This is a genomic window from Acinetobacter sp. ANC 4216 (assembly GCF_004331195.1).
GTDB classification, from domain to species: domain Bacteria; phylum Pseudomonadota; class Gammaproteobacteria; order Pseudomonadales; family Moraxellaceae; genus Acinetobacter; species Acinetobacter kookii.
In genome coordinates this window covers 57,672-115,342 of record NZ_SJOC01000005.1, presented here as the reverse complement: position 1 = coordinate 115,342, position 57,671 = coordinate 57,672, and the positions used below count along the sequence as shown (strand labels likewise).

At 43.6% G+C, this 57,671-nt stretch carries 55 protein-coding genes (2 of these 55 cut by a window edge); 30 read left to right on the top strand and 25 right to left on the bottom strand.

Features of this window, described 5'->3' with window-relative positions; genetic code table 11:
• The 4 genes from E0H88_RS05525 to dapD all read right to left on the bottom strand — a co-directional run.
• Window positions 1-304, bottom strand: the 5' portion of a protein-coding gene (locus E0H88_RS05525) for a hypothetical protein (protein WP_092818615.1). 107 nt of this gene lie to the left of the window's left edge; 304 of the gene's 411 nt are visible here — the first part of the coding sequence; the start codon lies at window positions 302-304; the stop codon falls past the left edge of the window.
• Window positions 305-317: 13 nt separating this feature from the next.
• Complete coding sequence (gene queC, locus E0H88_RS05520) at window positions 318-989, bottom strand: 7-cyano-7-deazaguanine synthase QueC (protein ID WP_092818614.1); 672 nt, start codon at window positions 987-989, stop codon at window positions 318-320.
• Window positions 990-1,027: 38 nt separating this feature from the next.
• Window positions 1,028-1,738, bottom strand: coding sequence for a 7-carboxy-7-deazaguanine synthase QueE (queE, locus tag E0H88_RS05515; protein WP_092818613.1), 711 nt, complete (start codon window positions 1,736-1,738; stop codon window positions 1,028-1,030).
• Window positions 1,739-1,868: 130 nt separating this feature from the next.
• Complete coding sequence (dapD, locus tag E0H88_RS05510; protein ID WP_092818612.1) at window positions 1,869-2,690, bottom strand: 2,3,4,5-tetrahydropyridine-2,6-dicarboxylate N-succinyltransferase; 822 nt, start codon at window positions 2,688-2,690, stop codon at window positions 1,869-1,871.
• A 302-nt stretch (window positions 2,691-2,992) separates the two neighbouring features.
• Between dapD and carO the strand changes: the two genes are divergently transcribed.
• Window positions 2,993-3,748 (top strand): ornithine uptake porin CarO, encoded by a 756-nt coding sequence (carO, locus tag E0H88_RS05505; RefSeq protein WP_131273398.1) that lies wholly within the window; start codon window positions 2,993-2,995, stop codon window positions 3,746-3,748.
• A 67-nt stretch (window positions 3,749-3,815) separates the two neighbouring features.
• On the opposite strand, the gene E0H88_RS05500 is transcribed toward carO, so the two are convergent.
• The 8 genes from E0H88_RS05500 to E0H88_RS05465 form a co-directional block, all read right to left on the bottom strand.
• Window positions 3,816-5,012 (bottom strand): OmpP1/FadL family transporter, encoded by a 1,197-nt coding sequence (locus tag E0H88_RS05500; protein ID WP_165493279.1) that lies wholly within the window; start codon window positions 5,010-5,012, stop codon window positions 3,816-3,818.
• A gap of 252 nt (window positions 5,013-5,264) precedes the next feature.
• Window positions 5,265-6,188 carry a CysB family HTH-type transcriptional regulator gene (locus tag E0H88_RS05495; RefSeq protein WP_092818609.1) on the bottom strand — a complete coding sequence of 308 codons (924 nt, stop codon included), beginning with the start codon at window positions 6,186-6,188 and terminating at the stop codon, window positions 5,265-5,267.
• A gap of 53 nt (window positions 6,189-6,241) precedes the next feature.
• Window positions 6,242-7,303 carry a sulfate/molybdate ABC transporter ATP-binding protein gene (locus E0H88_RS05490; RefSeq protein WP_131273396.1) on the bottom strand — a complete coding sequence of 354 codons (1,062 nt, stop codon included), beginning with the start codon at window positions 7,301-7,303 and terminating at the stop codon, window positions 6,242-6,244.
• An 11-nt stretch (window positions 7,304-7,314) separates the two neighbouring features.
• Window positions 7,315-8,208: a sulfate ABC transporter permease subunit CysW gene (cysW, locus tag E0H88_RS05485; protein WP_131273395.1), complete on the bottom strand. Its 894-nt coding sequence runs from the start codon at window positions 8,206-8,208 to the stop codon at window positions 7,315-7,317.
• A complete protein-coding gene (gene cysT / locus E0H88_RS05480; protein ID WP_131273394.1) occupies window positions 8,205-9,038 on the bottom strand; it encodes a sulfate ABC transporter permease subunit CysT in 834 nt (277 codons plus the stop codon). Before cysT ends, cysW begins: the two co-directional genes overlap by 4 nt.
• An 85-nt stretch (window positions 9,039-9,123) precedes the next feature.
• Window positions 9,124-9,729, bottom strand: a complete 606-nt coding sequence (locus E0H88_RS05475; RefSeq protein ID WP_092818605.1) for an alpha/beta hydrolase — start codon at window positions 9,727-9,729, stop codon at window positions 9,124-9,126.
• Window positions 9,730-9,756: 27 nt separating this feature from the next.
• Window positions 9,757-10,770 carry a sulfate ABC transporter substrate-binding protein gene (locus tag E0H88_RS05470; protein WP_131273393.1) on the bottom strand — a complete coding sequence of 338 codons (1,014 nt, stop codon included), beginning with the start codon at window positions 10,768-10,770 and terminating at the stop codon, window positions 9,757-9,759.
• Window positions 10,771-10,947: 177 nt separating this feature from the next.
• Window positions 10,948-11,952, bottom strand: coding sequence for a sulfate ABC transporter substrate-binding protein (locus E0H88_RS05465; protein WP_131273392.1), 1,005 nt, complete (start codon window positions 11,950-11,952; stop codon window positions 10,948-10,950).
• 166 nt (window positions 11,953-12,118) lie between these two features.
• On the opposite strand from E0H88_RS05465, the gene pabC reads away from it, so the two are divergent.
• The 4 genes from pabC to E0H88_RS05445 all read left to right on the top strand — a co-directional run bounded on the left by pabC (window position 12,119) and on the right by E0H88_RS05445 (window position 15,084).
• Window positions 12,119-12,931 (top strand): aminodeoxychorismate lyase, encoded by an 813-nt coding sequence (pabC, locus tag E0H88_RS05460; RefSeq protein ID WP_131273391.1) that lies wholly within the window; start codon window positions 12,119-12,121, stop codon window positions 12,929-12,931.
• 1 nt (window position 12,932) lies between these two features.
• Window positions 12,933-13,979 (top strand): endolytic transglycosylase MltG, encoded by a 1,047-nt coding sequence (mltG, locus tag E0H88_RS05455; protein ID WP_131273390.1) that lies wholly within the window; start codon window positions 12,933-12,935, stop codon window positions 13,977-13,979.
• 9 nt (window positions 13,980-13,988) lie between these two features.
• Complete coding sequence (gene tmk / locus E0H88_RS05450) at window positions 13,989-14,594, top strand: dTMP kinase (protein WP_131273389.1); 606 nt, start codon at window positions 13,989-13,991, stop codon at window positions 14,592-14,594.
• Window positions 14,595-14,667: 73 nt separating this feature from the next.
• Window positions 14,668-15,084, top strand: coding sequence for a PaaI family thioesterase (locus E0H88_RS05445; RefSeq protein WP_131273388.1), 417 nt, complete (start codon window positions 14,668-14,670; stop codon window positions 15,082-15,084).
• A gap of 67 nt (window positions 15,085-15,151) precedes the next feature.
• Here E0H88_RS05445 and nadB read toward each other — a convergent pair whose 3' ends face one another.
• Window positions 15,152-16,795: an L-aspartate oxidase gene (gene nadB / locus E0H88_RS05440; protein ID WP_165493278.1), complete on the bottom strand. Its 1,644-nt coding sequence runs from the start codon at window positions 16,793-16,795 to the stop codon at window positions 15,152-15,154.
• Between the two features lie 226 nt (window positions 16,796-17,021).
• Here nadB and E0H88_RS05435 point away from each other — a divergent pair, with 226 nt between their 5' ends.
• From E0H88_RS05435 to E0H88_RS05385, 11 genes are all read left to right on the top strand, one after another.
• Window positions 17,022-18,404 (top strand): Do family serine endopeptidase, encoded by a 1,383-nt coding sequence (locus tag E0H88_RS05435; protein WP_131273386.1) that lies wholly within the window; start codon window positions 17,022-17,024, stop codon window positions 18,402-18,404.
• Between the two features lie 140 nt (window positions 18,405-18,544).
• On the top strand, window positions 18,545-19,006 hold the full coding sequence (locus E0H88_RS05430) for an acyl-CoA thioesterase (protein WP_131273385.1): 462 nt from the start codon (window positions 18,545-18,547) through the stop codon (window positions 19,004-19,006).
• Window positions 19,007-19,179: 173 nt separating this feature from the next.
• Window positions 19,180-20,997 (top strand): translation elongation factor 4, encoded by a 1,818-nt coding sequence (lepA, locus tag E0H88_RS05425; protein ID WP_092818596.1) that lies wholly within the window; start codon window positions 19,180-19,182, stop codon window positions 20,995-20,997.
• A gap of 24 nt (window positions 20,998-21,021) precedes the next feature.
• Window positions 21,022-21,849, top strand: a complete 828-nt coding sequence (gene lepB, locus E0H88_RS05420; protein WP_131273384.1) for a signal peptidase I — start codon at window positions 21,022-21,024, stop codon at window positions 21,847-21,849.
• A 20-nt stretch (window positions 21,850-21,869) separates the two neighbouring features.
• Window positions 21,870-22,244, top strand: a complete 375-nt coding sequence (locus E0H88_RS05415; protein WP_131273383.1) for a DUF4845 domain-containing protein — start codon at window positions 21,870-21,872, stop codon at window positions 22,242-22,244.
• Window positions 22,216-22,914: a ribonuclease III gene (gene rnc / locus E0H88_RS05410; RefSeq protein ID WP_092818593.1), complete on the top strand. Its 699-nt coding sequence runs from the start codon at window positions 22,216-22,218 to the stop codon at window positions 22,912-22,914. Before E0H88_RS05415 ends, rnc begins: the two co-directional genes overlap by 29 nt.
• Complete coding sequence (gene era / locus E0H88_RS05405) at window positions 22,914-23,942, top strand: GTPase Era (protein WP_092818592.1); 1,029 nt, start codon at window positions 22,914-22,916, stop codon at window positions 23,940-23,942. Before rnc ends, era begins: the two co-directional genes overlap by 1 nt.
• A 30-nt stretch (window positions 23,943-23,972) precedes the next feature.
• Window positions 23,973-24,164: an NF038104 family lipoprotein gene (locus tag E0H88_RS05400; protein ID WP_131273382.1), complete on the top strand. Its 192-nt coding sequence runs from the start codon at window positions 23,973-23,975 to the stop codon at window positions 24,162-24,164.
• 12 nt (window positions 24,165-24,176) lie between these two features.
• Window positions 24,177-24,887, top strand: coding sequence for a DNA repair protein RecO (recO, locus tag E0H88_RS05395; RefSeq protein ID WP_131273381.1), 711 nt, complete (start codon window positions 24,177-24,179; stop codon window positions 24,885-24,887).
• Window positions 24,888-24,912: 25 nt separating this feature from the next.
• Complete coding sequence (pdxJ, locus tag E0H88_RS05390) at window positions 24,913-25,638, top strand: pyridoxine 5'-phosphate synthase (RefSeq protein ID WP_131273380.1); 726 nt, start codon at window positions 24,913-24,915, stop codon at window positions 25,636-25,638.
• Window positions 25,639-25,656: 18 nt separating this feature from the next.
• Complete coding sequence (locus E0H88_RS05385; protein WP_131273379.1) at window positions 25,657-26,310, top strand: MiaE family protein; 654 nt, start codon at window positions 25,657-25,659, stop codon at window positions 26,308-26,310.
• A gap of 144 nt (window positions 26,311-26,454) precedes the next feature.
• Here the strand turns inward: E0H88_RS05385 and lipA are convergent, their stop codons facing one another.
• A complete protein-coding gene (gene lipA, locus E0H88_RS05380; RefSeq protein WP_131273378.1) occupies window positions 26,455-27,468 on the bottom strand; it encodes a lipoyl synthase in 1,014 nt (337 codons plus the stop codon).
• Between the two features lie 209 nt (window positions 27,469-27,677).
• Here lipA and sthA point away from each other — a divergent pair, with 209 nt between their 5' ends.
• Window positions 27,678-29,093 (top strand): Si-specific NAD(P)(+) transhydrogenase, encoded by a 1,416-nt coding sequence (gene sthA, locus E0H88_RS05375; RefSeq protein WP_092818586.1) that lies wholly within the window; start codon window positions 27,678-27,680, stop codon window positions 29,091-29,093.
• A gap of 182 nt (window positions 29,094-29,275) precedes the next feature.
• On the opposite strand, the gene E0H88_RS05370 is transcribed toward sthA, so the two are convergent.
• The 6 genes from E0H88_RS05370 to E0H88_RS05350 form a co-directional block, all read right to left on the bottom strand.
• Entirely contained in the window at window positions 29,276-29,608 is a 333-nt protein-coding gene (locus tag E0H88_RS05370; protein WP_131273377.1) for a four-helix bundle copper-binding protein, read from the bottom strand.
• Between the two features lie 166 nt (window positions 29,609-29,774).
• On the bottom strand, window positions 29,775-31,013 hold the full coding sequence (gene chrA, locus E0H88_RS05365) for a chromate efflux transporter (RefSeq protein WP_131273376.1): 1,239 nt from the start codon (window positions 31,011-31,013) through the stop codon (window positions 29,775-29,777).
• Between the two features lie 481 nt (window positions 31,014-31,494).
• Window positions 31,495-32,457 (bottom strand): TauD/TfdA dioxygenase family protein, encoded by a 963-nt coding sequence (locus E0H88_RS05360; protein ID WP_131273375.1) that lies wholly within the window; start codon window positions 32,455-32,457, stop codon window positions 31,495-31,497.
• Between the two features lie 190 nt (window positions 32,458-32,647).
• Window positions 32,648-32,782: a hypothetical protein gene (locus E0H88_RS16205; RefSeq protein ID WP_286364007.1), complete on the bottom strand. Its 135-nt coding sequence runs from the start codon at window positions 32,780-32,782 to the stop codon at window positions 32,648-32,650.
• Window positions 32,775-33,986 (bottom strand): MFS transporter, encoded by a 1,212-nt coding sequence (locus E0H88_RS05355; RefSeq protein WP_131273374.1) that lies wholly within the window; start codon window positions 33,984-33,986, stop codon window positions 32,775-32,777. Before E0H88_RS05355 ends, E0H88_RS16205 begins: the two co-directional genes overlap by 8 nt.
• Window positions 33,987-34,139: 153 nt before the next feature.
• Window positions 34,140-35,222, bottom strand: coding sequence for an OmpW/AlkL family protein (locus E0H88_RS05350; RefSeq protein WP_131273373.1), 1,083 nt, complete (start codon window positions 35,220-35,222; stop codon window positions 34,140-34,142).
• Between the two features lie 421 nt (window positions 35,223-35,643).
• On the opposite strand from E0H88_RS05350, the gene E0H88_RS05345 reads away from it, so the two are divergent.
• Entirely contained in the window at window positions 35,644-35,823 is a 180-nt protein-coding gene (locus E0H88_RS05345; protein ID WP_092818580.1) for a hypothetical protein, read from the top strand.
• A gap of 77 nt (window positions 35,824-35,900) precedes the next feature.
• Here the strand turns inward: E0H88_RS05345 and E0H88_RS05340 are convergent, their stop codons facing one another.
• Complete coding sequence (locus E0H88_RS05340) at window positions 35,901-37,358, bottom strand: sensor domain-containing diguanylate cyclase (RefSeq protein WP_131273372.1); 1,458 nt, start codon at window positions 37,356-37,358, stop codon at window positions 35,901-35,903.
• Window positions 37,359-37,542: 184 nt separating this feature from the next.
• A complete protein-coding gene (locus tag E0H88_RS05335) occupies window positions 37,543-38,331 on the bottom strand; it encodes an A1S_2505 family phage non-structural protein (RefSeq protein ID WP_092818578.1) in 789 nt (262 codons plus the stop codon).
• A 182-nt stretch (window positions 38,332-38,513) separates the two neighbouring features.
• Here E0H88_RS05335 and uvrB point away from each other — a divergent pair, with 182 nt between their 5' ends.
• The 5 genes from uvrB (at window position 38,514) to E0H88_RS05310 (ending at window position 44,617) form a co-directional block, all read left to right on the top strand.
• Window positions 38,514-40,538, top strand: a complete 2,025-nt coding sequence (gene uvrB / locus E0H88_RS05330; RefSeq protein WP_092818577.1) for an excinuclease ABC subunit UvrB — start codon at window positions 38,514-38,516, stop codon at window positions 40,536-40,538.
• Window positions 40,539-40,655: 117 nt separating this feature from the next.
• Window positions 40,656-41,243, top strand: a complete 588-nt coding sequence (locus E0H88_RS05325) for a lipocalin family protein (protein WP_131273371.1) — start codon at window positions 40,656-40,658, stop codon at window positions 41,241-41,243.
• Between the two features lie 147 nt (window positions 41,244-41,390).
• On the top strand, window positions 41,391-42,320 hold the full coding sequence (gene rarD / locus E0H88_RS05320) for an EamA family transporter RarD (protein ID WP_131273370.1): 930 nt from the start codon (window positions 41,391-41,393) through the stop codon (window positions 42,318-42,320).
• 269 nt (window positions 42,321-42,589) lie between these two features.
• Window positions 42,590-44,047: a glyceraldehyde-3-phosphate dehydrogenase gene (locus E0H88_RS05315; RefSeq protein WP_131273369.1), complete on the top strand. Its 1,458-nt coding sequence runs from the start codon at window positions 42,590-42,592 to the stop codon at window positions 44,045-44,047.
• 189 nt (window positions 44,048-44,236) lie between these two features.
• Window positions 44,237-44,617, top strand: coding sequence for a winged helix-turn-helix transcriptional regulator (locus E0H88_RS05310; RefSeq protein WP_092818573.1), 381 nt, complete (start codon window positions 44,237-44,239; stop codon window positions 44,615-44,617).
• 211 nt (window positions 44,618-44,828) lie between these two features.
• Here E0H88_RS05310 and E0H88_RS05305 read toward each other — a convergent pair whose 3' ends face one another.
• A complete protein-coding gene (locus tag E0H88_RS05305) occupies window positions 44,829-46,022 on the bottom strand; it encodes an MFS transporter (protein WP_131273368.1) in 1,194 nt (397 codons plus the stop codon).
• Between the two features lie 269 nt (window positions 46,023-46,291).
• Here E0H88_RS05305 and cgtA point away from each other — a divergent pair, with 269 nt between their 5' ends.
• Complete coding sequence (gene cgtA, locus E0H88_RS05300) at window positions 46,292-47,503, top strand: Obg family GTPase CgtA (protein ID WP_092818571.1); 1,212 nt, start codon at window positions 46,292-46,294, stop codon at window positions 47,501-47,503.
• Window positions 47,504-47,532: 29 nt separating this feature from the next.
• Window positions 47,533-48,666: a glutamate 5-kinase gene (gene proB, locus E0H88_RS05295; protein ID WP_131273367.1), complete on the top strand. Its 1,134-nt coding sequence runs from the start codon at window positions 47,533-47,535 to the stop codon at window positions 48,664-48,666.
• Between the two features lie 60 nt (window positions 48,667-48,726).
• Here proB and E0H88_RS05290 read toward each other — a convergent pair whose 3' ends face one another.
• Together E0H88_RS05290 and E0H88_RS05285 are read right to left on the bottom strand one after the other, a co-directional pair.
• Window positions 48,727-49,323, bottom strand: coding sequence for a phosphatase PAP2 family protein (locus E0H88_RS05290; protein ID WP_131273366.1), 597 nt, complete (start codon window positions 49,321-49,323; stop codon window positions 48,727-48,729).
• Between the two features lie 158 nt (window positions 49,324-49,481).
• Entirely contained in the window at window positions 49,482-50,186 is a 705-nt protein-coding gene (locus tag E0H88_RS05285) for an SIMPL domain-containing protein (RefSeq protein WP_131273365.1), read from the bottom strand.
• A 488-nt stretch (window positions 50,187-50,674) separates the two neighbouring features.
• On the opposite strand from E0H88_RS05285, the gene E0H88_RS05280 reads away from it, so the two are divergent.
• The 5 genes from E0H88_RS05280 to pstA form a co-directional block, all read left to right on the top strand.
• Window positions 50,675-52,048: a diaminobutyrate--2-oxoglutarate transaminase gene (locus E0H88_RS05280; RefSeq protein WP_131273364.1), complete on the top strand. Its 1,374-nt coding sequence runs from the start codon at window positions 50,675-50,677 to the stop codon at window positions 52,046-52,048.
• A 3-nt stretch (window positions 52,049-52,051) separates the two neighbouring features.
• Window positions 52,052-53,584 carry a pyridoxal phosphate-dependent decarboxylase family protein gene (locus tag E0H88_RS05275; RefSeq protein WP_131273363.1) on the top strand — a complete coding sequence of 511 codons (1,533 nt, stop codon included), beginning with the start codon at window positions 52,052-52,054 and terminating at the stop codon, window positions 53,582-53,584.
• Window positions 53,585-54,442: 858 nt separating this feature from the next.
• The gene (locus tag E0H88_RS05270; RefSeq protein ID WP_092818565.1) at window positions 54,443-55,468 is read left to right on the top strand and encodes a substrate-binding domain-containing protein; all 1,026 of its coding nucleotides are present in this window, start codon (window positions 54,443-54,445) and stop codon (window positions 55,466-55,468) included.
• Between the two features lie 99 nt (window positions 55,469-55,567).
• On the top strand, window positions 55,568-56,947 hold the full coding sequence (pstC, locus tag E0H88_RS05265) for a phosphate ABC transporter permease subunit PstC (RefSeq protein WP_131273362.1): 1,380 nt from the start codon (window positions 55,568-55,570) through the stop codon (window positions 56,945-56,947).
• Window positions 56,944-57,671, top strand: the 5' portion of a protein-coding gene (pstA, locus tag E0H88_RS05260) for a phosphate ABC transporter permease PstA (RefSeq protein WP_131273361.1). 664 nt of this gene lie beyond the right edge of the window; the window shows 728 of its 1,392 coding nt (coding positions 1-728); the start codon lies at window positions 56,944-56,946; its stop codon lies off the right edge, out of view. The genes pstC and pstA overlap by 4 nt, the downstream gene beginning before the upstream one ends.

Genomic DNA, 57,671 nt, shown 5'->3' with positions numbered 1-57,671 from the left:
CAAAAGCTAAAGTCGCAGGACTTTTCTTCTGGTTAATGGTACTTTGGATTTCCCATTTTTGTGCATTTGTTAAACGGCCATCCGCTTCCACTGCACACGTACAGTATTTGCTTACTTCAGCAGAAGTAAGTTTTTTGCCTTTCGCAGTTTCTTCCTTACAAACATTAATTAAAGCAGATTTTACATTGGTGCTTTTATAAGCTTCCTGAAGCTTGTTTGTTTCGGCTGCATTTGCAGCAGTCGCCATCAATGCGACTGCAGAAACCAATGTAGAAAGAATAATGTTTGACTTCAAATTTTTCATGTACTGTACCCTGTTATGACGGTATATAACGTGTCGGATCGGCGATACCCGCATCAGCAAAACCCTGTTTACGTAAGCGGCAACTATCGCATTTACCACAAGCACGTCCTTGGTCGTCTGCTTGGTAGCAAGACACCGTTTGACTATAGTCTACGCCATGTTCTATACCTAAGCGAATGATATTTGCTTTGGATAAATGTAACAAAGGTGTTTCAAATTTAAGAGGTTTTCCTTCTACACCAACCTTGGTTGCCAGGCGCGCCATGTTGGCAAAAGCTTCAATAAATTCAGGGCGACAGTCCGGATAACCTGAATAATCAACGGCATTGATGCCAATTACAATGGCTTCTGCACCAAAAACTTCCGCCGCTGCGAGCGCATACGACAGAAATATTGTGTTACGTGCTGGAACATAAGTTACAGGAATACCTTCTTGTTCATGTTCTGGTACGTCAATGTTATGGTCTGTTAATGCGGAACCGCCCAGGTTACCTAAATCGATATTAATCACCCGGTGTTCTACACCAGCACGCTGGGTTAATGCTCGAGCGGCATCCAGTTCAGTGGTTGAACGCTGACCATACATGAAACTTAAAGCAATACATTCATAACGTGCTTGCGCCCAAGCCAAACAAGTCGTTGAGTCTAAGCCGCCAGATAATAAAACTATGGCACGAGGGCGCATATTCAAATCTCCAAAAAATAAGTCAAAATAACAATGGATTAACGACCAGTTTCATCATTCCAGAGCAATTTATGTAATTGCAGCTGGAAACGGACCGGGAGATGATCATCTAAAATCCATTGAGCCAAATCACGTGCCAGTTGGGGTAATTTCACCGCACCTTTTTCTACCGCAAAAGCAGGCGAGAACCACACGGTACTGACTTTATCGGCAAGTTTGAATTGTTCAACCTGCTGTTTTGACCATTCATAGTCTTCACGGTTACAAATCACAAACTTGATTTGATCATGCGGGGTTAAATGATCGAGATTGCTAAGCAAATTTCGTGCAACTTCTCCAGAAGTTGGCGTTTTAAAATCCAGTACTTTGGAAACTCGCGGATCGACTTTAGATACATCGAGTGCACCACTGGTCTCTAAAGACACTTCACAGCCCAGGTCAGCTAAACGCTGCATTAAAGGCAGGGCATTCGGCTGTGCCAATGGTTCACCACCGGTCACACAAATATAGGGTGTTTTAAAATCCAGTGCGGTCTGAATAATGTCATCCAGGGATTGGCGTTCGCCACCTTCAAAAGAATAAGTGGTATCGCAATAAGTACAACGTAAAGGGCAACCGGTTAAACGGATAAATACGGTCGGCAATCCTGCAGCATTGGCTTCACCTTGTAATGAATAGAAAATCTCCGTAATACGTAACCCCGCAGACGGATCGGTAACAGGAATAGCGGAAGATCGAAGAGTACTCATAACAACATAATCCAGCTCAGGATAAATAACACAGTATAAAAATAAAAATCCCTACGGCTATTGCTAACCGTAGAGACGAGGAGCGGTTGAAGCTCCGGGGAACAATCAATGTTCCGCAGCAGACTACATCTTAGTCTTCGCGCAATAAATCGTTCAAGCTAGTTTTTGCACGGGTTTTCGCATCTACTTTTTTCACGATCACAGCTGCGTACAGGCTGTATTTACCGCATTTAGATGGAAGGCTACCAGAAACAACCACCGAACCTGCAGGAACGCGGCCGTAATGGATCTCGCCAGTTTCACGGTCATAAATCTTGGTAGATTGACCAATGAATACGCCCATTGAAATGACAGAACCTTCTTCAACAATCACGCCTTCAACAATTTCAGAACGAGCACCGATGAAGCAGTTGTCTTCAATAATGGTTGGGTTCGCTTGAAGCGGTTCAAGCACGCCACCAATGCCTACACCACCAGACAAGTGAACGTTTTTACCAATTTGCGCACATGAACCCACAGTTGCCCATGTATCAACCATGGTACCTTCATCCACATAAGCACCGATGTTCACATAAGAAGGCATCAATACCACGTTTTTCGCCTGGAATGAACCTTTACGTGCAACAGCAGGAGGTACTACACGTACACCTGCAGCTTTAAACTGTTCTTCAGTCCAATCGCCAAATTTAGTATCAACTTTGTCATAGAAACGAAGATCACAAGCTTCCATTGGTTTGTTGTCGTTTAATTTAAATGATAACAATACCGCTTTCTTAATCCATTGATGAACAACCCATTCACCCTCGATTTTTTCAGCAACACGTAAAGTACCATTGTCCAGGCCAGCAATGACTTCCTCAACTGCTTGACGGATTTCAGCAGGACAATCTGCTGCTGTGAAATTCGCACGGTCTTCAAAAGCCTGTTCAATGATTGTTGAAAGCTGAGACATGATCTTCCTTCCAGAAAAAATTTTTCAAGATTTTACACTATATTGAGACAGAAATAGATGAAAAAGTGGCTTTGGATCGGAATTTCTTATGAAAGATGAACAAAATCGGACAGAAAACGACAAGTGAGCTTAAGTAAACAAAAAAATTATTTAATAATCAAAAACAAATAGAAAATGTATCAAAAAATAACAAAAACTAAGCAAATTTCGAATAAAAGTTAAGCAATTAATATTTTATAGTTTTAACTATTAGATAGAAAAGCACTAATGATGAAATAGAAACTTTTTTGAGGAGATCTACAATGAAAACTTTAGCTAAGCTTTTAGCAGTATCTGTTTTGACCTCTATTGCTGGAACAGCCATGGCAGCTGATGAAGCAGTAGTACAAGACGGCTATGCCTTTGAACGTAACCAGCTGATTCCAACTGGCGTTCGTGCTGAAGTAGGTACAACCGGTTATGGTGGTGCATTACTGTGGACTGCAAACCCCTATGTAGGTTTGGCGCTAGGTTATAATGGTGGTGACATTTCTTGGACAGACGATGTATCAGTAAATGGTACGAAATATGATGTTGATATGGATAATAAACTAGCATATCTAAATGCGGAAATTCGCCCGTGGGGAGCTAGTGACAATCGTTGGGCACAAGGCGTGTATATGGCTGCAGGTGTAGGTTATCTTGATAGTCAATATGATTTACAAAAACGTATTGGAGATGGTGAAACCTTAAGCATTGATGGTAATAACTATCAATTAGCTGTCCCAGGTCAAGAAGGAAATGTACGCGGTCAACTATCTTATGAAAATGATATTGCACCTTACCTTGGATTAGGTTTTGCACCAAAAATTAATAAGAACTGGGGCGTGTTTGGTGAAGTCGGTGCTTATTATACTGGCAATCCAGATGTTCAATTAACACAAAATAATTTAGCTCCAGTAGTAGGTAATCCTGTATCAGCTCAAGATGCAGTAAATCAAGAAGCGAATGAAATCGCGAATGATGATAAATTCCAGTGGTTACCAGTTGCTAAGCTTGGTGTAAGCTATCATTGGTAATAAAATATTAGCATCTAAAAAACGGGCTTCGGCCCGTTTTTTATTTTTTAAAATGAAACCATTTTAGTTAAAAGCGGTAACCGAGCTTCAGACCATAAGCAATAATCTTGTTATGATTTACCGAAGATAACACACCAAACAGACTGCCTGAACCTGCCTGATTTTGCTCAACTTTAGCTTTGTTGAGTCTAAAATATTTGATGCCCCCGGCAATAAATAAATTAGAGCGCATATGATAAAAACCGCCAACCCCAAAACTGTAGTAATCATCCGAAGGGCTTAAGGTGGAAGCTGAATTGCCAATACCTGAATCGAATCCTATATCCAGAGCCGTAGTCCATTGCTCATTGAAGACATGGGCAACTCCCAGGGTGGTGGAAAGCTGATTTTTCTGATAATCCACCAAATTGACTGGTACAGGCTCAGTTGAACTCATCAGGGGGGATATCATTTTGAATTTTTTCCAATTTACCCAACGCAACGTGCTATACACGATATTTCTTGGCGTAATCCCGGATCGAAACTCCAGGTTTATGGACTGCGGTGTGTCGATGCTGATGTGCTGTGTAGAAGTTAAATTCAAGATGGGAATTTCAGGTGTAGATGATGTCTGCTCATGAAATTGCGGTTTATGCTGAATCCTGGAACGATAGGTGAGAGAAGTCTTCAGCGCATATTCGGGTATTTCATAACTGATGCCTGTTAACCAGCCTACAGCCGGGTCTTGATCCGTAGTTGCTATATAATCAGCCAGTATTCCCATCGATTGTCCTGAAATTTTCAGCTCTGTATCCAGGGTTTGATAACTTAAACCCGTATAAAAATTCCAGGATGGATTGGGCTGATAACCGATAAGGGCGGTTAAATTATGGGTGTCCAGTTGGAAATGTATGGCATTGACTAAATCGGCAGGACTGCTGACGACAGGTTCTAGCGCGTAGCCGATATCTGTACCAAAAGGCTGATCGTAAATTAGCCCCAAAGACCAGTGAGGGTGTAATTGTAATTTAAATGCGGCATTTGAAATATAAAAGGAATCCGTAAAATTGGGGGTAGAAATTTCAGTAAATGTGGAGGGATTATTTGCATCTGGTCGAAGCGTTTTGCCTGAAATATTGGCATCTACAATAGCAGTTGAGAGCTCGGCATAATGATGCGGTTGTAAAAAAGAGGCGATGGATTGGCTAGAGCTTTCCAGTGCCGAAGCATAGAGATCGCCAGGCATGAAAATGCAAATACTGATGCCAAATGCCGCTGCTTTCATGGATATCCCCATTCAATTTTTTTTGTTATGTCAATGTCTGTATAAAGTGTGAATACACACATGAAATAAAATTCTTTTTATGAACAGGGTTACTGTATGTGATTTTGTATGGAATGAGCAAGTATTGTGTGGATTTTTTTTATTTAAATGATTGAATAATTGAAAGTATTTTTATAAATCAGTCTTTGCAGTGAAAAATGAATGAAAAAAGGGATATTTTTATATCCCTCATTTTAAAAAATCATGAAATGCTTATTCTTCTGGATAAGCCACTTTTTTCAGTGCCTTAATGTCGGCTTCTGGCGAGCAGAGTGAAATAAACTCATAGCCATAACCGCGCAGCAAATGGCCTTTGCGCACCGCAATCCAGGTGGTATTTACCCCAAAGATATCGGTTTGAATCTGTTTGAGGCGATAGTCACGTTCAGCATCATAAGCGACATTGTTGACAATACCGACCCCCATATTCAATTCGACATAGGTTTTGATGACATCGGCATCCAGTGCTGACATCACAATATCAACGTCAATGCCTGCCTCTTCAAAGGCTTTGTCAATTTTAGAACGGCCTGTGAAACCGCCATGGTAGGTAATAATCGGATATTGCGCCAAGTCTTCCAGGGTGATGTCTGCTTTATTGGCAAGCGCATGGTTTTGCGGAGTAATAATACTGTGCTGCCAATTATAATAAGGTACGCTGGCCAGATTTTCTTCCGTGGTCAGAGACTCGGTGGCAATACCAATATCCGCTTCACCTTGCAGCAACATTTCGGTAATTTCAACCGGGCTGGCCTGTTGCAGAATCAAATGAACTTTGGGGAATTCTTTTTTGAACTGGTTCACAATCGGCGGTAATACATAACGCGCTTGGGTATGCGTGGTTGCAATGGTCAGCGTACCTTCATCGACGCGGTTAAAGTCATCTGCCAGACGTTTAATATTGTCGGCATCTACCAGCATGCGTTCCACGATTCCGAGTAAAGACTGGCCCGGTTCGGTCAGTCCCAATAAACGTTTCCCTTTACGGATAAACAGCTGTACGCCCAGTTCATCTTCTAAATCTTTAATGTGCTTACTTACGCCAGATTGCGAAGTATAAAGTGCTGCCGAAGCTTCGGTTAAATTAAAGTTTTGTCTAACAGTTTCTCGAATAATTCTTAATTGTTGGAAATTCATAATGCTGTATACCCTAAAGAGGATGGGGCTGTTTTTGCCCCATCTATTTGTTATTAAGCGACGTCATTGGCAAACAGGTGCAATGCCGTTGGACTTAACCACACTGTTTGATTTGGCTTGAATTGATGTAACTTCGCTTCTTCAGAATTAAGTGAAATTTCAATTAAATTCCCTTGACGATCTTGAAGTTCAGCAATGACTTTGCCGGCAATCCAGATTTCACGCAGAAAAGTGGCCTGAATGGCATTTTCTTGCGGTGTGGCATGAATACGCAATTCATTTGGACGGGCAAAGGCAATCACATTGCCTTGCGGAGCATCTTTCACCTGCGGCAGTTGCAGATGGTCGTCACCAATCTGGATAATGCCTTGCTGGTTTTGACCTTCGAAACGGTTGGCCTGACCCAGGAAGTCAAATACAAACGGCGTTGCCGGTTTTTCATAAACTTCACGTGGTGAACCGATCTGTTCGACATTGCCTTTGTTCATCACCACGATTTGATCGGCGACTTCCAAAGCCTCTTCCTGATCGTGCGTGACGAAAATCGAGGTGATATGCAATTCATCATGCAAAGTACGTAACCAGCGACGCAATTCTTTACGCACCTTGGCATCGAGTGCGCCAAAAGGTTCATCCAGCAATAATACACGAGGTTCAACTGCTAAAGCGCGTGCCAGGGCAATACGTTGACGTTGGCCCCCTGATAGCTGTGCAGGATAACGGTCGGCCAGAAAGCCCAGCTGAACCAGATCAAGCAGGCGGGTCACACGTTTTTTAATTTCAGCTTCCGATGGTCGGGTAGAGCGCGGACGCACACGTAAACCAAAGGCAATGTTGTCAAATACGGTCATATGACGGAACAGCGCATAATGCTGGAATACAAAACCGACTTCACGTTCACGTACATGCACATTGGTTGCATCTTCGCCTTCCAGAATCACCTGACCGCCATCTGCCGATTCCAGCCCTGCGATAATACGCAGCAATGTGGTTTTACCGCAGCCAGATGGGCCGAGTAATGCCACCAGCTGACCATCTGGAAAGTCCAGCGAGATATTTTTAAGTGCATGGAAAGCACCAAAGTGTTTTTCAATATTTTTAACTTGAATACTCATGATGTCATTCCTTAAGAAACTGTTGAATCGTCATTACGTTTGTTTTGTTTTTCCTGGCGTACTTCTACCCATGTTTTCAGGATCAGGGTCACAATTGCCAGTAACGCCAGAAGCGATGACACTGCAAATGCCGCACTAAAGGTATATTCGTTGTAAAGGATTTCTACATGTAGCGGCAGGGTATTGGTTTCGCCGCGAATGTGGCCTGACACTACCGATACGGCACCGAATTCACCCATGGCACGGGCATTACACAGAATCACCCCGTAAATCAGACCCCATTTGATGTTGGGTAAGGTCACTTTCCAGAAAGTTTGCCAGCCTGAAGCACCCAGTACAATCGCAGCTTCTTCTTCCTCGGTACCTTGGGCTTCCATTAAAGGAATCAGTTCACGCGCCACAAAAGGAACGGTAATAAACACGGTAGCAAGTACAATGGCAGGAATGGCATACAGGATTTTAATGTCATTGTCCATTAACCAGCCGCCAAGCCAGCCTTGAGTACCGAAAATCAGAACCAGCATCATGCCGGCGATAACCGGGGAAACCGAGAAAGGTATATCAATAATGGTGGTTAAAATGGATTTGCCACGGAAATTGAATTTTGCTACAGACCATGCGGCTGCTACGCCAAACACCACATTTAATGGCACGGCAATTGCGGCAGTCAATAAGGTCAGTTTCACGGCAGACAAGGTATCTGGATGCACCAGTGCCTGAAAATAAACCCCAACCCCCTGTTTAAATGCTTCCACAAAGACCAGAATTAAGGGCAGAATTAGACAGCTTAAAAAGAAAATCAGGGCAATGGTCAGCAGTAAATAGCGAACCCAGGCTGGTTCACGCGTTGCATCGCGGGACTGTAATTTCTCGGCTAAGGCATTGCTATTGGTGATTAAACTCATCGTGCAGTTCTCCCGGTACGTTTGCTTGCCCAAGCTTGTAACAAGTTAATCAGGAACAAGATGGCAAAAGACAGTACTAACATGACCACGGCAATGGTGGTTGCACCGGCATAGTCATATTCTTCCAGACGGGAAATAATCATCAGGGGCGCAATTTCAGTTTCAAACGGCTGGTTACCGGCAATGAAAATCACGGAACCATATTCACCTACACCGCGTGCAAAGGCCAGGGCAAAACCGGTCAGTAGCGCTGGAAACAGAATTGGCAGGATAATTTTTGTGACAATCTGAAAACGGTTGGCACCCAGAGCAGAAGCCGCTTCTTCAAGTTCGGTTTCAAGGTCACTCAGTACAGGCTGTACGGTACGTACCACGAAAGGCAAGCCAATAAAAATCAGCGCCAGCGTAATCCCGATCGGGGTGTAGGCTACTTTAATTCCCATCGGTTCCAGATACTGGCCAATCCAGCCAGTCGGTGCATATAACGAGGTTAAGGCAATACCCGCCACAGCTGTCGGCAGGGCAAAGGGCAAATCGACCAAAGCATCAACAATGCGTTTACCGGGAAAACTGTAACGCACCAGGCACCATGCCAGTAACAAGCCAAACACCACGTTGACTAAGGCTGCAATTAGGGCAGCGCTAAAACTTAACTGCAAAGATTTTAAGATACGTTCTGAACTTAAAATTTCCCATAAACCGTCCCAGCCTATACCTAGCGATTTGATAAACACCGCAGATAATGGAATAAGCACGATTAATGATAGATACGCTAGGGTAAAGCCTAGAGAAAGACCAAATCCTGGCAGCACTCGGGATCGCTGCGACATGATGATTCCTTAAAAAGAGCGACTACTGACCAATAAAGTCAGCGAAAATAAAAGTTTAATTCGGCACAAGCATAATTTGCAGGGTTTAAATTGCAAATTTAAAAAAGCACTTGCTGTCATCAGTAAAATTGATATTTTGCAGCACATTTTCTGAAATCAGATAATCAAAAATTTCAGGAAAAGGCCCAAAACCGGAAGCAACATTAATATGTCCAACCTGACCCAGATTAACCGGATTAAGTTTCCACGCCTTTGCAAGTTGCTGGGCATCTTCAAAATTTAACCAGGGATCATTTTCACTGATCAGTAAAGTGGTTGGCACCGCAATTTTCAGCTGATGAAAATAGCGTTGATAATCTTGCTGGCTATCACGTGAAAAACCGGCTTCACCAAAACGGGCAGGGTTGGCTGGTGCAACCAGAATCAAATTTTTAATTTTTTGATTGAGTTCCGGATGCTGGGCTAAAGCTGCCACTGTGGTTAAACAGCCAAAACTATGCGCCACAATCTGGATGCTGCCTTGAATAGGTGCCACGGTCTTTACAAACTCGGCAACCCAGTTTTGTAACACAGGCGTGTTCCAGTCCTGTTGCTGCACACGGGAGCATGACATGAGCTGTCGTTGTAGCCATGACTGCCAGTGGGCAGGCTCACTGCCACCTACGCCCGGAACAATTACGGTATGAATCATGTCGATGCTCCTGTCTATCGAATACTGTTATTTTGCATTATTGGCTTTAACAATCTGGTCAAATACGCCGCCATTTTCAAAGTGCGCTTTTTGAACTTTATTCCAGCCGCCAAATTCCTGATCGATGCTGACCAGTTTTAATGGCTTGAATACCTTGCTGTATTGCGCCAGTGTTTTTGCGTTGCGTGGACGATAAAAGTTCTCAGCCGCATGTTGCTGGCCGCGTGGCGAGTAAAGGAAGTTCAAGTAGCCTTGAGCGAGATATTTGTTGCCTTTTTTCTCTGCATTTTTTTCGACAATCGCCACGGGTGGCTCAGCCAAAATAGACAAAGATGGTGTGATAATTTCAAACTTACCTGGTTGTTCACGAAGGGCTAAGTAAGCTTCGTTTTCCCAAGCCAGCAGCACATCACCAATGCCACGTTCTGCAAATGTTGTGGTTGAACCGCGTGCGCCAGAATCGAGAACCTTGGTGTTTTTATAAATTTTACGCACAAATTCCTGTGCAGTTTTGTCGTTGCCACCCGCCTGGTGTTTTGCCCAAGCCCATGCCGCCAGATAGTTCCAGCGTGCGCCGCCAGAAGTTTTAGGGTTTGGGGTAATGATGCCTACTCCCGGTTTAACCAGATCACCCCAGTCCTTAATGTGTTTCGGGTTGCCTTTACGCACTAAAAATACGATGGTAGAGGTATAGGGTGTCGAGTTATGCGGCAGCTTCTTTTGCCAGTCTGCAGGTAACTGTCTGGTTTTTTCCGCAATCACATCAATGTCGGCAGAAAGGGCTAAAGTCACCACATCGGCATCCAGGCCATCAATCACTGCTCGAGCCTGTTTGCCTGAACCGCCATGAGACTGCTTGAAATTGATTTTCTGACCGGTACGGCTTTCCCAGTATTTGCTGAAATCTTTGTTTACGCTTTCATACAGTTCGCGTGTTGGGTCATAAGAGACATTGAGAAAATCTTTCGCTGCAGCACCTAAAGAAATGGTAGATATAACTGCTGCTAAAACCCCAAGTTTCAATTTTGCCGAAATGCTCATGCGAACCTCAATATTCTTAATATGTTTCATTACAGAGGTACAGAATAGCCTTCTTCTTTATGCATAAAAAATAATAAAAAATGAATTTTATATGAATAAAAAAGATAAATGGACTTGTTTTATAAAATAAGCACCAGCCTTATTCATAAAACTGATGCTTAGATTAAGTGACTGAGATTATTTACTGCTATTGGCTTTCACAATCTGGTCAAATACGCCGCCATTTTCAAAATGTGCTTTTTGGACTTTGCTCCATCCGCCAAATTCTTTATCAATAGTGACCAGTTTCAGTGGTTTGAATACGGATTTGTATTTTGCCAATACTACTGCATTACGTGGACGGTAGAAGTTACTGGCAGCAATCTTTTGACCTGCAGGTGAATACAGGTAATTTAAGTAGGCTTTAGCTAAATTCAGGTTGCCGTCTTTTTGGGCATTCTTTTCTACAATGGCAACGGGGGGTTCAGCCAAAATAGACAATGACGGCGTGATAATTTCAAACTTGCCCGGTTGTTCGCGGATCGCTAGGTGAGCTTCGTTTTCCCATGCCAGCAAGACATCACCAATGCCACGTTCTGCAAATGTTGTGGTTGATCCACGTGCACCTGAGTCCAGGACTTTGGTGTTTTTATAGATTTTACGTACAAATTCCTGTGCTTTGGCATCGTTACCGCCTGGCTGATGTTTCGCCCAAGCCCAGGCTGCAAGATAGTTCCAGCGGGCACCGCCAGACGTTTTCGGGTTTGGGGTAATAATGCCCACATCATTTTTGACCAGATCTCCCCAGTCCTTAATGCCTTTCGGGTTGCCCTTACGTACCAGGAATACAATGGTGGAGGTATATGGGGTAGAGTTATTCGGGAACTGTTTTTGCCAGTTTTTTGGTAAAAGATTTGAATTTTCGGCAATGGCATCAATATCTGCTGCAAGTGCCAGTGTCACCACATCGGCATTCAGGCCATCAATCACCGCACGCGCCTGTTTGCCAGATCCGCCGTGTGACTGTTTAAAGTTAATATCTTGGCCGGTGGTTTTCTTCCAGTATGCGCCAAACTCTTTGTTGTAGTTTTCATACAATTCACGGGTTGGATCATAGGAAACGTTTAAAAAGTCTTTTGCCAGTGCAGTAAAAGAGGTTGCTGAAATAAGTGCTGCCAAAACCCCGATTTTTAATGTACGCATTTTACTGTCCTTTGAATTTGAATTATGAATGTTTCGTAACGGGGCCAAGCATAGCTTTATCTTTTATATGAAAAAAATAATAAGAAATGAATTTGATATGAATAAAAAAGCTATCAATTCAGCGCCACTATTTTTAAACTAGGTCATCATTTGCAGGATATTTGTTATGCCATGTTTTAAGAATGCACGGGAAATAAATGAAGTGTCATTACAGGACCGTGCCTTTCATTACGGAGATGGCTGTTTCACTACAGCACGTGTTCGGCATGGCAAAATGGAACTCGAAAATTTGCATAAGTCGCGGTTACAGTTAAGTTGTGAGCGGCTGATGCTGCAGGCAGATTTAAGCTGCATTGAAAAAACTTTGGCTGTGTTGCAGCAGCAATTTTTGCAAGTCAATGGCACATTGAAAATCATCATCAGTCGCGGAGAGGGGCAGCGCGGTTATAGCCTGCCAGATCATCCGGCCGATGTCTGGGTGTTTTTTTATCCCAAAGCAGTGGATGATTTTCAGATAGAGAAAATTAAATCCGGGGTACTACAACAGGCATTGGGCTTGAGCATGCCCAATCTGGTCGGCTTAAAAAGCCTGAACCGACTGGAACAGGTCCTGTTAAAACATGAAGCCGATCAGCGCGGATGGGCAGAGGCTTTGGTGACCGATGTACAAGGGACGGTTGTTGAAGGAGTAAGCAGTAATTGTTTCATTCGTTTAAACAATACATGGGTTACACCGGAACTTCGCTATAATGGCGTGCATGGGGTGATGCGGGCGGAAATTTTGTCCCGGATGCAGCAGCATGGCATTCAATGCGAACAGCGTTTTATCGATCTGGATGACATTGCAAAATTTGAAAGCCTGTTTTTCTGTAATGCCCTAAGTCCCATGAAAGTTGTGACTGAACTTAATCAACACGCGTTGAATGTTCAACCGTGTATTGAACTTTTTAATATCCTTCAATTAGATCAGATTCATTAATATGTCCAGCCCAAAGAAAAAATCGAAAAAGAAAGTAACCCGCGTATTTCCATTCAAAGGCATTGTCGTTCTAATTGCAGGTTTTGTGGTCCTGATTGGCGTAATCCTGGGGTCAAGCTTGTTCAGGTCCTATCCGGTGCAAGGTGAAAAGCAAATGCTGGCGATTGGAGACGGTGATAGTTATTCCAGCTTTATTGACCGTTTAGCCAAGGAAAATAAAGTCAGTTTTCCTGTCGTGTTGAAGCTTTATCAAAAAATCATGATTCATGACAGCATGAAAGCAGGTGTTTATGAAATTCATCAAGGCATGTCGGTACGTGAAGTCATGGAACTGGTCTCGAATGCTGAAAATGCACAGATGAACCGTATTCTGGTGATTGAAGGCACCACGTTTAAACAGCTGATTGCGCAGCTGAAAAAGGATGATCTGGTTACCAAGGATGTGATTAATCTGCCTCAGGATCAAATGCTAAAAGCATTAGGTATTCCGTTTAATCATCCCGAAGGCCTGTTCGCGCCAGATACCTATTTCTTTGCCAAAGGGGAAAGCGATAAGAAGATTTTGACCGATTTATATAAACGTCAAATGAAGGCTTTGGATACGGCATGGGAAAACCGTGCAGGCGGCTTACCTTATAAGGATAAATATGAAGCGCTGATTATGGCTTCCATTGTGGAAAAAGAAACCAGCCTGGATTATGAGTTAAATCAGGTGTCGGGGGTGTTTGTGCGTCGTCTGCAACAAGGCATGCGTCTGCAAACCGATCCAACCGTAATTTATGGCATGGGCGACCGTTATAATGGCAACATCACCCGTACCGATTTGCGCACGCCTACGCCATATAATACCTATACTAACAATGGTTTACCGCCGACGCCGATTGCTTTGCCAAGTCAAAAAGCCATAGAAGCGGCTATGCACCCGGACAATTCCAACAATATCTATTTTGTGGCTACGGGCAATGGTGGCCATAAATTTAGCGCAAGTTTGGATGAGCATAATCGCGCTGTGCAAGAATATTTAACTGTCATTCGTTCAAAAAATTAAGGAGTGGGGATGTTTATTAGTTTTGAAGGCACTGAAGGTGTCGGGAAAACCACACTCATTCGTAAAATCCACGAGCACTTGGTTCAGCAAGGTCAAGATGTCGTTCTTACACGTGAACCGGGTGGCACGCCGATGGCAGAACAAATCCGTTCCCTGTTGCTGTCAGTCAATCATGAAGAAAGCATGTCGAACGACACCGAACTACTGTTAATGTATGCGGCACGTGCACAGCATTTACAGCAAGTCATTGTTCCTGCATTGGCGGCAGGTAAAACAGTACTGTGTGACCGTTTTACCGATGCCAGTTTTGCCTATCAGTGTGCAGGGCGTGGCTTAAGCAAAGAAAAATTACAGTTATTGAATGCCAACTTTGTTTCACATATGCCTGATATCACTTTTTGGCTGGATGCGCCGACTGAACTGGGAATGTCGCGCGCGCGTGCACGGGGTGCATTGGACCGTTTTGAACAGGAAAAAGCGGCTTTTTTTGAGAAAGTACGTTCAGGCTATCAGGAGCTTTGGGAACGGCAAGGTGAACGGATTAAGCGTCTGGATGCCACCCAAACCCCAGAACAGGTATTTCACCAGGCACTTGCATGTTTGCAATCGGTGTAGCCATTCTCTTTAATTGGGTTTAAATGAAAAATCTTCTATAGTGGCTAACATTATGGAAGATTTTTTATCAACAATGAAAAGTAATAAAGCCGAAATTATTGATTTTTTGCAACGCGAGTTTCCGCAAAGCCTGCAAAAATGCGAAATAGAAACCGTCACTGAAAAAGGCGCATCCATTATTTATCATGTGGGAAGTGCAGATTTAAGACCGGGTGGAACGGTGTCTGGCCCCACCATGATGACTGCTGCCGATTATGCGCTTTATATTGCGATACTCGGGGAAATCGGGATTGTGGCATTGGCTGTCACGACCAATTTATCGGTTAATTTTTTAAGAAAACCGACCGCAGCACAGGATATTCGTGCAGTTTGCCAATTAATGAAAGTGGGTAAAGCCCTCATTGTCGGGGATGTATGGTTATATTCCATTGATCTGGATGAACCGATTGCCCACGCGGTAGGTACTTATTCCATCCCACCCCGGCAATAAATAGACATCATGCAGATTGAAAAAGACCGAACAAAATGTTCGGTCTTTTTATTTATGCTACACGGATTTAAGCATCCACATTGACCAACGGGGTTTCCACCTTAAAGTTTGGTGGAGTCAGTACCGTTTTACGCAGTTCAGGTCCAAGCTCCGGATAATCCAGAGTGTAGTGCAAACCGCGTGATTCCTTGCGTTCCATGGCACAGCGCACAATCATCTCTGAAACCAGTACCAGGTTACGCAGTTCAATCAGGTTTTTGCTGACCTGGTAATCCTGGTAATACTCGGTGATTTCACGCTTCAACATTTCAATACGATGTAAGGCACGTTGCAGGCGTTTGGTGGTCCGTACAATGCCCACATAGTTCCACATGGTCTGACGTAGTTCATCCCAGTTTTGCAGAATAACGACATCTTCATCCGGATTCATCACTTGGGAATCATCCCAGGCAGGGATAGCGGGTGAAACATAATCCGGATTGAACAGGCTTTCTATATGTTTTGCTGCGCTCATGCCATATACGAAACATTCTAAAAGTGAGTTACTGGCCATTCGGTTAGCACCATGCAAGCCGGTATAAGAAGTTTCACCAATGGCATATAAACCTTCAATGTCGGTCTGGCTATTTTCATCAACCACCACGCCGCCACAGGTATAGTGGGCCGCAGGAACCACGGGAATCATGTCCTTGGTAATGTCGATTCCTAATTCAAGCAAACGTGCATACAGGGTCGGGAAGTGCTCTTTAATAAACGCTTCATCTTTATGGGTAATGTCCAGCCAGACATGACGGATACCCAAACGCTTAATTTCATAGTCAATGGCACGGGCCACGATATCACGCGGTGCCAGTTCCGCACGTTCGTCAAAACGCAGCATGAAACGTTCACCGTCCGGCAAGCGTAAATAAGCCCCTTCACCGCGCATGGCTTCGGTAATTAAAAAGGAACGTGCTTGCGGATGATACAGGCAGGTCGGATGGAACTGGTTGAATTCCATGTTGGCAACCCGGCATCCGGCACGATAGGCCATGGCAATGCCATCACCGGTCGCAATATCCGGATTAGAGGTATACAGATAGGCTTTCATCGCCCCGCCACACGCCAAGGCTGTAGAAGGTGCCAAGAAAGTATGGACTTTTTCAGTCTTTTCATCGAGCGCGTATAAGCCTAGGGCACGATTACTTTGATCTTTCAGGCCGAGTTTTTTTGAAGTGATTAAATCAATGGCAATATAGTTTTCAAAAATCGTGATGTTTTGCTTTTCACGGGCACGTTGCACCAAAGTGGTTGAAATGGCACGACCGGTCGCATCTGCGGCATGGATAATACGGCGCTGTGAATGACCACCTTCACGGGTTAAATGCAGCTGTTCCTGTTCATCTAAGGTAAATTGCACGCCATGTTTTAACAGGAAATCGACCGAAGGTTTGCCGCCTTCTACAGTCTGCTTGACGGCTTCACGTTCGCATAACTGCGCACCTGCAATCATGGTGTCATCAATATGTTGTGCAATGGAGTCGGTTTCATCTAAAACCGCAGCAACGCCGCCTTGCGCATAAAAAGTACTGGCTTCGGTGAGTGTCGATTTGGCCAAAACAGCAATATTGAAATGATCGGGTAATGATAAGGCCAGACTCAAACCTGCGCCACCACTGCCCACAATGATCACGTCAAAATGATGTGTTGTATTTAAATTAGACATGTCCATCAGCTAATTTGAAAAAAGTTTGCTAATAACACCCCTTTTTTACTCAAAAAACAAGACCTAATATGCTAATGTATGATGAGAAAAAGTAATAAGGCAACAAACTTTTAAGAAATATTTAAGCTGTTGTTTATACAAATATAATCAAACATATTATTACCCAAGACAGGCATGTTTTATGCTAAATACTGTTTACGCATACTTATAATGAATGGAGTGAATGCTTTACATGAACAATCGCTATATACAAAAAGGAATGTATGCTGCTGTATTCACCATGGCAGCGATGCAAACACAAGCAGCTTCCTCGGTAGACTTTTCTAATCTGGTTGAACAGGTCAGCCCTGCTGTAGTGAGTGTCAATGTCGTTAAAAAAATGACTCAGGAAGAGCTGATCCAGCAGCAAATCCCTGAAATTTTAAAACGCTTTTTTGGCAATCAGGTGATTGTTCCGCAGCAACAGGCTCAGCAAGAGAAAACCGCTTACGGCAGTGCATTCTTTATCAGTAAGGATGGTTATCTGTTAACCAACCACCATGTGATTGAAGATGCATCTAAAGTGACCATTATGTTTAATGACCGCCGTGAAATTGATGCCACTGTGGTCGGAAGTGATGCCCGTACCGATGTGGCATTGCTCAAAGTCAATGGTTCCAATTTCCCTGAATTGCGTACAGGTAATGTAGACCGACTCAAAGTCGGTGAGCCGGTACTGGCGATTGGTTCACCGTTCGGTTTTGACTATTCTGCATCTGCCGGAATTGTCAGTGCGAAAATGCGCAACATGATGGGGGAAACCTCGGTGCCTTTTATCCAAACCGATGTAGCCTTGAATCCGGGTAACTCAGGCGGTCCCCTGTTTAACCAGAACGGTGAAGTGGTTGGGGTAAACTCGCGTATCTTCAGCGGTACCGGCGGATATATGGGCCTGTCATTTTCCATCCCGATTGATGTGGCGATGGATGTGGCAGAGCAGCTGAAAAAGAATGGCAAGGTCACCCGTTCATATCTGGGGGTGATGTTGCAGGATATCGATCGCAACCTTGCAGAATCTTATAACCTGTCCAAACCTGAAGGTTCATTGGTGACCCAGGTTGCACCGAACTCTCCGGCAGCCAGAGCTGGCTTTAAGGCGGGTGATGTGATCCTGAAATATAATGGCTTGCCTATTTCCAGAACCTCTGATTTGCTTAATTACTTAAACCGGACTTCACCGAATCAAAACATTCAATTGCAAGTTTTGCGGGATGATAAGACCCGTAATATCTCGGCAACGTTGACCACTGCACCGGACGACACGCCGGCACCGGTGGAACAGGCAGCCCAAAATAAAGGTCCTGTTTTGGGGGTGACGATTCGTAACTTGACGGCCAGTGAGCAATCCCAACTGAATCTTAAAGGCGGTATTCTGATTCAAGAAGTCAAACGGGGAGGGATCGCTTCACAATCCCGTATCGCTGCAGGAGATATCATTACGCAAATCAATAATAAAACCATTTTGAATAGTAATGACTTCATTAAGGCAGTATCCGAACTGAAAAAAGGTTCAATTGCACGGGTTTCCATTATCCGTCAGGATCAACGCGCAATTCTAGGCATGCGTATTGAATAGCATAAATCAATCTATTCAACAGAAAACCACTCTATAGCCGAGTGGTTTTTTTTATTTTGCAATTTTACTGCAAGGCAAAATTACGTAGACTGTCTGGCCTTGAAGGTCATTTTTGCATAGCGTAAGGATCAGTAAAATAGATGAGCACAGTTTTTGATTTGGAAATCACCGTTCAAGCAAAAGATATTGACAGTCTGGGGCACGTGAATAACGTGGTGTATATGCACTGGATGCAGGATGTCGCTACTGCACATATTGATGCGCTGGGCTTGGGCTTGAGTGAGTACCTGGAACTGAAGCATGCCATGGTTGCAGTAGAGCACCATGTGCAATACCGTAAAGCGGCATTTGAAGGCGAAAAGATTATTTTGCGTACCTGGCTGGATGATATCAATGCCTTGTATTCTTTCCGGCAATATGTGTTTTATCGTCCCCAGGACCAAAGCGTTTTATTTATGGGGAATACCAAATGGGCCTGTGTGGAAATTGCCACAGGTCGGCCAAAACGCATGTCTCCCACTTTTAGTCAAGCCTACCAGCCGATATCGGAACACGCGAATCCACTGGATTTTAGCCAGTATGAAGTGATGGCTTCAAACTGAGGACATGAGTGCAATCCGGTTTTATTTTGAAAATAACAGTCAAAGCGAAAAACGAACTCATTATTTAGGATACATTGAAAAATCCATCTGCTATAATCCTACGCAATTTCTATTCAGCTTTTGCCATGCATTAACTATTGTTTGCATGGCGTGTTTTTTTCTCAAGGTAGCCCATGGCGCAAGCTAAAAAATCTGTTGATATTAAAAACATTCGTAACTTCTCGATTATTGCGCATATCGATCATGGTAAATCGACACTGGCGGATCGCTTTATTCAAACCTGTGGCGGTTTGCAAGATCGCGAAATGCAGGCTCAGGTTCTGGATTCTATGGAACTGGAACGTGAGCGCGGTATTACCATTAAAGCGGCATCCGTGACCCTGTACTATACCCATCCGAACGGTCAGGAATACCAATTAAACTTTATTGACACGCCAGGACACGTAGACTTTTCATACGAAGTATCACGTTCGCTTGCGGCATGTGAAGGTGCACTTCTGGTTGTCGATGCTGCGCAGGGCGTTGAAGCCCAGTCTGTTGCGAACTGCTATACCGCGATTGAACAGGGACTTGAAGTACTCCCTGTACTCAACAAGATTGACTTGCCGCAGGCTGAACCTGAACGTGTGATTCAGGAAATTGAAGACATCATCGGGATTGAAGCGACCGAGGCACCGACCTGTTCAGCGAAAACAGGTCTCGGTATTGAAGGTGTACTTGAAACACTGGTCAATGTTATTCCCGCACCTACAGGTGATCGTGAAGCACCGCTACAAGCCTTGATTATTGATTCATGGTTCGATAATTACCTCGGCGTGGTGTCTTTGGTGCGTATCAAACAGGGGCGCGTGCGTAAGGGCGATAAAATGTTGATTAAATCAACAGGCCAATCGCACATCATTACCTCGGTCGGTATCTTCAATCCTAAACATACCGAAACCGGCATTTTAGAAGCCGGAGAAGTGGGTTTTATCATTGCCGGGATTAAAGATATTTTTGGTGCGCCAGTCGGCGATACCATCACGCTTGCGGCAACGCCGGAAGTACCGACTTTACCGGGTTTCAAAAAGGTTAAACCGCAGGTGTATGCAGGTCTTTTCCCGATCGACTCAAGTGATTTTGAACCGTTCCGCGAAGCGCTGCATAAACTGCAAATCAATGACTCGGCATTGTTCTTTGAACCTGAAAGTTCAGATGCCTTAGGTTTTGGTTTCCGCTGTGGCTTCCTCGGCATGTTGCATATGGAAATCGTACAGGAACGTCTAGAGCGTGAGTACGATCTTGACCTCATTTCTTCTGCGCCAACCGTAATTTACGAAGCCGTGATGAAGAATGGTGAAACGATCTATATCGACAGTCCATCAAAAATGCCGGATGGTTCGACGGTAGAAGATTTGCGTGAACCGATTGCAGAATGTCATATTCTGGTACCACAAGAATACCTGGGTAACGTGATGACCTTGTGCGTGGAACGCCGTGGTGTACAAAAAGACATGAAGTTCATGGCTAATCAGGTTTCGATTACCTTTGAAATTCCGATGGCCGAAGTGGTCATGGATTTCTTTGATAAATTGAAATCATGTTCACGTGGTTTTGCATCTTTAGACTACAACTTTATCCGTTTTGAAAGTTCATCGCTGGTCAAAGTGGATGTGCTCATTAATGGTGAGAAAGTTGATGCTTTAGCGATGATCTGTCACCGTCAGGATGCACGTCACCGTGGTATTGCACTGGTTGAAAAAATGAAAGACCTAATTCCGCGTCAAATGTTTGATGTCGCCATTCAGGCCGCGATTGGTGCGCAAATCATTGCCCGTTCAACCGTAAAAGCCATGCGTAAAAACGTACTGGCCAAATGTTATGGTGGTGACGTATCGCGTAAGAAAAAACTTCTTGCCAAGCAGAAAGAAGGTAAGAAACGTATGAAGCAGGTGGGTAGTGTTGAAATCCCGCAGGAAGCGTTCCTTGCTGTGTTGAAAGTAGAAAGATAATAAATAATAGAGGTTATATCGCTCATGGATTTTGATTTTAATTTAATCCTTGTACCCGTCACACTGATTTTCTTTTTGGTGTGGCTACTCGATAAATTTGTCTTTAAACAAAGACAAACACGGGGCAAGGGGAATGAAAATTTCATCATCACATGGGCATATGATTTCTGGCCAGTACTGGCCGTCGTGCTGGTGCTGCGTTCATTCCTGTATGAGCCATTTAACATTCCGTCCGATTCTATGGTTCCGACCTTGGAAACGGGTGATTTTATTCTGGTCAACAAGTTTAACTACGGTGTACGTCTACCGATTGTCAATACCAAGGTAATTGATGTCGGTGAACCGGAACGTGGCGATGTGATTGTATTCCGTTATCCGCCACAACCGACCATCAGTTATATCAAACGTGTGGTGGGTTTGCCGGGAGATCATATCGTCTATGACCATGGCCAGCTCATTATCAATGGACAAAAAGTGGCGAAAGTTCCTGTAGAATTTAGCCGTGAAAAAGATATTCTCGATACACCAGAACCCATTTACCATCAGGAAACGCTCGGTAAACATACCTTCAAGATGCGTGAGCTTGAAGGGGTAAATGTTGCCCGTCAGGCACCCTTTATCAACTATGTTGAAAATGGTAAATATTCATCTGAAAATGGTTTATATTGGGAAGTGAAAGTACCTGAAGGTCACTACTTCGCGATGGGGGATAACCGCGATCAAAGTGCTGACAGTCGTTTTTGGGGCTTTGTACCAGAAGAAAACCTCACAGGTCGTGCATTCTATAAATGGATGCATAAAGAACCTGGATTTAAATTACCGTCGTTTAACCGCAACGGTATTATTGATTAAGCATGATTGGAAAATAACAAATGCGTAAAAATCAACAAGGGGCATCCTATATTGCAATTTTAATTGCAGTGATTGGTTTCGCTTTTTTAGTGAAAATTGCAATTGCTGTTTGGGCACCGTACTGGGATGATCGGGTTGTAGATAGCCAGATTACAGAGTTGTTGCAAAGTAGCCCGGCCGATACCGATCCTTCAAAGTTTGCAAGTCAGATGAGTCAACGTTTAGAGATGAACAATGTTCGCGATCTTAAATTTGATGAAATTGCTCAGGTGACCAATATTGATGGGCTACAAGTGAAAAAAGATTATGAGATAAGAAAGCCTTTCTTGCTCAATATAGATTTAGTGTTAAAGTTCGAGAAAAGTTTTGATCAAAGGTCAGTCCAAACTAAGTGATATGCGCTTAGTCCACCGTATCGGTTATCAGTTCAAACAGCCTGAATTATTGCAGCTTGCACTGACCCACCGATCGGTTAGTCATAAAACTAACTATGAGCGCCTGGAATTTCTCGGCGATTCATTGTTAGGGATGATCATTGCCCATTATTTGTATCAAGCCTACCCGCATGAAAATGAAGGGCGTTTAACGCGTATGCGTGCCACACTGGTTCGTCAGGAAGCATTAGGCAAAATTGCAAACGATTTGAAACTCGGCCCATGTTTAATTCTGAGCACGGGTGAGTTGAAATCGGGTGGACATCATCGAGAATCTATTCTTGCTGATACTGTAGAAGCGATTATTGGTGCAATTTATGTCGATTGTCATGATCTGAAGGTTTTACAAGACATCGTATTGAAATGGTACGCGCCATATTTGGACCATATTGAACCTACAGACCAACTCAAAGATCCTAAATCACGCTTACAGGAATATTTACAGGCACGTAAAAAGCCTCTCCCGGTTTATGATGTTGTAGATATTCAAGGTGATGCTCCCAATCAGCATTTCAAGGTGGAATGTACCATTGAGGGCTTGCCTGTATTGTATGGTGAGGGTTCAAGTCGTCGCTTTGCCGAACAGGCAGTTGCGGCAGATATCTTAAAACAATTGGAGCAAAAGTCTTAATGACTACTCATTCCGATCACATCGATGCTGATCACGAGCCGCAAGACAGCGGCAATGATTTAATTAATCAATTCTTCAGTTCGCAAGGAACTACGATTCCTTCGGACTTTAAAAGTGGCTTTGTTGCAATTGTAGGACGCCCGAATGTGGGTAAATCTACATTGATGAACCATTTGCTAGGTCAAAAGCTCTCTATCACTTCACGTAAACCGCAAACCACACGTCATAAAATTGTCGGGATTGATAGCCGTGAAAAATCTCAGGCAGTCTTTGTGGATACGCCGGGGATGCACAAGAAAGAAGTACGTGCCATCAATAAAATGATGAACCGTGCGGCTCATTCGGCACTACGAGATGTGAATCTGGTGCTGTTTGTGGTGGATGCGCAAAAGTGGACCCAAAATGATGAACTGGTGCTGGAAAAGCTGAAAAATGCAGAAATGCCGGTGATTCTGGTGATCAATAAGCTGGATACTTTTGAAAACAAGAATCAGGCATTACCCTTGATTCAGGAACGTGCAAAATTGATGAACTTTGCCGAGATCGTACCTGTATCAGCCTTACGTGGTGCCAACCTTGAGCATTTGCGGAATACCATTGAAAAGTATTTGCCATTCCAGCCACCGCTTTATTCACTGGATCAGATTACGGACCGTTCAGAACGTTTCCTTGCTTCGGAAGTGATTCGTGAAAAAATCATGCGTCAACTGGGTGAAGAACTGCCGTATGATTTGACCGTGCAAATTGAATCCTTCAAGACTGAGGAAGCCACCATCAATCCGAAAACCGGTCGTCCAAAAGCGGCTTGTACCTATATTGATGCGACCATTTTTGTCGATCGCCCTGGTCAAAAGGCTATCGTGATTGGTGAAAAAGGTTCAAAATTGAAGAAAATTGGTATGGATGCCCGTACCGACATGGAAAAAATGTTTGAACAGAAAATCATGCTGACCCTTTGGGTGAAAGTCAAAGGTGGCTGGTCTGATGATGAACGTGCACTGAAAAGCTTGGGTTATAGTGATATCTAAAATCTAGGTTTTACTTTGGAAGGAACTGTAATGATTAAAGTACTGACTGTTGTAGCATGTGTAGTGTTCCTGCAAGGCTGTATTCACAAGATTGTTACAGTTCCGGTAAAAGTGGCGTATAAAACTACCAAAGGCGTGGTGAAAGGTACAGCAGCTGTGGTGGGTGCTGTCATTCCGGATGGAGAGGATGAAGATTCTGATCCAGAAAAGAAAAAGGATTAGACTTCATTCTTTATGCGCAATGAAACCTTGCATGGCTATTTAATCCATCATCGTAAATACCGTGAGCGCAGCCATATTGTGCATCTGTTTACCCAGGAGCATGGTCGCGTGGATGGAATCTTAAGGCAAACGCCGCCACCGCAATACCAGCCGATCTGTTTACAGGCTTCCGGTAAATCTGAGCTTAAAAATTTTACCAAACTGGAAATTGTCAATCAGCCCATTTTCTTTTTTGGCGATGCCTTCTTTTCCGGTTTTTATCTGAATGAAATTATCCTGCGCTTGTGCCCGGTTGAAGTGGAAATGCCGCAAAGCTTTGTGCAGTATCATCAGACCTTGCAGCAATTGCAAAAGTTGGCACAGCAGGAGCATCCGGATCTTTTCTTAAGACAAATTTTACGTCAGTTCGAACATGCACTTTTGGAAGAACTGGGCTATGCACTTGATTTTACGGTGGATGCCCAGCAACATAAAATTCAGGAATCACAATCTTATCTGTTTCAGCTCAATGATGGCTTTATTCCTACAGTGCAACGGTCACGTTCGACTTTATCTGGACAGCAGATTCTTTCGATGCGTGATTATGAAAAAGGTAGGGATTTCAATCATGAGCAGTTACAATTATTGACTAAGCTTTATCGGCAGATTATCACCGCTCTTTTGGGCGACCGACCGCTGAAAAGCCGTCAATTGTGGATTCAAAATACTCAATCTCAATCTTAATTTTAAACATGGTTAGGAAATTGTTATGGCTGCATTGCTTGGTGTAAATATTGACCATGTGGCGACTTTGCGACAGGCGCGCGGAACCACTTATCCAGATCCAGTGAATGCTGCTTTAATTTGCGAACAGGCAGGAGCGGAGGGGATTACCCTGCATTTGCGTGAAGACCGTCGTCACATTCAGGATGATGATGTACGCCGTATGCGTCCGGTGCTAAAAACCCATATGAACCTGGAAATGGCAGTCACGCCTGAGATGGTGGAGTTTGCCAAGGAAATTCAGCCGCATCATGTGTGCTTTGTGCCTGAAAAGCGCCAGGAAGTCACCACTGAAGGTGGCCTGGATGTGGTGGGGCATTTTGAAGAGGTTAAAGCCGCGACTCAGGCCTTGTCTGCTATTGGCTGTGAAGTGTCTTTATTTATTGATGCCGACTTTGAGCAGATTGATGCAGCCGTGGCTTGCGGTGCGCCCACCATCGAGTTGCATACAGGTGCCTATGCCGATGCTGAAACCGCAGAAGCACAGCAGCATGAACTTGAGCGTATTGTCAAAGGTGCGGAATATGCTGCATCTAAAGGTCTGATCGTGAATGCAGGACATGGTCTGAACCTGGACAATGTCACGCCAATTGCTGCAATTCCACACATTCATGAGCTCAATATCGGTCATTCCATTATCGCCGATGCAGTCTTTGTCGGTTTGGCGAAAGCTGTTCAACAAATGAAAGCTGTGATTAAAGCAGCACGTTAAGATTTAAGTTTAAACGTTATGTCGACAACCCATTATGATGATCTCATGAAACCTGTGATTGGCTTCCTGGGATGTGAAACGCCGAAAACCTGGCTAGATGAAGCTGTGAATAACCTGGAGTTGCTCATGCAGGATCATGCCAATTGTGAGAAAAAAGCCGCTGGAACAGCCATGAACCTGATGTTTCGTTACAGCTTTTTTACCGATTTGCAGGTCAAGCTGGCACAACTGGTACGCGAAGAGATGCTGCATTATGAGCAGGTGCTGGAATTCATGTCGAAACGCGGACAGGAATGGAAAGCGGTGAGTGCCGGTCGTTATGCAGGGATCTTGCGCAAGGAAATTCGCACCTATGAACCTGAAGCACTGATTGACGTGCTGATTATTGGTGCCTTTGTGGAAGCACGTTCCTGCGAGCGTTTTTATGCGCTTGCCCCACTGGTTGATGAAGAGTTAGGACGTTATTACCGTTACCTGCTCAAGTCTGAATCACGCCATTATGAAGATTATCTGGCACTGGCTTTAGATGTTGCCAAAACGTCTAAAATGAAAGATCCGGAAGAAGACATTCAGGGGCGCATTCAGCATATCCGTGAAGTGGAAAAGAATTTAATCCTCTCTGAAGATGATACTTTCCGTTTCCATAGTGGTGTACCACATCAAGCTGCTTAAATGCTTTTGATTTCACAAATCCTCTATTTAAATAGGGGATTTTTTATGTCTCATTTTTATCTTTTTTAGCTGGAAATAAAAATGCCAATCTAAACTTATTAGATTGACATTTGTTGAACCGCCTGGTTTCAGGCTGATTTTCAATTAAGCTTCAATGGTCTGAACCGCAATTTTTTTCGCAGGGTCAACTTTACGGCGTACGGCTGGAACCGGTTCACCATAATATTGACGGTCGGCAAAGTAACTTGAGCGAACCATTGGGGCTGCCCAGATATTCTTGAATCCAAGTTTTTGACCATGGGCTGTGTAGCGTTCAAATTCTTCTGGAGTCACGAAACGGTCAATCGGTGCGTGTTCTTTAGAAGGCTGTAAATACTGACCAATAGTCACGTAATCGACATCATGGGCTTTTAAGTCATCCAGCAGGGCAATCACTTCTTCTTCAGTTTCACCAATACCGACCATCAGGCCACATTTGGTTGGAACATCCGGGCAGTATTCCTTGAACATTTTCAGCAGGTTTAAAGAATGCTGATAGTCTGAACCCGGACGCATCGCTTTATACAGGCGTGGTACGGTTTCAATATTGTGGTTAAATACGTCCGGTGGACACTCGGTCATGATGCGAAGCGCTACGTCCATACGACCACGGAAATCCGGAACCAGAATTTCCAATAAGGTATTTGGGCTCAAGCTGCGGGCTTCTTTAATGCAGTCCACGAAATGCTGTGCACCGCCATCTCTGAGATCATCACGGTCAACCGAAGTAATCACGGCATATTTTAAGCCTAGGTTGGCAATGGTTTCGGCCATATGACGCGGTTCGTCCGGGTCCAGTGCATTTGGACGACCATGTGCCACGTCGCAGAACGGACAGCGACGGGTACAGATATCACCCATGATCATAAAGGTTGCGGTACCGCCACCAAAACATTCTGGCAGGTTCGGGCAAGCGGCTTCTTCACACACTGTATGCAGTTTTTGTGCACGCAAGGTGGTTTTAATGCGTTGAACTTCATCTGGTGCCGCCATTTTCACGCGAATCCAGTCCGGTTTGCGTGGCGTTTCAACCGTAGGTACAACTTTTACAGGAATACGAGCGACTTTCTCTGCGCCACGAAGTTTGACACCCTGTTCAGGTTTACGGTTTTCAGACATATTCAACTTTTCCACTGTTTTTTGACGGGGGAGATACTAGATATATTAGGTCTCTCATTATAACGGACTTGAATCTAAATGGGGTAAAAAGGATATTCATTTAATAAATGTAGTCATCACTTAATATATGTGAGGTAAATACAGAAAATTGCGAGTATTTACGTCATAATATAGCCAAGATAGACCAATATTGAAGATAGGAGCGTTGAATGCCACGTAAAAAAGAGGTCATTAGTGGAACTTTCGTTAAATACGATGCGGTAGTTCTCGGTTCAGGCCCTGCGGGTGAAGGCGCGGCAATGAAACTTGCTAAATCAGGCAAGCGTGTTGCAATAGTTGATATGCGTGAACAGTTAGGTGGTAACTGTACACACGTAGGTACCATTCCAAGTAAAGCATTACGTCAAACTGTATCGAGTATTTTGCGTTACCAACGTGACCCAATGTTCCAAAAAGTGGGTGAATGGAAACAGTTCACCATGAAACAAGTGCTGCGCAATGCACACAAAGTCATTCAGTTGCAAGTCGATACCCACTCGCGCTTCTATGATCGTAACAAAATTGATATCTATCATGGTCGTGCTTATATACAAGACAAAAATACCATCCTGATTTTCAGTCCGGAAGGTATTACTGAAACTTTAAGTTTTCAGCAGCTGGTGATTGCGACAGGTTCACGTCCATACCGTCCTTCAGTGCTTGATTTTAATCATCCACGTGTATTTGATTCAGACAAAATTCTGGATCTGGATTTCTCCATCAAGAAAATCATCATTTATGGTGCAGGTGTGATTGGTTGTGAATATGCATCCATCTTTATTGGTTTGGACCATAAAGTTGATTTGATCAATACCCAGCCTAAATTGCTCAGTTATCTGGATGATGAAATTTCAGATGCGCTGTCTTATCACTTGCGTGAACAGGGTGTCTTGATTCGTCACAATGAACAGATTGATCATTTGGAAACTTTTGATGATCACGTAGTAATGCATTTACAAAGTGGTAAGAAAATTAAAGCCGATGCCATTTTATGGTGTAATGGCCGTTCAGGGAATACGGATGGTTTAGGTCTTGAAAATGTAGGTATTACACCAAACAGCCGTGGTCAATTGAATGTCAATGATAAGTACCAGACTGAAGTGGACAATATCTATGCTGCGGGTGACGTGATTGGTTGGCCATCCCTGGCTTCTGCTGCTTATGACCAAGGTCGTTGTGCGGGCGCAAATATGAGCGGCGAGAAAGACGTTGCACCAGTAACTGATATCCCGACAGGAATTTATACCATTCCGGAGATTTCTTCGATTGGTAAAACTGAACAGCAACTGACTGAAGAAAAAATCCCGTATGAAGTGGGGCAGGCCTCTTTCCGTCATTTGGCGCGTGCGCAAATTACCGGTGATACGGTAGGTGAATTGAAGATTCTATTCCACCGTGACACTCTGGAAATTCTGGGTGTACATTGCTTTGGTAATAACGCTGCCGAGATTATTCACATTGGTCAAGCCGTGATGAACAGCCCGAACAATACCATCAAGTATTTTGTGGAAACTACGTTTAACTATCCGACCATGGCAGAAGCGTATCGTGTGGCAACCTTGAATGGTATGAACCGTTTATTCTAAGATTTTCTGAATTTTAAATGCGAAACCCGTAAGTGCATGCTTACGGGTTTTTGTTTATTTTGTAGTATTAAATATCATCTCAGCCTAGGGGATTAGGGGATAGCGATTGTGCAAACCCGCAGATCAAATGAAAAAATAGTGATCAGATGGATTTACTATTTTTTTCTATCAAGCATCTGCATTTAGGTTGCCATTTTACGGCATTCTGCCGCACATTGCTGGCAAGTTTCTGCACATTGCTGGCAATGTTCAGCGTTATGCTTGCTGCATTCTTTGGCGCAGTAATCACACATTTGGGCACAAAGCTGACAGATTTCCTGCATAAAGGCAGAAGACCTTTGTTCGGATCGGGCACATAAGTTGCAGATATCTGCACAGTCCAGACAACGTTTGATGCATTCACGCATCATCTCCAGGTCATTTTCATCCAGACAAGCGGCTGCACAACCGGTACAGGTCAAAGAGCAGGTCATACACATTTGGGCACAATCTGAAAAGCTGGCTATATTATTCATCCTGTTTTCCTGATCGATAGGTTTAAAATTGATATCTAAATAAGCTAATCAGAAATAGAGCAAGAAAATAGAGAGATTGAGTGATTAAAAGTAAACAGTGTCCACTTTAAGTAATCGAATGCGCTAGGTAAAAACTCCCCTTATGTAAATATGAGATCATTGCATATTAGAGGCCGAATGAGAAAAGGTCATAATGATCCAATAGCCACAACAGTCCATAATAACTGAAGAAACTGCTGATTAAGGTCAGCCAGACTGGAACTTTGCTCTTAAGCAATGCAATGACTGCGATAATAAAAACAATATCTAGGCCAGACCGTATATATTTTTCACCCATCTGTACCACCAGGCATAATAACAGGCCCACCACAGCGGCATTAATTCCTGCCAAAGCCTGAAATAAACGCGGAAATTGCATTAAACGCGACCAGTAAGGTAAAGCGCCAAAAATGAGGAAAAAAGAAGGCAAGAAAATCACTGCCGTTGCAAAAGCTGCATTCAGTGCCGCCGATGAACTTAAAGGCAATAAAGCACCCAGATAACTGGCAAAACTGAATAAGGGGCCTGGCATCAACTGGGCAATGGCATAGCCCAGGTCAAAATGTTGCTGGGAGACCAGGCCGGATTCAACAAAGTCCTGCTGTAAAAATGGCAAAATAATATGACCGCCACCAAAGACTAGAGAAGCCGTGCGGTATAAACCGGTAAAACTGTCTAGCCAAATATTGGGAAAGAAATATTGTAGCGGTGGAACCAGCACAAAAGGCAAGGCAAATAAAATCAGCCAGAGATAAGCAAAAGATTTTTTAGCGGTGATGGAGATGCGCGTAACAGGTTTAAGGGTACTTTTTTGCGGAAAATAATGCAGATAAACCAGTCCTGCCAAAGCACCGAACAGAATCACCAACACCTGATTGATACTGATGGGAACCAGATAGACAAATAAGCCCGACACCAGCATGAATACATATTGCCATTGGTCTTTGCAAAAGCTGCGTAACATTTGCCAGAATGCCCACGCCACCACGCTAAATACAATCAGTTGAATCACATGGAAAAAATCGGCAGAAAAATAAGCAGAAAATTGCAGGCCCAGCATTGCCGCAAGGGTCATAAGCAGTGCCGAAGGTAAAGTAAAGCCGAGCCATGCCAGTAGTGCACCCCGATAACCTTTTAGCTGATAACCAATTGCAATGCCCATCTGGCTACTGGTCGGGCCAGGTAAAATTTGTGCCAAGGCCAGGAGATGGCTATATTGCTGCTCATCCAGATAGCCAAGCTGTTGCACAAAACACCGATAAAAAAACACCAGATGCGCTGCCGGACCGCCAAATGCCGTACAGCCTAATTTAAGAAATATTTTAAATAAGCTGAAATTTGACAGCGTAGGAACAGAAGGCAACATAATGATCCAAAATATTTGAGTTTTAGCTTAAGCAAGATTAACAGGCCAGATTTGCCTTGTTATGCGGTTTTTCCGCAATGCATATTTCTAACATGAAAAAGCCCATCCCAAGTAGTTACTTTTGATGGGCTTTTATTTTTTAATTTAACTCGTAAATATTTAAACAAGATGACCATCATTAAAAATAGACTTCTTTCATGATTGTTCACACCCTCTTTATTTTTCTCCCCTAGAGAGAAATAAGGGGAATTTATGAAAGAAGTCTAATCATCCCCGATTTGATGTATCACCCGGGTCGTTACTGATAAGAGAATGGAGCATATCCTAAGAAAAAAGGGGAAATAAAAAAATTGCAGCATCATGACGCATTTTTTATTTTATTTACGATTTTGCGTATTCGTAAATGTAGATGGGGTCATGATGCTGTGGAGTAACTTTATGACACTTTTTTATTGTTATTATTTCAGATTCAGGAATACCCTTAATAAGGTCGACCGCCTGCCAGACTGATGCGTTTCAATAAGCGGCGTTGCTCGCTTGGGAATGATTTGCGTGAATGTAGGGTAACCTGATTATCCCAAAATACAATATCGCCCTGTTGCCATTGATGTTCATAGCGGAATTCAGGTTTTAACAGATGTTCGCGCAATGAAGCAATCAATTCACTGCCAGCCTGATCATCATAATTGACCAGCTCTACTTCGGAATGGGTATTTAACCAAAGCGCTTTACGACCACTCTCAGGATGGGTGCGCACCAGTGGATGGGGATAGGCATGGCCAATAATCGGCTGATCTTTAAAACGGTATAAGGGACTGCTGCCATAACCATTGGTATCATTATCTTTTAGGTATTGGCGGCGGACAAAGGGGTTATAGGTAATCAGTTGTAATTGATCGATCTGCTGTTTGGTTGCTTCATCTAAAGCGTCATAAGCCCGGATGGTATTAAACCAGGAGGTTTGTCCGCCATCCTCAGGTAATTCAATGGCATAAAGCAATGAACCAAAAGATGGTTGTGGCGTCCATTGGTGATCGGCATGCGGATTCAATTCGCCATGCCCGGTGTAATCACCCTGTCCCACAGCATTGGAAACAGGCACGACATCGGGTGGTGTACCGGTATCGGCTTGGGTGGCAAGTACGGGATTATCTGCGCTTGGGCGGAAAATGGAGCCAAAATAGCTGGCAAAGGCCAAATACTGTAAATCGTCCAGATGCTGGTTTTTAAAGATTAAAATCAGATGCTCGGCCAGTGCCTGCTTCAGATGGTAAATGGTTTCACCCGCTTGGGCTTTACGCGCATCCAGCCCAAAAACCACAGCCCCTAAAGCTTCGCCCTCTAAGGGCAAAATCGTAATCTCCTGGGGGTTTTGAAATTGTTCTGGCTGGTGCCAGCGCGGTGCATCATGAATAGCTTGAGAAAGTTGGGTTAATGCGGTCATGTTTGTTGCTCAGATTGTTTTTTCGTTAATGCTCAATCTAAGAAAAAAGGCAGGGGATGAAAAATCAAAAATTATTCTAAGTTTATGAAAAAATGCATAAATTTAACTAATATATTGAAAATACAGCTTTTAATAAAAACTGTATTTTTTAGTATAAAAATAGCTGTTGCTGTGTTTGAAAATCAGCAGTTTAATGTGCACAAAAGGCCTGATTGAAATACTCAAACAGTTGTGGGGTTCGAACCCAAAGCATAATGGCGATGGCCAATAACAGGGCAATCGCTGCAGCAATCAGGATTTTAAGTCCAAGCATAGAATCAGTCATGAACCACATGCTCCTCATTGACAAAGAAATGAACCAGAACACCAAATACACTTAACAGGATAGAAAACATCCAGATCATATTATAGTTGCCGGTCATGTCATGATTGACACCACCCAGCCATCCACCAAAAAATGAACCGACCTGATGGGTAAAAAACACGATGCCACTGAGCATACTTAAGTATTTTATGCCAAACATGTTCGCCACAATGCCATTGGTCAGGGGAACCGTGGATAACCACAATAAGCCCATAATGACGCCAAAGCTGTAAATTGTCCAGGTACTCAAAGGCAGCAATAAAAAGCCAATAATGGCAATACCACGCAGGCCATATAGACCCATCAGCAAATGAGGCTTGGAGTATTTTCCACCCAGCCAGCCTGCAGTATAGGTACCGACAATATTAAATAAACCGACCAGAGCCAAAAATACTGTGCCTGTAGTGGCATAAAAACCGTGATCAATCAGATAGCCAGGTAAATGAATACCAATAAAGACCACCTGAAAACCGCAGACAAAAAAGCCTAAAGACAGGAACCAGAACGGTTTATGGTTTTTGGCAATCACCAGAATTTCTTTGACGCCCAATGCGGGTTTAATGGCAGCCGATATATTCGGATGTACATAAGCCGGAGCTTTTAATGTCCATGCCAATGGAATAATTAAAGCAATTAAAATGGCACTGACCATCAATGCGGCCGACCAGCCGATACTTTGTAACAGCAGCAGAGTAGACGGCAGCATAATAAACTGTCCGAAAGAACCTGCGGCACTGGCAATACCCATCGCCAGACTGCGCTTTTCAGGATGTGCGGCACGTCCCACAGCAGACAGCAGCACGGGAAAAGAGGTCGCAGAAAGTGCCAGACCCAGAATTAAGCCGACACTTAAATTCAGCAGCAAACCACTTGAGCTGACCGCCATCAGCAACAGGCCAAGGCTATAGAGGGCACCACCCACTGCAACCACAACTTTACTGCCGTATTTGTCGGCAAAAGCGCCGGTAACAGGTTGCACTGCGCCCCAAATCAGGTTTTGCATGGCAATGGCCAGACTAAACACATTATGGCCCCAGCCAAATTCATGGCTCATGGGCACCAGATACAGACCAAATGCATGACGGACACCCAAGGACAAAGCCAGAATAATGGCACTTCCAATTAACATGTAAATCAGAGGTTTGGAAAAACGGGTGTCTGACATAATTCATCCATGCTGGGCTGTGTTGCGGCTATGTTATTCGATTATAAAGGACGAGGCGATTAAATTAAATTTCAACAAAAGATAAAATTAAGTTATAGAAAGGTTTATAAAAATGAAAAGACGACATAACGCCGTCTTTTAATGATTGAAAACTTAGAAACGCATACCGATCCCTGCATAAGCAAGTATCGGGTTGACTTCAATATCCGCTTTGGAGGTAATTAATGTTCCTAATTTTTCATCAGATACCGTAATCGTGGTTTCATTTTTAAGATGAGCATAAGATACAGATCCCACAGCAAACCAGCGCTCATTAAAATCATAGGTGAAACCGACAGTCGCAATCGGGGCAATAGCATCGGTTGCTTCGAGATCGACTTTAGGATTGGCTAGACTCGGTTTGCCTTCCAGTGAGGCTCCGGCATTGCCCTGTTTGATATTGGCAATCATATGACCGGCTGCAATCAAGTCCTGTTCTGTATGCGGGTTAATTTCCAATTCATTAAAATAAGCATACATCAGACCTACACCCACATAAGGGCGGAATTTATTGACTCCGGTTTTACCAAAGTGATACTGGAACTCAAAGGCAGGCGTCCAGGCACGTGCTGAAGCCGCGGGTCCATGAGCTTCCAGATCGGTAATAAAAATATCATTTTTCAGGTCAATATTGAGGAACTCTAAAGGCAAGTTGCCAATTTGCGGTGTTGCCACAGCAGAGAAAGGTGCATAAATTTTTCCTTTACCCTGTAAGTCAACTTTGGGCGGAATACCTGCTTTCATCTCAAAGGACACATTATCGGTAAAGAAATAATTGGTCATGATCCCTAGGGTAGTAACATCATCGGCCTCAAGACCCGTACCCGGATTATCCCATTGCTCTAACCCATAAATCTGTGAGCTGCCACTGAGTTCGCTTCCCAGCTGACCTCCGGTAAAAAAGCCTAAACCTCTTAAAACGGTGGCCAGTGCAGCCTGATCGACCTCGGGATTCAGATTGTTGAGTACGGTATCAACCTGAATATCGCCATTCTTGGCCACTTCACCGTTTTTAACAGCCGTATTCACCTGAAAGGGCTGGGCTTTACCTTGAGGCATGACATGTAGTGCTCCCACAGAAACAGAAAAGCGTTTAAAGCCATCGCCATCTTTTAAACTGAAATAGGGGGAATCGGCATAGCTCACAGCAGGTAGGGCAGCAAGAGACGACATCATATAAAGGAATGTTTTTTTCATTCAGGGACTCCATGTCCATTTTGCGATTATTCATTTTTTTTTCGTTCACTTTTCTTATTCTATATTTAGAGAAAAATCACTTTGTTACTAAAAAATATTAATCGGGTAGTATTCATGTAAAAAAATAGCTATTTTGTTTCAATAACATGTGGAAAAATAATTTTATGTAACACGTTATTTTGATTAATAGAAAAAAATTCTTGAGCTTAAAAAGAGCCAAAAATTAATATGATATTTATATTTTTTTAATGCATTTCTGGGGTGAATATAAGGTTCTGACCTGATCAATGAACAGGCCGGTGTGGTTAAAAACCGATCATCTTCAGCAAACTCCAGAGTTTGCAAGCTGAGTAAAAATCCTGTCTCGCACTGAGAGGCATTTTTCCGTACAATATGTCGTAGAAATCCTTGAGTGAATCACATGAGCACCCAAAATACGCCCAAGAAAAAACCCTTGGTTAATTTACCTTTCCCGATTAAAAAGGTCGATGAAAATTCTTCCGATGAAGTCTTTGAAGATTTACGCCCTAAACCGCAGCGCTATGCTGATCGTACCTGGATGCCACCACGTGGTACACGCCGTTCCATGGGCAAGCGTTAAATTCTTCATATAGAAATAAAAAAGCCATGGTCAGACCATGGCTTTTTTATTGCCGTATAACCCGGGGGGTGGAACCTTTAACTCGAGCTGGAAAGCTGGCTTCGTCTATCATTGTTCTGATAGTAATTCTTTTTCTGGTGATACATCTCCAGGTCAGCACGCTTCAGCATATCTTCAATCCGTTCGTGCTCCAAATTTGTCGCATGACCTATAGACAGGCTGATCGGCTGATTGGCGTAAAATTGATTGTCCACCAGCAAAAGTTCATGCAGGCTTTGCAGGCAGTTTTGCAAGGCTGCTTCATCTGCACCCGGTAAAAGGACTACAAACTCGTCTCCGCCAATGCGTGAAGCCGAATAGGGCGTATGCTGGATCAACTGGTTCAGGATGTTGCCTATACGCCGCAAGACGCCGTCACCAGCATCGTGTCCCTGACTGTCATTCAGGGTTTTCAGCCCGTTTAAATCTATAAAAATACATGAGATTGGACGTAATAGATTGCGTTCAAGCCGGTTCAGTTCTGCCACATAAAAAGAACGGTTGCACAGTTTGGTGAGTACATCGTGTTTGCCTAAATATTCAAGATAATGTTCAGCCTTTTTACGCGCGGTAATATCAGTCAGGGCAACCTGTACAATGCTCCAGTCATCCAGATAATCTGGAAATACGGTAAATTGCAGCAGCACATGGCGAATGCTGCCATCAATTGCGTAATTGACCGCTTCACGTTGATGATGCAGATGACCATTCCACAGTTCAATCAATTGTTCCCGAAAAGTCCGAACCATTTCCTCGGCAAAAACGATATGAATATTTTTTAATAAAATATCTTTGCTTGGAGCACCAAACAAATCGAGTGTGGCTTGATTGACATCAATAACTTTAATTTCCTTGATGCATTCAATGACAAATTCATTATGTACATCCAGAAAAGTTGGAAAATCCTCAATGCCTAATTTACGTAATTGATCCAGTTTAATTTTAATACGGCTGAAATCTTCGATCCAAAGCGAGGTCGGAGAATAGGTAAAGCGCGCCTCTGCCATATGGCGGCTTCGTTCTTCCATACGGCAGGCTTCGGTGTAAGGCGTGATGTCTTCAGTGGTAATTAAGACTAAGGATAAATCCTGTTCATGTTGAGGCAATACAAGGCCTTTGAGCTGGATATCCAGGCGCTTTCCAGTCAAGGTATAGTTTACTGCGGGATTGGAAAAACGGGTTTCACCATTCCACAATGCAACAAGTTCGTGAATATGGGTTTTTGTCATGTCTTCCTTAAAGACTGACGCCAGGTTTTGAGATAAATGTTCAAAGTTATTGGCCTGATAAAGCTCAAGGGTCTTAGAATTCACTTTTAATAATTTAATTTTTTTTGCGCATTCAAGAATGCGCGATTCATCTTCTTGCAGGAAACTGAACAGGTCTTGCACGCCCTGATTACGCCAGAGGTCAAATTGTTTTTTGATTTTACTATAGTCCTCCAGCCACATGGCCACGGGAGACAGTTCAAAAAAAGGGGAGTCCAGCATATCCATTCAAGATGCTCGTCATTTTTATGGTCATTTAAGTATGAAGTATATGCTTAAAAAAATTATTTTAAAATCATGTGATAAGCAAAATAATATTTATCTTTAATGAGAGCTGTGTCGCAAAATAAAAAAGTAAGACGAATAAAAAAAGCCAATTCAGGAATTGGCTTTGATTCGCTGAAACTAACAATTAACGCGGTTTTCTGCGGGCTTTATTTTCTGGCTTGGGTGGAGAGATTTCACGTTCACCTTGCCAGACATCCATAAAGTCTTTTTCATTGATATTGTAGAGTTCAAGCAAGGCTAGAATGACTCCGCCAAACATCATGGAACCTTCAGAATGGTTTTGCCAGTCAAAAATCTTGCCGTTTAATACATGCAAAATGTCTGAAATTTCAAAATTTCGGTCCCGGCCATTACTGTCGGTTGGGTACATTTGAGTATTTAAAATAATTCGGGCAGCACTTTTTTCATTTTCTGACAAATCTAAAGTGGTAGTAATATCTTCATCTGGAGAGGAGAAAATAACCTCATCGGTAAATACCGTTCTAAGAAAATGACGGGTCAGTTTGGGTAAGGCTCTTTCTACAAAAGGGCGGAAAGAAATGGGGAAAATCACATTATGGGAAATGCCCTTGAACATTGGCGCAATTTCTTCGGTTTTATAGCCGGCAATCCCGCAACCCACCGAGGTAATGAAATAGGTCATTTTCGGATGGTTTTTGGTATAAATCTTGAAGTCATCAATATAGTGCTGAATTTGCGACAAGGGCATTTGCTGCAAATGCTCGTTCATGGTCGGAATGGCATAACTTTGACCGGCCCAGCCACGACCTACGCCTTGCACTGCACCAAAATGTTGTAGGGCGGTACGCGCAGCCCCACCTGCATGGTTTCCTGCCATGTTGCTGCCAAAAACAAAAACGGTATCTTCCGGTAAATTTTTGACAATACTTTCGTCATGGTAATGGTAAGTCATAGGCTTTATTGTGATCAGGATGCTTTGTTTCATGTTGCTATTGAATGCGCATGCGGTCAAGACAAAAATGTTGGAATTTTCTTGATATAAGTCCCTCAGTAAATATCGGAACATTGATGTTGAATGTTGAGTTTTAACCCTCATATTATTGAAACTGTATTTAAGTATAGAAGCTGAATAATATGTCGGATAGTCATCAACCTTTTGAATTAGTGACCAGCTATCAGCCTGCAGGTGATCAGCCACAAGCCATTGAAAAATTGGTCAAGGGCATTCAAAAAGGCTATCACGACCAGTTGCTGCTTGGAGTAACCGGTTCAGGTAAAACCTATACCATGGCCAATGTGATTTCCCAGTTGCAGCGTCCCACCATTGTGATGGCACATAACAAGACTCTGGCTGCGCAGCTGTATGGCGAATTCAAGTCATTTTTCCCCAATAATGCGGTTGAATATTTTGTCAGCTATTATGACTATTATCAGCCGGAAGCTTATGTGCCATCTTCCGATACCTTCATTGAAAAAGACTCGGCCATTAATGACCATATTGACCAGATGCGTCTTTCAGCGACCCGGGCATTATTAGAACGCCGTGATGCCATTATTGTCGCTTCCGTTTCGGCCATTTATGGTCTGGGTGATCCGAATGCCTATATGAGCATGTTGCTGCATATTGTGCAGGGGGACCGGATCAGCCGTGATGACATTATTCGCCGTCTGGTGGAAATGCAATATACCCGTAACGAGCTGGAATTCTTGCGCGGTACTTACCGTATCCGTGGTGAAATTATTGATATTTTCCCGGCCGAGTCGGATCAGGATGCGATTCGTATCGAGCTGTTTGATGATGAAGTCGATTCCATTCGCTGGTTTGACCCCTTAACCGGAAAAATGGTGCGTAAAGTACCGCGCGTGACCATTTATCCTAAAAGTCATTATGTTACTCCGAAAGATAACTTGCAGCGCGCCATCGGCACCATCCGCGAGGAACTTCAGGAGCGTTTAGGCTTCTTTCGGGCCAATGATAAACTGCTGGAAGCACAGCGCATTGAACAGCGTACTCGCTACGACCTGGAGATGATGCAGCAGTTGGGCTATACCAACGGCATTGAAAACTATTCACGGCATTTATCCGGCCGTCCGGCAGGCGAAGCGCCACCGACATTGTTTGACTATATTCCCGATGATGCCTTGCTGATTATTGATGAATCGCATGTTACGGTGCCGCAGATTGGTGCCATGTATAAAGGCGACCGCTCGCGTAAAGAGAATCTGGTCAATTATGGTTTCCGTTTGCCAAGTGCGCTGGATAACCGTCCCATGCAGTTTGAAGAATGGGAACGGATTATTCCCTCCACGATTTATGTCAGTGCAACGCCAGCAAAATATGAGCTGGAAAAAGCGCAGCAGATTGCCGAGCAGGTAGTTCGTCCAACCGGACTGGTCGATCCTGAAATCGAAATTCGTCCCGTGCTGACCCAGGTGGATGATGTACTGTCGGAAATCAATATCCGTAAGGAACTGGATGAGCGTGTTCTGGTGACGACTTTGACCAAACGGATGGCAGAAGATTTAACTTCGTATTTAAAAGAATATGGAGTCAAGGTGGCTTATCTGCATTCAGATATTGATACCGTGGAGCGAACCAAGATTATCCATGAGCTGCGTAGCGGTGTGCATGATGTGCTGGTCGGGATTAACTTGCTGCGGGAAGGTCTGGATATGCCGGAAGTGTCGCTTGTGGCCATTCTGGATGCCGACAAAGAAGGCTTCCTGCGCTCGGAGCGTTCATTGATCCAAACCATTGGCCGTGCTGCACGTAACGTGAAAGGTAAAGCGATTTTGTATGCCGACCGGATTACGGACTCTATGCAAAAAGCCATTGATGAAACCGAACGCCGCCGTGCCAAACAGATCGAATTTAATGAACTGCATGGCATTACACCGCGCAGCACCAAGCGTCAAAACAGCCAAGATATTGATACCGGTGAAGTGTTGACTGATGACCAGATTGACGAGAAGATTTCGGATCAGGCCCGTGCCTTGAGTGCCGATGAACGCCACATTCTGGCAGACCCTAAATTGCTGGCAAAGCATTTGTCCAAACTGGAAAAAGAGATGCTCAAAGCCTCGAAGGAACTGCAGTTTGAACAGGCAGCGCGACTACGGGATGAGATTGTACGCCTGAAGGCACAGATGCTCAGTTAGTTGGATGATTTTTATTGCAAAATCATTACATAACGCTACAGTATGATTTGGTCGGAGTCGTTATTTTTAAATGCGTAAGCACTTTAAGAATTTAAAAAATTGACTGAAGGTACTTTTATGACAAGCAATAATCTTCCAAAAGCGGGCTATACACTGGCTAAAATTGCCGTGGGTGGAGCGGTGTTGGTGGGTTTGGGCATGGCGACAATGGCATATGCACAAACCAAGCCACTGCAAACGGTGGAAAGGGTTGAGCTGGATAAATATCTGGGTGTCTGGTATGAAGTTGCCCGTAAGCCTTTATATTTTCAAAATAAATGTGATCGCGATGTCACTGCGACCTATACCCTGAACGAGAACGGTAATGTAGTCGTAGATAACCGCTGCTATACCAAAGAGGGTAAACTCACCCAGTCAATTGGAGAGGCATTTATTCAAAATGCACCTTTCAATAGCAAATTAAAAGTCAGTTTCTTGCCTGAAGCGATTCGCTGGTTGCCTTTCGGTCGCGGTGATTATTGGGTACTTAAACTTGATGAAAACTATCAGACTGTATTGGTGGGTGAACCACGCCGCAAATATATGTGGGTATTGTCCCGTAGCCAACAACCCGATCAGGCAGTCGTCAACGAGTATTTAGAATATGCCAAGTCGCTGGGCTATGATCTGGGTGATGTGATTCATACCAAGCAGACGATCAAATAAAATACTCAATATTTTAACAAAAGTTTAAAACCATGCTTAGGCATGGTTTTTTATTTGTTAAGATAGCTCCGGTTTTAAAGTTGAATGATCCAGTATTTTGGATGGGTTCGCACCATCATGAAATGAATAATCTCCCTGAGGTAAAAGATGTATAAAGGCTTGGCTTTGTCAGTATTGGCATCTGTTACTTTTGGGGTACTGTATTTTTATACGCAATTTTTAAAACCTTTGGACAGCGAACAGACTTTTGCCTGGCGCATGCTGGCCACGCTGCCTTTTCTAACCCTGTTTATGTGGTGGTCGGGTGATTTGCAGCATATTTCCCAGATTTTCAAGCGCATTGTTCAACAGCCGGTATTTCTGATCTGGCTGATTTTTAGTTCCCTGCTTTGTACCACACAATTGTGGCTGTTTCTGTGGGGACCCATGAATGGTCGTGGCTTGCAGGTTTCACTGGGTTATTTCCTGTTGCCTTTGGTGATGGTGCTGATCGGTTGTGTACTTTATAAGGAGAAACTGTCGAAATGGCAGTTGGCTGCCGTAATATTGGCCATGCTAGGGGTAGGGCACGAAATCTGGCGCATCGGCAGTATCGCCTGGGAAACCGTTTATGTCGCTTTGGCTTATCCCTTATATTTCTTTTTGCGCCGTGCCTTTAAAACGGATCATTTAGGCGGTTTCTGGTGGGATTTATGCCTCATTTTACCGGTCGCTTTTTACTTGGGCTTTATGCATAGCGATAGTCTGAGTTTAATGGCTCATTTTCCACATTTAATTATAGCCGTGATTGGCCTGGGTTTTTTAAGTGCGTTGGGATTGGGCAGTTATATTCTGGCCAGCCGTTATTTGCCCTTTGTGATTTTCGGATTGCTGAGTTATCTCGAACCCGTGCTTTTGGCCTTTGCTTCTATTGTGCTGGGTGAGCGGGTGGAGACTGGTGAATGGCTGACTTATATTCCCATCTGGATTGCGGTTCTATTGCTGGTCATTGAAGGCACACTTCATATCTTCAAGCAAAAACGTAAACAGCGGGCGCTGAATCAAAATCTGGAAAACTATCAGGATCGTTTGAAATAGACTGCGTTCGGTAAGCTGGGTGAAAACTCAGCTTGTTTGATTAAGCAACATTTAACAAAAAAGTATAGTTTTTGTGTTTAGACAGCTTTCTGATCTTTTAACAGTAAAATCATGAAAATAATTACAACTATTTTATAAATTTATAGTGAATATATCGTAAAAAGCACGTTGAACATTCAGCTTTTGATTCAAAGTTGCCGATAATTCCTTTACAATTGTCGGGTTTTGAAATTTATGCCTAGATATACAATTAATTAGAGGACGTAGCTGTGAGCAAAGACACTATCATCGCCCTACATGCAGAGCACCAAGGTCGCTGGAAAAACCGTGAAGAAATCGCGGAACGTATGATTGCCCTGATTGGTCAATTATATCGTGAAAAAAATATCGTGACTTCTGTATACGGTCGTTCTTTAGTTAACCGTTCAGTAATCCAGATTTTAAAAGCACATCGCCGTACACGTGTGATGGATGTTGAGCTTTCAGTGGTTCACACTTTCCCGATTTTAGAAGCTTTAGCTAAAATTGAAAATATTGGTTCAGCAGAAATTGATCTAGGTAAACTTGCTGTTGAATTCAAGGAAAAAGGCGGCGATGTAGACGCTTTTGTTGCTGATGCAGTGAAATCTTTAGCAGGTAATGCGAAGGCTGTAGAAGGCAAAGATGTTGTTCTTTACGGTTTTGGTCGTATCGGCCGTATCCTGGCTCGTTTAATCATCGGTCAGTCTGGTTTGGGTCGTGGTTTAAATCTTAAAGCAATCGTGGTGCGTAAATCATCTGATGGCGATTTGGAAAAACGTGCTTCATTACTGCGCCGTGACTCTATCCACGGTCCGTTCCAAGGCACAATTTCAGTTGATGAAGAAAACGAAGCCATTATTGCAAACGGTAACTTCATTAAAGTGATCTATGCGTCTAGCCCGTCTGAAGTTGATTACACTGCTTACGGCATTGAAAATGCATTAGTGATTGATAACACTGGTAAATGGCGTGATGCAGAAGGTCTTGCTCAACACCTTCAATGCCCGGGCGCTGCACGTGTAATCTTGACTGCACCTGGTAAAGGTGACATGAAGAACGTTGTATTTGGTGTGAACCAGGCCGACATTCTTGATGAAGATACGATTATCTCTGCAGCAAGCTGTACAACTAACGCAATCACTCCGACACTTAAAGTGTTAGATGACAAATACAAAGTAATCAATGGTCACGTTGAAACAGTTCACTCGTTCACTAACGACCAGAACCTGATCGACAACTACCATAAAGCTGACCGTCGTGGTCGTGCTGCTACTTTGAACATGGTTATTACCGAAACTGGTGCTGCTAAAGCGGTTGCTAAAGCTCTTCCTGCGCTTAAAGGCAAGTTGACTGGTAACTCTGTACGTGTTCCAACACCAAACGTATCTCTTGCAATTCTTAACTTGACTCTTGATAAAGAAGTTGATCGTGAAGAAGTGAACGAATACATTCGTCAAATCTCTATCAACTCTAACCTTCAAGGTCAAATCGGTTATACAAATTCGACTGAAGTTGTATCATCTGACTTTATCGGTTCACGTACTGCAGGTGTATTTGATGCGCAAGCGACAATCACTTCAGGCAACCGTTTAACTTGCTACGTTTGGTACGATAACGAAGTAGGTTATAGCTGCCAGGTATTGCGTATTGCAGAACAGATGGGCGGCGGAAGCTATCCAAAAATTCCTGCTGAAACAAATGCATAATTTGTAAAGCAGAATTAAAAAAGAGTCTCAATTGAGGCTCTTTTTTTATGGTTGTTAATTATTGAAAGGGATATTTGAACGATTCAATATAAACTCATCAACAAACTTGCTGCTGAAATATTATTCTGTTAACTTGCAAAGAGTAAGTACATTAAAATTAGTAAGTAATAAGAATATTGAGAGGACGCTATGACAAATTATGCGATCAGCCCTGTATTGGGTCAGGTCTTATCCACTGAGTGTCCATCACGTGAAATATTGGAACATCTCGCGAATAAATGGTCAGTATTGGTTCTGCGTTGTTTAAGTGATGGGGTGCACCGTTTTAGCGAGCTGAAACAGCGCATTGAAGGGGTGAGTGAAAAAATGCTGTCACAAACGCTGAAAATGCTGGAACAGGATGGTTTTATTCTGCGCACGGTCTATCCGGTGGTGCCACCCAAGGTGGAATATCAATTGACCATTTTAGGTTCGCAAGCTGCAGAAAAAATGAACTATCTGATTGGCTGGATTGAAAAAAATTTGCCTGAGATTTTGCAGAATCAGCAACGTATCAATACGACTCCTTAAGTTGAATGCATGAAAAGCCAGACCTGGAAAGGCGCTTTGCGTAACAAGTCTGTTATTCTGTACGGGTCAAGTTACACGATTCTTGATCAGTAAAAATGACTGCAATATAGCGATCATGGGTCTAGGTTGTTCGAATTAAGTTATTCGAATTAGACTGATAAGGTTTGAATAAATCAGCAATAAACTTTTTAATTTATTCCTTTTTAAAAAATTAAGCCTTCTGCATCCGCTTAAAATCAAAACGGTCAATCAGCAAAATTCCAATTGAAAAGCCCAAGCCAAGCGCGACACAGCCCATCCATCCCAAGTGTTCCCATGCATATACTGCACCCAGCGAACCCAAAGCTGCACCCGAAAAATAGATGGTCATATAGACTGCATTAATCCGGGAACGTGCTTTCAGGTCAATCCGGTAAACCAGATTTTGGTTCAGTACATGAAAGGCGGTAAGGCCAAAATAACTCATCAAAACCCCAAGCGCGTAAACCCAGATATTCTGCTGGGCAAAGAACAGGGGAATGCATGAAAACAGCATCAGGAAAATACACAGTTTTGCGACCAGGTTTTCCTTGCCTTGCCCCACGGTTTTTCCCGACCAGCTAGATGAATAAATCCCGATAACGCCGAGCAAGCCAAACAGGCCTATTTCAAAATCACTAAAGTCGTAAGGTGCATTGCCGAGAACAAAGGTCATCGAGGTAAAGACCATCGACAAGATGCCAAAGCCCAAGGCACCGGCACAGGCTCTACGGATTAAATGCGGATTGTTTCGGGCAAGAACAAACAGTGAACGGTAAATACTGCTGATGGTTAAGCCGGTTTGAGGCTCTGTATTGGGCAGTTTTTTCCACATCACTATTGCGAACATCAGGGTGATGATGCCACTGGATAAATACACACCTTCCCAGGACCAGTAAGTCGAGACAAAACCGGCGAAAGTCCGTGACAGGATAATCCCCATTACCAAACCGCTCATGAGTTTTCCGACCGTTGCAGCACTCGATTCGGGTGGACTGATTGTTGAAGCAAAGGGAATCAGAACCTGGGCTGAAATTGCCCCAAAGGTGGCACACAGGGTGAAAAGATATAAGGTGCTGAGAGTCGTGCTGAATGACAGCAGAATTTGCGAGAGGGCTGCAAATACCATCAGGCTGACCACAAGCTTGCGTTTATTCAGGAAATCGCCTAAAGGCACCAACAGCATCAAGCCAAGCACATAGCCAATTTGGGCAAGCACGACGGTTAGGCCAGCCTGACTGGTGCTAATTCTCAAACTCTTTTCAATCGAATAAATCAGCGGCTGATTAAAATAAGCCGAACCTGCACATAAACCGCAGGCGATTGCCATAAGCAATACAAATTGTGATGACAATGGGCGGATAGTTTCAGGTTTTGGCAAAGACATGATCAGGACTCAAACAACGCTGCATGCACTATAAGGAGAGTTGTTCAGATTCTGAAATAAGTAAAATCAATCATGTGATCATTAATTTATATTAAGGGTCGGAAAAGAATGGCTTTGTAAAAAGATCGGATAGTATCAGCTTTTCGACGCATGTTTATAAAATAAGACTGAATTCAGTCATCTTCATAAAGTGCTGAATAAATATATTCGAGAAATGCTTTAAAATATGGCAGAATATGGGGTTTTAAAGTTTTTAGAGGATTGGCAGCATGCGCTTTGTTGATGAAGCAGTCATTACCGTAGAGGCTGGCGACGGTGGCAATGGCGTAGCCAGTTTTCGCCGTGAAAAGTTCGTACCATTTGGTGGTCCAGATGGTGGTGACGGTGGTCGTGGCGGTAGCATTTATATTCAGGCCGACGACGACACCAGTACCCTTGTAGATTATCGTTATACACGTAAATTCCGTGCAGAACGTGCAAAAAATGGTCGCGGTGCAAACTGTGCAGGCCGTGGCGGTGAAGACACTGTATTACTGGTTCCGGTTGGAACCACCATTGTCGATACAGAATCTGGCGATATTATCGGTGACCTGGTTGCGGATGGTCAGCGTGTATTGGTGGCAGCCGGCGGTGAGGGCGGTTTAGGGAATACACACTTTAAATCTTCGACCAACCGTTCACCACGTAAATGTACCCACGGTGCCAAAGGTGAATTCCGTGAAGTACGTTTAGAACTTAAAGTATTGGCGGATGTTGGCTTGCTCGGGATGCCTAACGCAGGTAAATCGACCTTTATTCGAGCAGTTTCTGCCGCAAAACCAAAAGTTGCAGACTATCCATTTACCACCATGGTACCGAATCTGGGCGTGGTAGATGCCGACCGTCACCGTTCGTTCGTGATGGCCGATATTCCAGGACTGATTGAAGGTGCATCTGAAGGTGCGGGTCTGGGTATTCGTTTCCTTAAGCATCTGGCACGTACCCGTATCTTGTTGCACATTGTCGATGTACAGCCGATTGACGGTTCAGATCCGGCGTACAATGCCAAAGCAATTTTGAATGAGTTGAAAAAATTCTCCCCAACGCTTTCTAAATTGCCAGTGGTACTGGTGCTGAACAAGGTTGACCAGTTACCTGAAGAGACGCGTGAAGAATGGTGTAACCATCTTCTTGAGGAAATGCAGTGGACTGGTCCGGTATTCAAGACTTCGGGCTTAATGTCTGAAGGGACCAAAGAAGTTGTGTATTACCTGATGGATGAAATCGAGAAACAGCGTGAACTCGAAGCTGAAGATCCGGAATACGCAGCACAAGTAAAAGCATTCCGTGACCAGCTTGAAGCTGAAACACGTGAACAAACCATCGCTGCAAAAGAAGCGTATCGTGAGATGCGTCGTCAGCAACGTCTTGCCGGTATTCTTGGTGATGACGAAGATGATGAAGATGGCGAAGATGAAGCAGAGTCGTATTACGTACGTTAAGCTCTGAAATATGAGTAACTGAGGACAAGATGATAGAAGTGGTAGATGGGCAACGTCAGCTCAAGGCTTGTAAACGAATCGTTGTTAAAATCGGATCATCTTTACTTACAGCAAACGGAACAGGCTTAGATCTGGATGCAATTTCGCATTGGGCGAAACAGATTGCAGATCTGCACAATGCAGGGCATGAGATTATTCTGGTGTCTTCCGGAGCTGTGGCTGAAGGTATGGTTCGAATGAAACTTGAGAATCGACCCACCGATCTACCCAGTCTTCAGGCCTGTGCTGCCATTGGTCAAATGGGTCTGATTCAAACCTGGTCGAGTGTATTGGAAAACCATTCCATTCAAACGGCGCAGGTTTTATTAACCCATGATGACCTGGCAGACCGCCGTCGCTATCTCAATTCATGTGATGCCTTGCAGCACCTGATTGACTGGCATGTAATTCCGGTGATCAATGAAAATGACACGGTTTCGACCGATGAAATCCGCTTTGGTGATAACGATACCCTGGCTGCGATGGTCGCCGGGCAGGTACATGCCGATTTGCTGATTATCCTGACCGATCAGCAAGGCATGTTTGACTCCGACCCGCGTTCTAATCCAAATGCCAAACTGTTCCATACCGTGCGTGCACTGGATGAAAGCCTGTTCGATATGGCAGGCGGTGGCGGCAAGTTTGGTCGTGGCGGTATGCTGACCAAAGTCCGTGCTGCGCGTCTGGCGGCAAAATCGGGCTGTCCAACCCTGATTGCCAGCGGTGAAAGCGACAATGTCCTGGCGCGTTTAATGTCGGGTGAGTTGCTGGGAACCTTGTTTATTACCGACAATGACCGCATTACCGCACATCAGCAATGGCTGGCGGCACATTTACAAACAGCGGGTCGTCTGGTGCTGGATGATGGTGCAGTCAAAGCGATTAAAGACAATCACCGCAGCTTGCTCCCTGTCGGGGTAAAAGCGGTGGAAGGTCACTTTGAACGTGGTGATGTGGTGGAGTGTGTGGACCAAGAGGGGCATCGCATTGCTGTCGGTCGCGTCAACTTCAGTTCGCGTTCCGCTGAAATTGTCAAAGGTCTGGCATCGGATAAGGTGCATCAGGTGTTAGGTGAAGCACGTTCACTTGAAATGATTCACCGTAACCATATGGCGATCTATTAAGTTTTATAGATTCAAAAAATCCCGCTTTAGAGCGGGATTTTTTATATATTTTTTAATTGCTTATTTAATTAAACCACGTTGAATTAGTGCGCTGAATAATTTTTCATAGAGTAACATGACCCGACACATCAGTTTTGTTTGGTAATGATTCCATAATTTTAAACCAGTAAAATTCACAGCCCACGACAAAATAAAGGCACCGGCCATATCAACCGGGAAATGCACACCTACATAAATCCGTGACCATGCCACCAGCCAGGCGACTGCCAGCAAAAACCTGCCAATATCCCGTCGCGCCGAAAAATAATAGGCAAATGCAATACTGCTAAAAATGGTCATGTGATTGCTGGGGAATGAACCTGTTGCTTCGTGTGCAATTAAAGTCTGACCGACATGCATCACAAAAGGACGTGGGGTATTGAACAGGTAAGATGCTACTTCACTGATTGAGAGAGCGACGCAGCAAAAGATAAAGGCTTTTAGAATCAGGGCTTTTGAATTTTGATGACCATAAAACCAAAACAAGGCAAAGCAGGTAATTAGCAGATAGACTAAATCATGGGCGACAAAAGTGGCAAAGTGCATCATCAATGGGGAAGCCTGTTCAGGCACGTTCAGGATGCTAAACAGATCAAGATTTAAACTTTCAAGGGACATGGGACAGTGAGGAGAAATAAAAGCTGAAAGATAGGATGATTTTACAAAAAAATAAAATGAAACCTTCGACAGGATTGTCGCTATATTGTTCCAAATCGCCCATTTAACTCATTAAAAAACCGTGTATGCACACGGTTTTTATTTAAATCATCATTTAATTATTTAAACTGAATTGAGCCATTGGCATTGACTGTAATTTTTGATTCACCAGCAGCAACATTTTGCGCATCTGCGGCTTCAGCACCGGCAAATTTCGCCATATTGGCACGCATCATCACCGGTTGGGGGTAATAGTTATTGGTATTCAGGTTGAGGTTCACCAGATTATAACTGGATTTATTCCATGCCGAAGTCAACATTTGTGCACGTTGCTGGAAGTTTTTTGAGGCTTCCACCATCAATTCATTTTCCACTTTTTTACGCTTTGCATCGGAAACGGTAAATTCAATCGACTGGGTCTGGAAATTTTGCTGCAATTCGCTGATTAACTGGCTGACGGCCTTAAAGTCGGTACTTTCTAAACGAAGTTCAGCCCGGCCACGCCATTCTTTTAATTTCTGGCTGTCATTGTCATACACAGGATAAGTGCTCTGCGTACCCGTTTCGACTTTTACTTGCGGGTATTTTTTCGAGGCTGCAATGGCTTGGTTCATGAGCTGTGTGATGAGTGCAGAAAGTTCAGCTGGCTGTTTCTTGCTTCTTTCAATATATAAAACCGCATGCATTTCATCATTGGAAATCTGGCGCGTTGCCTCAGCTTGTACGTTGACTAAATTATAGTTCAGTGGTTCTGCCTGCTGAGCAAAGGCAGCGGTTGAAAGCAGGCTGGCAAATACCAGGGAGGGGAGAGTTAAATATCGCATTATTTTTACCTATTTTTTTGTAAAGAGAAGTTCAGCCTCTGATAGGCATGGTATCGCTACTTCATGAGGATTTTTTGTAGACTTTGTGTCAAGATTGTAAATGATTTCATTTCTATTTCATTTCTTTCATCAAGAATGACTTCTCAAGAAAACATTTAAAAATTAAATACTTAATTTTATAAAAAATAAGCGATTACGTTAATTCAATCTTTTGCATAAAAAAAGTATAAAAATAAGGTTTTCTTTAGTCTGTCACACTGTAAGATGATAATTCAATCTAAGATTTGGCTTGATATATTTTTTTGATCGGTTTTGGACAGATAAAGTCATAAAACTTGTTTATTTTATTGAAAAATTCTGTATCATCCGCCGTTTAGTTATGATGTATAAATCAAGTCGTCAAACTAGATTCTATAAAGCACCGAGTCAAAGGACCACAAGTCACCCGACTTATTTCTTTCAACCCATATCAGAGATGGTAATTCGATATGAGCGTTTCTTCTGTAAATCCTGCCACTAAGTCTACTAACGAATACTATTTGACTCGCCAAAGCCAGATGGAATCCAATGTTCGTAGCTATCCACGCAAATTGCCGTTAGCGATAGCAAAAGCCTTAGGTTGTTGGGTTACTGATGTTGAAGGTACAGAGTACCTCGATTGTTTAGCTGGGGCAGGAACATTGGCTTTAGGCCATAATCATCCTGCGGTAATTCAAAGTATTCAGGACACTCTAGCGAGTGGTTTGCCATTACATACTTTAGATTTAACGACACCTTTAAAAGATGCATTTACTGAAGCATTACTTGAACAACTTCCTGGTGGGAATGAAGAGTATTGCCTGCAGTTCTGTGGCCCGTCTGGTGCAGACGGTACAGAAGCAGCGATTAAATTAGCAAAAACCTATACCGGTCGTAGCTCGGTGATCAGCTTCTCAGGTGGCTATCACGGTATGACACACGGTTCTTTGGCCATGACGGGTAACCTGTCTGCGAAGAATGCAGTCAATGGCTTGATGCCAGGTGTACAGTTTATGCCATATCCGCATGAATACCGTTGCCCGTTAGGCATTGGCGGTGAAGCGGGTGTTGATGCCTTGACTTATTATTTCGAAAACTTCATTGAAGATGTAGAAAGCGGCGTAACCAAGCCGGCGGCTGTGATTCTTGAAGCGATTCAAGGTGAAGGCGGTGTGGTTACAGCACCGGTTAAATGGTTGAAGAAAATCCGTGAAGTGACTGAAAAACACAATATCGTGTTGATTCTTGACGAAGTTCAAGCAGGCTTTGGACGTTCAGGCAAAATGTTTGCCTTTGAACATGCGGGTATTGAACCTGACGTGGTGGTGATGTCTAAAGCGGTAGGTGGTAGCTTGCCGCTTGCAGTACTGGGTATTAAACGCAAGTTTGATGCCTGGCAGCCAGCAGGTCACACCGGTACTTTCCGTGGTAACCAATTGGCGATGGGTACAGGTCTTGCAACCATCAAAACCATCAAAGAACAAAATCTTGCACAAAATGCACAAGAGCGTGGTGATTTCCTGCAAGCTGAATTGAAAAAATTGGCAGTGGAATTCCCATGTATCGGTAACGTGCGTGGCCGTGGTCTGATGATCGGTATCGAGATCGTTGACGAACGCCAAAAAGCAGATCACATGGGTTCATTACCGGGTGATTCTCAATTGGCTGCTGCTATTCAGGCTGCATGTTTCGACAACAAGCTGTTGCTTGAGAAAGGTGGCCGTAACGGTACAGTGATCCGTTTACTTTGCCCGCTTATCATCACGCAAGACGAATGTGTTGAAGTGATTGTCCGCTTTAAGAAAGCAATCGCTGAAGCGCTTGTTGCAGTTCGAGGTGCTTAAGGCATGGTAGATTTTGCAGAACACCGTAAAGCGTTATTCTGCAATGATGCAGGTTCTATTGCTGACTATCAGTCAGCAATGGACGAAGCGGTAAAAGCCGTTTCTGCATGGTTGCAAAACGACAAAATGTATACCGGCGGCAGCATTAAAGAGCTGCGCAGTGCAATTGCATTTCATCCTTCAAAAGAAGGGATGGGTCTACACAAGTCGCTTGAACGTATGGTTGAGCTTTTCTTGAACAAAAGCTTAAAGGTTCATCATCCGCACTCGTTAGCACATTTGCATTGCCCAACCATGGTGGCAAGCCAGATTGCAGAAGTATTGATTAACGCAACCAACCAGTCTATGGACTCATGGGATCAAAGCCCGGCCGGTTCATTGATGGAAGTGCAGTTGATTGACTGGCTGCGTCAAAAAGTCGGCTATGGCTCAGGTCAGGCAGGCGTATTCACCTCTGGCGGTACCCAGTCGAACCTGATGGGTGTGCTGCTTGCGCGTGATGCCTGCATCTCGAAAAACTGGAAAGACGAAAACGGCAATCCGTGGTCAGTTCAGCGCGATGGTATTCCTGCGGATGCTATGCGTAATGTCAAAGTCATCTGTTCTGAAAATGCACACTTTTCTGTGCAAAAGAACATGGCGATGATGGGCATGGGCTTCCAGTCTGTAGTCACTGTTCCTGTGAACGAAAATGCACAGATGGATGTAGACGCACTGGAAAAAACCATGGCTCACCTTCAGGCTGAAGGCAAGATCGTGGCATGTGTGGTTGCAACTGCGGGCACGACCGATGCGGGTGCGATTGATCCACTCAAACAGATTCGTGAAATCACCAACAAATACGGCGCGTGGATGCACATTGACGCAGCTTGGGGTGGTGCACTGATTCTGTCGAATGACTATCGTTCATTGCTTGATGGTATTGAGCTGTCTGATTCCGTGACGCTTGATTTCCACAAACATTATTTCCAGACCATTTCATGTGGCGCGTTCCTGTTGAAAGACGAAGCCAACTACCGTTTCATGCATTACGAAGCTGAGTACTTGAACTCTGCTTATGATGAAGAACATGGTGTGCCGAACCTGGTGTCCAAGTCATTACAAACGACTCGTCGTTTTGACGCGTTGAAACTGTGGATGACGGTAGAAGCATTGGGTGAAGAGCTTTACGGTTCCATGATCGATCATGGCGTGAAACTGACCCGTGATGTTGCTGATTACATCAAAGCGACTGACGGTTTAGAGCTTCTGGTTGAACCGCAATTTGCTTCGGTCTTGTTCCGTGTAGTACCGGCAGGCTACCCAGTAGAATTGTTGGATACACTAAACCAGAACGTTGCGGACGAACTGTTTGCACGTGGTGAAGCGAACATTGGTGTAACTAAAGTGGGTCAGGTTCAATCCTTGAAAATGACTACTTTAAGCCCGGTGGCGACTTTAGAAAACGTGAAGAACCTGCTTGCACTGGTGCTTGCAGAAGCGGATCGTATCAAAGGTCCAATCGCTGACGGTACATATACGCCGGCAATTGATTAATCGATTGTCTGCGTGAAAGGAGGAGGCCACACGGTCTCCTTTTTTTGTGCTTAAGATTGTACAACCTCATTTGATTTATGCGGCATCAATCATATTGTGTGGGTTGAGTCTTAATTTTCAGGGATGAGGAATATATTCCGTAAGACAAACAAAAATCCTTTTCGTTACTGAAGGAATATTCTTCCTTCTTAATGCCGCGGTGACATCCATGTCAAATGATCCGATTGAGAGATGTGGTTTAAAATTTTTGCTTTAAATTCGAGCTGCAATCTATAGGCTAAAACCTTTCAGATACCAGTATTCTGCAAGCAAGTCCGAGTCATGTTCTTTAAAAACCATGTGAACGGGTCAATCAGGATTAAAATTTTTAATTGTTTTACTGTTTATGGTCATATCACTGTCATTATTTATTTTTGACTATATGACAAAGCTATGTTCTATGAAATTTCAAAGATTTGGACCAGTGCTGGAAAAAAAGAGCAGTGTAAATCTGAGAGAGCGGAGTGAAAGCCTGATACAGATAGAAAAGAAATCCAGGAATAGAAGATTTTTATCGTTTGATCATAGAATAAACACCCTGCAAGTAGAAAAAGAAGCATGAGAAAATGACAGATTTAAGAATTATTACAAATTTACAGTTAAAAATAATCCCTGAATAATATTTCTGATGGATTTTTAGTTATTGAATTTAAAAGGTATTTTTAAGGATTCTACAAAAGAAAGGAATTATCATAAAAGCGTCACAATGCTGTAACTTGATTGTCATATTCTAAAATCAAAATGCAATCATCGAAATAAGTACAAAACTTTATAAAAAGTAGCGTACTTCAAAATTGCATCTATTGAAGAGAGAAAAGAATGCGCTTAAACCATATCGCACTTGCTTTAGCAGTTTCAGGGGCAGCTGTAGCAACAACCGCAAATGCAGCTCGTGACACCATCCAGATTGCTGGTTCTTCGACTGTTTTGCCATACGCGAGTATTGTAGCAGAAGAATTTGGTAATACTTTCCCGCAATTTAAAGCACCGGTTGTTGGTTCTGGTGGTACATCTGGCGGTTTAAAACAATTTTGTCAGGGTGTAGGTGACAATACCATCGACATCGCCAACGCATCTCGTAAAATCAAAGATACTGAATTGGCGGCATGTAAAAAAGCTGGCGTAAACCAGGTGATTGAAATTAAAGTGGGTTATGACGGTATTGTATTTGCGTCTAACTCAAAGAAAGCAGCTTATAAACTGCGTCCACAACATGTATTTGCTGCATTGGCAGCAGAGTTGCCTTCACAAGGTAAACTGGTTCCAAACCCGTATACACGCTGGAACCAAATTGACAAGGCACTTCCAAATGAACCAATTACTTTAGTAATTCCGGCTTCTAACCACGGTACACGTGAAGTGTTCCAGGAAAAAATGGTTGAGGCAGGTTGCGAATCTTATGCATATTTCAAAAATTTAGACAAAGATGCACAGAAGAAAGCATGTTCGACTTTCCGTAAAGACGGAAAAGTAATTGAAATTTCTGGTGATTACACTGAAACACTGGCACGTTTAAAAACTTCTCCAAGTGCGGTAGGCGTGTTTGGTTTAGGTTTCTATGATCAAAACCGTGACAAATTGCGTGTTGCTACAGTGAACAATGTGACTCCATCAGAGAAAACCATTCTGAATGGTTCTTATCCGGTATCACGTCCATTGTACTTCTACGTGAAAGGTGAGCACCTTAAATCAATCAAAGGCTTACAACAGTATTCTGAGTACTTCCTGAATAAGAAAGTTTCAGGTAAAGGCTCTAAACTGGAAAAAGCGGGTCTGATTTCTATGTCAGATAAAGAACGTGCAAAAATTCTTGCAAATTTGAAAGCCGGTAAAGCGGTTAAGTAATTAGGTTGAATGAGCTGACGGTAGAATTATTTCTACCTTCGGCTTTTTTGCATAGACAAGTTTTTCAAAGCATGAAAATTGAAAAATGCTGGAGAATACATGAATCTGCTACTTATGGGTGTGTTATTGGCATTGATCGCCATCGCCTATCAAATCGGGTTATCGAAAAGCCGTAACCTAGCAGGTAAGGGAAATAACACTGCAAAACTACACTCTCGTCCTGGCTATTATGGGGCGCTGGTGGCTTTATGGTGTGGTATCCCTGCTTTTTTAATTTTACTGGTTTGGAATATTGTCGAACCGAATATTCTGCGACATGTAGTGTTAAATAATGTGCCTGCAAATGTTGCAGCCACATTGGATCGTGCGGGCATAGAAATGCTCATTGATCGTGTTCAAGCGATTGCTTCAGGTTTCGGGGTAAGTGATCAAGCTGCGGCCTATGAAATTGCAGCGGCACAGCAACTTGCAAAAATTGAAACCATTAGTTCCTTTGCCAAATTGGCTTTGGTGATCTGTGCCGCCCTGGTGGGTCTGGTGATGGCTAAAAAGCGCATTGCCCAGCAATATCGTGCCCGTAACCAGGTTGAAAAAATCATTAATTGGGGCTTGGCGCTATGCTCCGGTGTGGCAATCCTAACTACTATCGGCATTGTGCTTTCAATGTTTAGCGAAGCCATGCGCTTCTTCCATTTTGTCAGTCCGATCGATTTCTTTTTTGGTACGGAATGGAATCCTGGGTTTAGTACTTCCGGAAATGCAGAGGGCAGTTATGGCCTGGTGCCATTAATCTGGGGAACCCTCATGGTGAGCGGAATCGCCTTATTGGTTGCGGTTCCTGTTGGACTGATGATTGCCATCTATCTGGCTGAATATGCACCATCAGGTTTTCGTGCCTGGGCCAAACCTGCCATTGAAGTTTTAGCCGGTATTCCAACCATTGTATATGGCGTGTTTGCATTGATGGTCATTGGCCCATTTTTCAAGTTGCTTGGCGAAAGCATTGGACTGCACATTAATGCAACCAGTGCCTTAACTGCCGGTTTTGTCATGGGCATCATGATTATCCCGTTCGTGTCGTCACTGTCGGATGACATTATTACTCAGGTACCACGTGCACTACGCGACGGTTCATTAGGTTTAGGTGCAACCAAATCTGAGACCATTCGTCAGGTAGTTCTGCCGGCTGCACTCCCGGGTATTATTGGCGCATTCCTACTTGCTGCTTCACGTGCAATTGGTGAAACCATGATTGTGGTTCTGGCGGCAGGGAACAGTCCATTACTGCACGTCAATCCGCTAGAAGCCGTATCTACAGTCACCATTACCATTGTGAACCAGTTAACCGGCGATACCGACTTTGCCAGCCCGCAAGCTTTGGTTGCCTTTGCATTAGGTCTAACGCTGTTTGTGATTACGTTAGGTTTAAACATTGTTGCACTGTATATCGTGCGTAAATATCGCGAGCAATACGAATGAGTACATCAAATACATCTTCTATGGGTCAAAGCCTTGACCCACAGGCTGCAGCTGAATTACGCGAAAAACGTAAACAGAAAATTGCCAGTTCTTTAGCGAAACGTCATCGTAAAGAAAAGACATTCCGTATTTTGGGCTTTTCTGCAGTTGTGACAGGTCTGTTCTTTGTGGTGCTTTTATTCGGAAGTATTTTAGCGAAAGGCTTACCTGCTTTCTGGCAAAACAGTATTTCTGTACCGCTCTATTTCGATCCGGCCATCATTCAGGTAGGTGCCAAACCTACCTCGAAAGAGGGTGAATCTCCAGCCCAGTTTGAAGAGCGTATCATTGCCTGGCAAACCGAAATGGGTATGGTGGATTGGGATGCACTAATCGTCAATGGCATTATTGCAAAAGACCCTTCAAGTGCATCAAAACGTGATGAGTTATCCGGTTTGTATACCAGTTCAGAAGCCTATCGCCTGCGTGATATGGTATTGGCCGATCCAACGCTGATTGGCAAAAAAGAAGAGATCAAGATTCTGGCCGATGCCAATGTCGACGTATGGCTAGCAGGTAATATTGACCGCAGTTTGCCTGATGACCAGCAACAGCTGAGTCCTGAAACTCGCCAGCTTGCCGATGATTTAAAAGCCAAAGGTGTGATTGAAAACACTTTCAATACCAATATCTTTACCACGCCTGACTCACGCAGTTCACCTGCAACTTCCGGTCTTGCAGGTGC

Bases quoted from the DNA above. Each gene is read 5' to 3' on its own strand.
- queC (WP_092818614.1), bottom strand. From the start codon at position 989: ATGCGCCCTCGTGCCATAGTTTTATTATCTGGCGGCTTAGACTCAACG.
- queE (WP_092818613.1), bottom strand. From the start codon at position 1,738: ATGAGTACTCTTCGATCTTCCGCTATTCCTGTTACCGATCCGTCTGCG.
- dapD (WP_092818612.1), bottom strand. From the start codon at position 2,690: ATGTCTCAGCTTTCAACAATCATTGAACAGGCTTTTGAAGACCGTGCG.
- carO (WP_131273398.1), top strand. From the start codon at position 2,993: ATGAAAACTTTAGCTAAGCTTTTAGCAGTATCTGTTTTGACCTCTATT.
- E0H88_RS05500 (WP_165493279.1), bottom strand. From the start codon at position 5,012: ATGAAAGCAGCGGCATTTGGCATCAGTATTTGCATTTTCATGCCTGGC.
- E0H88_RS05495 (WP_092818609.1), bottom strand. From the start codon at position 6,188: ATGAATTTCCAACAATTAAGAATTATTCGAGAAACTGTTAGACAAAAC.
- E0H88_RS05490 (WP_131273396.1), bottom strand. From the start codon at position 7,303: ATGAGTATTCAAGTTAAAAATATTGAAAAACACTTTGGTGCTTTCCAT.
- cysW (WP_131273395.1), bottom strand. From the start codon at position 8,208: ATGAGTTTAATCACCAATAGCAATGCCTTAGCCGAGAAATTACAGTCC.
- cysT (WP_131273394.1), bottom strand. From the start codon at position 9,038: ATGTCGCAGCGATCCCGAGTGCTGCCAGGATTTGGTCTTTCTCTAGGC.
- E0H88_RS05475 (WP_092818605.1), bottom strand. From the start codon at position 9,729: ATGATTCATACCGTAATTGTTCCGGGCGTAGGTGGCAGTGAGCCTGCC.
- E0H88_RS05470 (WP_131273393.1), bottom strand. From the start codon at position 10,770: ATGAGCATTTCGGCAAAATTGAAACTTGGGGTTTTAGCAGCAGTTATA.
- E0H88_RS05465 (WP_131273392.1), bottom strand. From the start codon at position 11,952: ATGCGTACATTAAAAATCGGGGTTTTGGCAGCACTTATTTCAGCAACC.
- pabC (WP_131273391.1), top strand. From the start codon at position 12,119: ATGCCATGTTTTAAGAATGCACGGGAAATAAATGAAGTGTCATTACAG.
- mltG (WP_131273390.1), top strand. From the start codon at position 12,933: ATGTCCAGCCCAAAGAAAAAATCGAAAAAGAAAGTAACCCGCGTATTT.
- tmk (WP_131273389.1), top strand. From the start codon at position 13,989: ATGTTTATTAGTTTTGAAGGCACTGAAGGTGTCGGGAAAACCACACTC.
- E0H88_RS05445 (WP_131273388.1), top strand. From the start codon at position 14,668: ATGAAAAGTAATAAAGCCGAAATTATTGATTTTTTGCAACGCGAGTTT.
- nadB (WP_165493278.1), bottom strand. From the start codon at position 16,795: ATGGACATGTCTAATTTAAATACAACACATCATTTTGACGTGATCATT.
- E0H88_RS05435 (WP_131273386.1), top strand. From the start codon at position 17,022: ATGAACAATCGCTATATACAAAAAGGAATGTATGCTGCTGTATTCACC.
- E0H88_RS05430 (WP_131273385.1), top strand. From the start codon at position 18,545: ATGAGCACAGTTTTTGATTTGGAAATCACCGTTCAAGCAAAAGATATT.
- lepA (WP_092818596.1), top strand. From the start codon at position 19,180: ATGGCGCAAGCTAAAAAATCTGTTGATATTAAAAACATTCGTAACTTC.
- lepB (WP_131273384.1), top strand. From the start codon at position 21,022: ATGGATTTTGATTTTAATTTAATCCTTGTACCCGTCACACTGATTTTC.
- E0H88_RS05415 (WP_131273383.1), top strand. From the start codon at position 21,870: ATGCGTAAAAATCAACAAGGGGCATCCTATATTGCAATTTTAATTGCA.
- era (WP_092818592.1), top strand. From the start codon at position 22,914: ATGACTACTCATTCCGATCACATCGATGCTGATCACGAGCCGCAAGAC.
- E0H88_RS05400 (WP_131273382.1), top strand. From the start codon at position 23,973: ATGATTAAAGTACTGACTGTTGTAGCATGTGTAGTGTTCCTGCAAGGC.
- recO (WP_131273381.1), top strand. From the start codon at position 24,177: ATGCGCAATGAAACCTTGCATGGCTATTTAATCCATCATCGTAAATAC.
- pdxJ (WP_131273380.1), top strand. From the start codon at position 24,913: ATGGCTGCATTGCTTGGTGTAAATATTGACCATGTGGCGACTTTGCGA.
- E0H88_RS05385 (WP_131273379.1), top strand. From the start codon at position 25,657: ATGTCGACAACCCATTATGATGATCTCATGAAACCTGTGATTGGCTTC.
- lipA (WP_131273378.1), bottom strand. From the start codon at position 27,468: ATGTCTGAAAACCGTAAACCTGAACAGGGTGTCAAACTTCGTGGCGCA.
- sthA (WP_092818586.1), top strand. From the start codon at position 27,678: ATGCCACGTAAAAAAGAGGTCATTAGTGGAACTTTCGTTAAATACGAT.
- E0H88_RS05370 (WP_131273377.1), bottom strand. From the start codon at position 29,608: ATGAATAATATAGCCAGCTTTTCAGATTGTGCCCAAATGTGTATGACC.
- chrA (WP_131273376.1), bottom strand. From the start codon at position 31,013: ATGTTGCCTTCTGTTCCTACGCTGTCAAATTTCAGCTTATTTAAAATA.
- E0H88_RS05360 (WP_131273375.1), bottom strand. From the start codon at position 32,457: ATGACCGCATTAACCCAACTTTCTCAAGCTATTCATGATGCACCGCGC.
- E0H88_RS16205 (WP_286364007.1), bottom strand. From the start codon at position 32,782: ATGACTGATTCTATGCTTGGACTTAAAATCCTGATTGCTGCAGCGATT.
- E0H88_RS05355 (WP_131273374.1), bottom strand. From the start codon at position 33,986: ATGTCAGACACCCGTTTTTCCAAACCTCTGATTTACATGTTAATTGGA.
- E0H88_RS05350 (WP_131273373.1), bottom strand. From the start codon at position 35,222: ATGAAAAAAACATTCCTTTATATGATGTCGTCTCTTGCTGCCCTACCT.
- E0H88_RS05345 (WP_092818580.1), top strand. From the start codon at position 35,644: ATGAGCACCCAAAATACGCCCAAGAAAAAACCCTTGGTTAATTTACCT.
- E0H88_RS05340 (WP_131273372.1), bottom strand. From the start codon at position 37,358: ATGGATATGCTGGACTCCCCTTTTTTTGAACTGTCTCCCGTGGCCATG.
- E0H88_RS05335 (WP_092818578.1), bottom strand. From the start codon at position 38,331: ATGACTTACCATTACCATGACGAAAGTATTGTCAAAAATTTACCGGAA.
- uvrB (WP_092818577.1), top strand. From the start codon at position 38,514: ATGTCGGATAGTCATCAACCTTTTGAATTAGTGACCAGCTATCAGCCT.
- E0H88_RS05325 (WP_131273371.1), top strand. From the start codon at position 40,656: ATGACAAGCAATAATCTTCCAAAAGCGGGCTATACACTGGCTAAAATT.
- rarD (WP_131273370.1), top strand. From the start codon at position 41,391: ATGTATAAAGGCTTGGCTTTGTCAGTATTGGCATCTGTTACTTTTGGG.
- E0H88_RS05310 (WP_092818573.1), top strand. From the start codon at position 44,237: ATGACAAATTATGCGATCAGCCCTGTATTGGGTCAGGTCTTATCCACT.
- E0H88_RS05305 (WP_131273368.1), bottom strand. From the start codon at position 46,022: ATGTCTTTGCCAAAACCTGAAACTATCCGCCCATTGTCATCACAATTT.
- cgtA (WP_092818571.1), top strand. From the start codon at position 46,292: ATGCGCTTTGTTGATGAAGCAGTCATTACCGTAGAGGCTGGCGACGGT.
- proB (WP_131273367.1), top strand. From the start codon at position 47,533: ATGATAGAAGTGGTAGATGGGCAACGTCAGCTCAAGGCTTGTAAACGA.
- E0H88_RS05290 (WP_131273366.1), bottom strand. From the start codon at position 49,323: ATGTCCCTTGAAAGTTTAAATCTTGATCTGTTTAGCATCCTGAACGTG.
- E0H88_RS05285 (WP_131273365.1), bottom strand. From the start codon at position 50,186: ATGCGATATTTAACTCTCCCCTCCCTGGTATTTGCCAGCCTGCTTTCA.
- E0H88_RS05280 (WP_131273364.1), top strand. From the start codon at position 50,675: ATGAGCGTTTCTTCTGTAAATCCTGCCACTAAGTCTACTAACGAATAC.
- E0H88_RS05275 (WP_131273363.1), top strand. From the start codon at position 52,052: ATGGTAGATTTTGCAGAACACCGTAAAGCGTTATTCTGCAATGATGCA.
- E0H88_RS05270 (WP_092818565.1), top strand. From the start codon at position 54,443: ATGCGCTTAAACCATATCGCACTTGCTTTAGCAGTTTCAGGGGCAGCT.
- pstC (WP_131273362.1), top strand. From the start codon at position 55,568: ATGAATCTGCTACTTATGGGTGTGTTATTGGCATTGATCGCCATCGCC.